Annotated in this window: 55 protein-coding genes, 1 tRNA gene, 2 pseudogenes and 1 riboswitch (1 of these 59 only partly in view); of the genes and pseudogenes, 25 read left to right on the forward strand and 33 right to left on the reverse strand. The window is 73.3% G+C overall.

What is annotated here, in order from left to right; all coding sequences use genetic code 11:
- Nucleotides 1–257, reverse strand: a 257-nt coding sequence (locus ABD52_RS05870) for an alcohol dehydrogenase catalytic domain-containing protein (protein WP_152748191.1), incomplete at its 3' end; no start/stop codon positions are given.
- A pseudogene (locus tag ABD52_RS38095) lies at nt 254–627 on the reverse strand (hypothetical protein). The pseudogene ABD52_RS38095 and the gene ABD52_RS05870, both read right to left, overlap by 4 nt.
- Before the next feature lie 155 nt (nt 628–782).
- On the opposite strand from ABD52_RS38095, the gene ABD52_RS05880 reads away from it, so the two are divergent.
- Nucleotides 783–3578, forward strand: a complete 2796-nt coding sequence (locus ABD52_RS05880) for a LuxR C-terminal-related transcriptional regulator (protein WP_047891084.1) — start codon at nt 783–785, stop codon at nt 3576–3578.
- A gap of 3 nt (nt 3579–3581) precedes the next feature.
- On the opposite strand, the gene ABD52_RS05885 is transcribed toward ABD52_RS05880, so the two are convergent.
- From ABD52_RS05885 to ABD52_RS05900, 4 genes are all read right to left on the reverse strand, one after another.
- Nucleotides 3582–4136, reverse strand: coding sequence for a thioredoxin domain-containing protein (locus ABD52_RS05885; RefSeq protein ID WP_013475608.1), 555 nt, complete (start codon nt 4134–4136; stop codon nt 3582–3584).
- Complete coding sequence (locus tag ABD52_RS05890) at nt 4133–4630, reverse strand: redoxin domain-containing protein (protein ID WP_047891085.1); 498 nt, start codon at nt 4628–4630, stop codon at nt 4133–4135. Before ABD52_RS05890 ends, ABD52_RS05885 begins: the two co-directional genes overlap by 4 nt.
- Before the next feature lie 58 nt (nt 4631–4688).
- The gene (locus tag ABD52_RS05895; RefSeq protein ID WP_030271660.1) at nt 4689–5363 is read right to left on the reverse strand and encodes a BON domain-containing protein; all 675 of its coding nucleotides are present in this window, start codon (nt 5361–5363) and stop codon (nt 4689–4691) included.
- Nucleotides 5364–5523: 160 nt separating this feature from the next.
- Complete coding sequence (locus ABD52_RS05900) at nt 5524–5928, reverse strand: hypothetical protein (RefSeq protein WP_013287850.1); 405 nt, start codon at nt 5926–5928, stop codon at nt 5524–5526.
- Nucleotides 5929–6346: 418 nt separating this feature from the next.
- Here ABD52_RS05900 and ABD52_RS05905 point away from each other — a divergent pair, with 418 nt between their 5' ends.
- Both ABD52_RS05905 and ABD52_RS05910 read left to right on the forward strand, forming a co-directional pair.
- Nucleotides 6347–6706, forward strand: coding sequence for an STAS domain-containing protein (locus tag ABD52_RS05905; RefSeq protein WP_013287849.1), 360 nt, complete (start codon nt 6347–6349; stop codon nt 6704–6706).
- A 43-nt stretch (nt 6707–6749) separates the two neighbouring features.
- On the forward strand, nt 6750–7262 hold the full coding sequence (locus ABD52_RS05910; RefSeq protein WP_235437368.1) for an SRPBCC family protein: 513 nt from the start codon (nt 6750–6752) through the stop codon (nt 7260–7262).
- Between the two features lie 25 nt (nt 7263–7287).
- On the opposite strand, the gene ABD52_RS05915 is transcribed toward ABD52_RS05910, so the two are convergent.
- From ABD52_RS05915 to ABD52_RS05930, 4 genes are all read right to left on the reverse strand, one after another.
- Nucleotides 7288–8361, reverse strand: coding sequence for a hypothetical protein (locus ABD52_RS05915; RefSeq protein WP_013475612.1), 1074 nt, complete (start codon nt 8359–8361; stop codon nt 7288–7290).
- Nucleotides 8362–8365: 4 nt separating this feature from the next.
- A riboswitch (cyclic di-AMP (ydaO/yuaA leader) is annotated at nt 8366–8496 on the reverse strand.
- A 144-nt stretch (nt 8497–8640) separates the two neighbouring features.
- Nucleotides 8641–9555: a cation diffusion facilitator family transporter gene (locus ABD52_RS05920; protein ID WP_047891086.1), complete on the reverse strand. Its 915-nt coding sequence runs from the start codon at nt 9553–9555 to the stop codon at nt 8641–8643.
- Nucleotides 9556–9659: 104 nt separating this feature from the next.
- Complete coding sequence (locus ABD52_RS05925) at nt 9660–11774, reverse strand: AAA family ATPase (RefSeq protein ID WP_047891087.1); 2115 nt, start codon at nt 11772–11774, stop codon at nt 9660–9662.
- A gap of 123 nt (nt 11775–11897) precedes the next feature.
- Nucleotides 11898–12812: an alpha/beta fold hydrolase gene (locus tag ABD52_RS05930; RefSeq protein WP_030271650.1), complete on the reverse strand. Its 915-nt coding sequence runs from the start codon at nt 12810–12812 to the stop codon at nt 11898–11900.
- A 148-nt stretch (nt 12813–12960) separates the two neighbouring features.
- Between ABD52_RS05930 and ABD52_RS05935 the strand changes: the two genes are divergently transcribed.
- The gene (locus tag ABD52_RS05935) at nt 12961–13584 is read left to right on the forward strand and encodes a carbonic anhydrase (protein WP_013475616.1); all 624 of its coding nucleotides are present in this window, start codon (nt 12961–12963) and stop codon (nt 13582–13584) included.
- A gap of 37 nt (nt 13585–13621) precedes the next feature.
- Here ABD52_RS05935 and ABD52_RS05940 read toward each other — a convergent pair whose 3' ends face one another.
- Nucleotides 13622–13951 (reverse strand): hypothetical protein, encoded by a 330-nt coding sequence (locus ABD52_RS05940; protein ID WP_013287842.1) that lies wholly within the window; start codon nt 13949–13951, stop codon nt 13622–13624.
- A gap of 327 nt (nt 13952–14278) precedes the next feature.
- Here ABD52_RS05940 and ABD52_RS05945 point away from each other — a divergent pair, with 327 nt between their 5' ends.
- The 3 genes from ABD52_RS05945 to ABD52_RS05955 all read left to right on the forward strand — a co-directional run bounded on the left by ABD52_RS05945 (nt 14279) and on the right by ABD52_RS05955 (nt 16821).
- Nucleotides 14279–14770 (forward strand): DUF3145 domain-containing protein, encoded by a 492-nt coding sequence (locus ABD52_RS05945; RefSeq protein WP_013287841.1) that lies wholly within the window; start codon nt 14279–14281, stop codon nt 14768–14770.
- A gap of 33 nt (nt 14771–14803) precedes the next feature.
- The gene (locus ABD52_RS05950; RefSeq protein WP_036310856.1) at nt 14804–16528 is read left to right on the forward strand and encodes a glycoside hydrolase family 3 protein; all 1725 of its coding nucleotides are present in this window, start codon (nt 14804–14806) and stop codon (nt 16526–16528) included.
- 71 nt (nt 16529–16599) lie between these two features.
- On the forward strand, nt 16600–16821 hold the full coding sequence (locus tag ABD52_RS05955; protein ID WP_013287840.1) for a hypothetical protein: 222 nt from the start codon (nt 16600–16602) through the stop codon (nt 16819–16821).
- Between the two features lie 101 nt (nt 16822–16922).
- Here ABD52_RS05955 and fabF read toward each other — a convergent pair whose 3' ends face one another.
- The 5 genes from fabF to ABD52_RS05980 form a co-directional block, all read right to left on the reverse strand.
- Nucleotides 16923–18149: a beta-ketoacyl-ACP synthase II gene (gene fabF, locus ABD52_RS05960; protein WP_013475619.1), complete on the reverse strand. Its 1227-nt coding sequence runs from the start codon at nt 18147–18149 to the stop codon at nt 16923–16925.
- A gap of 2 nt (nt 18150–18151) precedes the next feature.
- The gene (locus tag ABD52_RS05965; protein WP_007072348.1) at nt 18152–18391 is read right to left on the reverse strand and encodes an acyl carrier protein; all 240 of its coding nucleotides are present in this window, start codon (nt 18389–18391) and stop codon (nt 18152–18154) included.
- A gap of 83 nt (nt 18392–18474) precedes the next feature.
- Nucleotides 18475–19419, reverse strand: a complete 945-nt coding sequence (locus ABD52_RS05970; RefSeq protein WP_013287838.1) for a beta-ketoacyl-ACP synthase III — start codon at nt 19417–19419, stop codon at nt 18475–18477.
- Complete coding sequence (locus ABD52_RS05975) at nt 19420–20589, reverse strand: acyltransferase domain-containing protein (RefSeq protein WP_047891088.1); 1170 nt, start codon at nt 20587–20589, stop codon at nt 19420–19422.
- A 97-nt stretch (nt 20590–20686) separates the two neighbouring features.
- Nucleotides 20687–21961: a CdaR family transcriptional regulator gene (locus ABD52_RS05980; protein ID WP_269635915.1), complete on the reverse strand. Its 1275-nt coding sequence runs from the start codon at nt 21959–21961 to the stop codon at nt 20687–20689.
- Nucleotides 21962–22065: 104 nt separating this feature from the next.
- Between ABD52_RS05980 and ABD52_RS05985 the strand changes: the two genes are divergently transcribed.
- Nucleotides 22066–22395: a hypothetical protein gene (locus ABD52_RS05985; RefSeq protein ID WP_013475622.1), complete on the forward strand. Its 330-nt coding sequence runs from the start codon at nt 22066–22068 to the stop codon at nt 22393–22395.
- Between the two features lie 55 nt (nt 22396–22450).
- Here the strand turns inward: ABD52_RS05985 and ABD52_RS05990 are convergent, their stop codons facing one another.
- Entirely contained in the window at nt 22451–23113 is a 663-nt protein-coding gene (locus ABD52_RS05990) for a hypothetical protein (RefSeq protein ID WP_047891089.1), read from the reverse strand.
- A gap of 192 nt (nt 23114–23305) precedes the next feature.
- Between ABD52_RS05990 and ABD52_RS05995 the strand changes: the two genes are divergently transcribed.
- Nucleotides 23306–23908: a copper resistance CopC family protein gene (locus tag ABD52_RS05995; RefSeq protein WP_047891090.1), complete on the forward strand. Its 603-nt coding sequence runs from the start codon at nt 23306–23308 to the stop codon at nt 23906–23908.
- A 169-nt stretch (nt 23909–24077) separates the two neighbouring features.
- Here ABD52_RS05995 and gltX read toward each other — a convergent pair whose 3' ends face one another.
- The 3 genes from gltX to ABD52_RS06010 are packed head-to-tail and all read right to left on the reverse strand — an operon-like array spanning nt 24078 to nt 28124.
- The gene (gene gltX / locus ABD52_RS06000; RefSeq protein ID WP_082171223.1) at nt 24078–25487 is read right to left on the reverse strand and encodes a glutamate--tRNA ligase; all 1410 of its coding nucleotides are present in this window, start codon (nt 25485–25487) and stop codon (nt 24078–24080) included.
- A 49-nt stretch (nt 25488–25536) separates the two neighbouring features.
- A complete protein-coding gene (locus ABD52_RS06005; RefSeq protein WP_047891092.1) occupies nt 25537–26814 on the reverse strand; it encodes an MFS transporter in 1278 nt (425 codons plus the stop codon).
- Complete coding sequence (locus tag ABD52_RS06010) at nt 26811–28124, reverse strand: GH1 family beta-glucosidase (RefSeq protein WP_030271634.1); 1314 nt, start codon at nt 28122–28124, stop codon at nt 26811–26813. Before ABD52_RS06010 ends, ABD52_RS06005 begins: the two co-directional genes overlap by 4 nt.
- A gap of 202 nt (nt 28125–28326) precedes the next feature.
- Here ABD52_RS06010 and ABD52_RS06015 point away from each other — a divergent pair, with 202 nt between their 5' ends.
- Entirely contained in the window at nt 28327–28773 is a 447-nt protein-coding gene (locus ABD52_RS06015) for an SRPBCC domain-containing protein (RefSeq protein ID WP_013287829.1), read from the forward strand.
- A gap of 138 nt (nt 28774–28911) precedes the next feature.
- Here ABD52_RS06015 and aceE read toward each other — a convergent pair whose 3' ends face one another.
- Nucleotides 28912–31656: a pyruvate dehydrogenase (acetyl-transferring), homodimeric type gene (gene aceE / locus ABD52_RS06020; RefSeq protein WP_030271632.1), complete on the reverse strand. Its 2745-nt coding sequence runs from the start codon at nt 31654–31656 to the stop codon at nt 28912–28914.
- Nucleotides 31657–31845: 189 nt separating this feature from the next.
- On the opposite strand from aceE, the gene ABD52_RS06025 reads away from it, so the two are divergent.
- The gene (locus ABD52_RS06025) at nt 31846–32250 is read left to right on the forward strand and encodes a secondary thiamine-phosphate synthase enzyme YjbQ (RefSeq protein WP_030271630.1); all 405 of its coding nucleotides are present in this window, start codon (nt 31846–31848) and stop codon (nt 32248–32250) included.
- A 41-nt stretch (nt 32251–32291) separates the two neighbouring features.
- Here ABD52_RS06025 and ABD52_RS06030 read toward each other — a convergent pair whose 3' ends face one another.
- Nucleotides 32292–33935 (reverse strand): alkaline phosphatase, encoded by a 1644-nt coding sequence (locus ABD52_RS06030; protein WP_047891093.1) that lies wholly within the window; start codon nt 33933–33935, stop codon nt 32292–32294.
- 186 nt (nt 33936–34121) lie between these two features.
- Between ABD52_RS06030 and ABD52_RS06035 the strand changes: the two genes are divergently transcribed.
- The 5 genes from ABD52_RS06035 to ABD52_RS06055 all read left to right on the forward strand — a co-directional run bounded on the left by ABD52_RS06035 (nt 34122) and on the right by ABD52_RS06055 (nt 38375).
- Nucleotides 34122–34592: a MarR family winged helix-turn-helix transcriptional regulator gene (locus ABD52_RS06035; protein ID WP_047891094.1), complete on the forward strand. Its 471-nt coding sequence runs from the start codon at nt 34122–34124 to the stop codon at nt 34590–34592.
- A 62-nt stretch (nt 34593–34654) separates the two neighbouring features.
- Nucleotides 34655–37123 carry a transketolase C-terminal domain-containing protein gene (locus ABD52_RS06040; protein ID WP_047891095.1) on the forward strand — a complete coding sequence of 823 codons (2469 nt, stop codon included), beginning with the start codon at nt 34655–34657 and terminating at the stop codon, nt 37121–37123.
- A gap of 110 nt (nt 37124–37233) precedes the next feature.
- Complete coding sequence (locus ABD52_RS06045) at nt 37234–37668, forward strand: DUF3052 domain-containing protein (protein ID WP_013287823.1); 435 nt, start codon at nt 37234–37236, stop codon at nt 37666–37668.
- 81 nt (nt 37669–37749) lie between these two features.
- The gene (locus ABD52_RS06050) at nt 37750–38217 is read left to right on the forward strand and encodes a peroxiredoxin (RefSeq protein ID WP_013287822.1); all 468 of its coding nucleotides are present in this window, start codon (nt 37750–37752) and stop codon (nt 38215–38217) included.
- A gap of 83 nt (nt 38218–38300) precedes the next feature.
- A tRNA-Val gene (locus ABD52_RS06055) sits at nt 38301–38375 on the forward strand.
- Between the two features lie 216 nt (nt 38376–38591).
- On the opposite strand, the gene ABD52_RS06060 is transcribed toward ABD52_RS06055, so the two are convergent.
- Nucleotides 38592–39128: a hypothetical protein gene (locus tag ABD52_RS06060; protein ID WP_047891096.1), complete on the reverse strand. Its 537-nt coding sequence runs from the start codon at nt 39126–39128 to the stop codon at nt 38592–38594.
- 308 nt (nt 39129–39436) lie between these two features.
- On the opposite strand from ABD52_RS06060, the gene ABD52_RS06065 reads away from it, so the two are divergent.
- On the forward strand, nt 39437–40363 hold the full coding sequence (locus ABD52_RS06065) for a phosphotransferase enzyme family protein (RefSeq protein WP_053065300.1): 927 nt from the start codon (nt 39437–39439) through the stop codon (nt 40361–40363).
- A 93-nt stretch (nt 40364–40456) separates the two neighbouring features.
- On the opposite strand, the gene ABD52_RS06070 is transcribed toward ABD52_RS06065, so the two are convergent.
- The 3 genes from ABD52_RS06070 to ABD52_RS06080 form a co-directional block, all read right to left on the reverse strand.
- Nucleotides 40457–41269, reverse strand: coding sequence for a hypothetical protein (locus tag ABD52_RS06070; protein ID WP_235437369.1), 813 nt, complete (start codon nt 41267–41269; stop codon nt 40457–40459).
- A 98-nt stretch (nt 41270–41367) separates the two neighbouring features.
- Nucleotides 41368–41550, reverse strand: a complete 183-nt coding sequence (locus ABD52_RS06075; RefSeq protein WP_225319804.1) for a hypothetical protein — start codon at nt 41548–41550, stop codon at nt 41368–41370.
- 155 nt (nt 41551–41705) lie between these two features.
- Nucleotides 41706–42464: a DNA-binding transcriptional regulator gene (locus ABD52_RS06080; protein WP_152748192.1), complete on the reverse strand. Its 759-nt coding sequence runs from the start codon at nt 42462–42464 to the stop codon at nt 41706–41708.
- 282 nt (nt 42465–42746) lie between these two features.
- On the opposite strand from ABD52_RS06080, the gene ABD52_RS06085 reads away from it, so the two are divergent.
- The 4 genes and pseudogenes from ABD52_RS06085 to ABD52_RS06095 all read left to right on the forward strand — a co-directional run.
- Nucleotides 42747–43043: a hypothetical protein gene (locus tag ABD52_RS06085; protein ID WP_235437370.1), complete on the forward strand. Its 297-nt coding sequence runs from the start codon at nt 42747–42749 to the stop codon at nt 43041–43043.
- A complete protein-coding gene (locus ABD52_RS06090; RefSeq protein ID WP_030274856.1) occupies nt 43040–43219 on the forward strand; it encodes a hypothetical protein in 180 nt (59 codons plus the stop codon). Before ABD52_RS06085 ends, ABD52_RS06090 begins: the two co-directional genes overlap by 4 nt.
- 82 nt (nt 43220–43301) lie before the next feature.
- Nucleotides 43302–43424 carry a hypothetical protein gene (locus tag ABD52_RS41380; protein ID WP_255352836.1) on the forward strand — a complete coding sequence of 41 codons (123 nt, stop codon included), beginning with the start codon at nt 43302–43304 and terminating at the stop codon, nt 43422–43424.
- Nucleotides 43421–43639, forward strand: a pseudogene (locus ABD52_RS06095) (hypothetical protein); the annotation flags it as partial. The gene ABD52_RS41380 and the pseudogene ABD52_RS06095, both read left to right, overlap by 4 nt.
- Before the next feature lie 67 nt (nt 43640–43706).
- Here the strand turns inward: ABD52_RS06095 and ABD52_RS06100 are convergent.
- From ABD52_RS06100 to ABD52_RS06110, 3 genes are all read right to left on the reverse strand, one after another.
- Nucleotides 43707–45419 (reverse strand): ABC-F family ATP-binding cassette domain-containing protein, encoded by a 1713-nt coding sequence (locus tag ABD52_RS06100; RefSeq protein ID WP_235437371.1) that lies wholly within the window; start codon nt 45417–45419, stop codon nt 43707–43709.
- A gap of 200 nt (nt 45420–45619) precedes the next feature.
- The gene (locus ABD52_RS06105) at nt 45620–47467 is read right to left on the reverse strand and encodes a glycoside hydrolase family 15 protein (RefSeq protein WP_047891099.1); all 1848 of its coding nucleotides are present in this window, start codon (nt 47465–47467) and stop codon (nt 45620–45622) included.
- A gap of 75 nt (nt 47468–47542) precedes the next feature.
- Complete coding sequence (locus ABD52_RS06110) at nt 47543–48499, reverse strand: NAD(P)/FAD-dependent oxidoreductase (protein WP_013287813.1); 957 nt, start codon at nt 48497–48499, stop codon at nt 47543–47545.
- A gap of 80 nt (nt 48500–48579) precedes the next feature.
- Between ABD52_RS06110 and ABD52_RS06115 the strand changes: the two genes are divergently transcribed.
- Nucleotides 48580–49164, forward strand: coding sequence for a helix-turn-helix domain-containing protein (locus ABD52_RS06115; protein ID WP_047891100.1), 585 nt, complete (start codon nt 48580–48582; stop codon nt 49162–49164).
- A gap of 52 nt (nt 49165–49216) precedes the next feature.
- Nucleotides 49217–50011 carry an alpha/beta fold hydrolase gene (locus ABD52_RS06120; protein ID WP_047891101.1) on the forward strand — a complete coding sequence of 265 codons (795 nt, stop codon included), beginning with the start codon at nt 49217–49219 and terminating at the stop codon, nt 50009–50011.
- Between the two features lies 1 nt (nt 50012).
- Here the strand turns inward: ABD52_RS06120 and ABD52_RS06125 are convergent, their stop codons facing one another.
- The gene (locus tag ABD52_RS06125; RefSeq protein WP_047891102.1) at nt 50013–51440 is read right to left on the reverse strand and encodes an MFS transporter; all 1428 of its coding nucleotides are present in this window, start codon (nt 51438–51440) and stop codon (nt 50013–50015) included.
- 74 nt (nt 51441–51514) lie between these two features.
- Nucleotides 51515–51973: a MarR family winged helix-turn-helix transcriptional regulator gene (locus tag ABD52_RS06130; RefSeq protein WP_013287809.1), complete on the reverse strand. Its 459-nt coding sequence runs from the start codon at nt 51971–51973 to the stop codon at nt 51515–51517.
- A 104-nt stretch (nt 51974–52077) separates the two neighbouring features.
- On the opposite strand from ABD52_RS06130, the gene ABD52_RS06135 reads away from it, so the two are divergent.
- Entirely contained in the window at nt 52078–52953 is an 876-nt protein-coding gene (locus tag ABD52_RS06135) for a universal stress protein (RefSeq protein WP_047891103.1), read from the forward strand.
- Nucleotides 52954–53015: 62 nt separating this feature from the next.
- Here the strand turns inward: ABD52_RS06135 and ABD52_RS06140 are convergent, their stop codons facing one another.
- Together ABD52_RS06140 and ABD52_RS06145 are read right to left on the reverse strand one after the other, a co-directional pair.
- Nucleotides 53016–54359, reverse strand: coding sequence for a hypothetical protein (locus ABD52_RS06140; protein ID WP_030274870.1), 1344 nt, complete (start codon nt 54357–54359; stop codon nt 53016–53018).
- Nucleotides 54356–54859 carry a SigE family RNA polymerase sigma factor gene (locus tag ABD52_RS06145; protein WP_030274872.1) on the reverse strand — a complete coding sequence of 168 codons (504 nt, stop codon included), beginning with the start codon at nt 54857–54859 and terminating at the stop codon, nt 54356–54358. Before ABD52_RS06145 ends, ABD52_RS06140 begins: the two co-directional genes overlap by 4 nt.
- A 139-nt stretch (nt 54860–54998) precedes the next feature.
- On the opposite strand from ABD52_RS06145, the gene ABD52_RS06150 reads away from it, so the two are divergent.
- Nucleotides 54999–55143, forward strand: the beginning of a protein-coding gene (locus tag ABD52_RS06150; protein WP_030274873.1) for an ROK family transcriptional regulator. The gene runs 1070 nt beyond the window's last position; the window shows 145 of its 1215 coding nt (coding positions 1–145); its start codon is at nt 54999–55001; its stop codon lies off the right edge, out of view.

Here is a 55143-nt window from a genome sequence, read left to right on the forward strand (position 1 = left end):
GCCCCCACCACCACCCGGTCGGCGACCCGGTGCCGGCGTACCTCCGGACCGACCTCGACCACGTCGCCGAGGAACTCGCGTCCGAGCACCTCCCCGGCGGACGCCTCGGGCACCTGCCCGGCCAGAAGCGGCAGGTCCGCGCCGCAGGTCGTGCTCCGCCGGACCCGGACGATCATGTCCTGGGCGTTGCGCAGCTCCGGGTCCGGGACGCGGCGCACCTCCACGAGACCGGCTCCCGCCCAGCACAGCGCCCTCACGTCACGGTCCCCGGCCGGTCCAGCGGCGAACGGTCCGCCCGCAGCACCTCGCCGGTCTCCAGGAGCTGCTTGGTCTGCCGCAGCACGTGGCGCAGGAACCGGCCCGGGTCGTCGCCGACCAGGTGTGCGGCGAACCCCGGGAGCGTGCACTCCCCGCCCAGCGGGCGGACCGCCAGCTCGGTACCGCGACCGCCGGGGGCCGGACGGGCCCACAGCTCGACCGCGCCGTCGAGGTGGCGCAGCGGCTCGGGCCACCGCCCGGCCGGGAGCACCTGCTCGGGCGCCCCGGCGATCGTCACCACCTGCCACCGGCCACCCGTCCCCCCGCCAGCACCAGCACGCCCGCCGCCAGCCGCCCGCTCCGCGCCACCTGACCTCCCGCCGTCCCCGGGTGGCCGGCCAACCCGGCCGGCCACCCCGCGTGCCTACAGGGTGCGCGCCGCCCGGGTGAGCGGGGTTCGCCCCGAAGGGGTGAACCGGCGCGCTGCGGGTAACCGCTGCCCGCACCGACGGGGGGAGGGACGCATGCCGGAGGAGGCAGACCAGGTCGTCACCGCACCGAGCGGCACAAGCGACATCACCGGTACGCCCGATCTGCTCACCACCGGCCTCGATTCGCCCGATGTCGCCGGTGGTGCGCTGCCGGGTGGCCCGCCGCTGCTGGCGTCCCGGTTGACGCCGCCCGTGCCGCCCGAGCCGGTCCTGCTGCGTCCCCGGCTGCTCGACCGGCTGGAACAGGGCGCGTCCGGGCCGGTGACGCTCGTCTGCGCGCCGGCCGGCTGGGGCAAGACGACGCTGCTGTCGACCTGGGCGCAGGGGGAACGGGACGGGCCGGCGCCGGCCTGGGTCACGGTGGCCGAGGGGGAGACCACCCGGCGGCTCTGGGGCTACCTCGCGGCGGCCCTGCGTACCGCCGCCGCCGACGATCCGGACGACGGGCCGCCACCGGTGCCGGACGGGCCGCCCCGGCCCGAGCAGCTCGAAACGCTCGCCGCCGCGCTCGCCACCCGTGAACGACCCGTGTTGCTGGTCCTGGACGACCTGCACCGGGTCACCGACCCGGCCGCCCTGACCGGGCTGGAGTTCCTGCTCCGGCACTCCGACGGCCGCTTGCGGCTGGTGGCCGGCGCGCGCGGCGAACCACCGCTGGCGCTGCACCGCTGGCGGCTGGCCGGCGAGCTGACCGTGATCGGCGCCGACGACCTGGCGTTCACCGCCGACGAGGTGGCCGACCTGCTCGTCGCGCACGGCGTGGCCGTACCCGCCCCGGCCGTGACCCGGCTCGTCGAACGGACCACCGGCTGGCCGGCCGGGCTGCGCTTCGCCGCGCTCGCGCTCGGCGACGGCGCCGACCCGGCGCGCACCGTGGAACGGTTCGCCGGTGACCAGCCGGACGTCGCCGCGTACCTGCGGGACGAGGTGCTCGCCCCGCTGGAACCGGCGACCCGCGACGTCCTGCGCCGGGTGGCGGTGGCCGTCGCGGTCCACGCCGACCTGGCGGCCGCGCTGACCGGGCGGCCCGACGCCGGGCACCTGCTCGCCGAGGCGGCCCGGGAGGGCGGCTTCCTCCACCAGGACGGCGGCAGCCCACCCTGGTACCGGCCGCACCCTCTGCTGGCCGACGTGCTGCGCGACGAGCTGGACCGGCTGCCCGCCGACGAGGTGCGGGAACTGCACCGGCGGGCCGCCGGCTGGTACGGCACCCACGACCGTCCGGCCGAGGCGCTGCGGCACGCGCTTCTCGCCGGTGAGTGGGCCGACGCCACCGAACTGCTCGTCACCCGCTGGCCCGAGCTGGCGCCGGACGAACCGGCCGCCGTACCCGCTCCGCCCGAGCCGCCCGCCGAGGCGGTCCGCCGGGATCCGGAGCTGGCGCTGGCCGCCGCCGCCGAACGGGCGTACGCCGGGGATCGGGCCGCCGCCGACGCGCAGCTGCGGCGGGCGCTGGCCGAGGCCGCCGGCCTGCCCGCGCCCCGCCGTGACCGGTTCGGCCGGCTGGCCGCCGCCGTGGAGCTGAGCCTCACCCGGCTCGGCGGCGACCACGAGGAGGTACGCCGGGCCGCCGACCGCCTGCTGGCCACCATCGCCGCTGACGAGTCCCCGGGCGGCCCGGACGCCGACAGTGCCGTTGCCGGTGATCCCGGCGATCCGCGCGCCGGGACGGCCGAGCGGGACGACGTGCGCGCGGTGGCCGGTGCCGCGCACGGGCTGGCCGCGCTGGCCGAGGGGGAGCTGTCCACGGCCCGGGACCGGTTCGCCGCCGCGCGGGAGGCGGCGCGGCGGGCCGGGCGGCCGCGTACCGAACTGCTCTGCGTCAGCCGCTCGGCGTTGCTGGAGGCGGCCCGGGGCGCGCTGCGGGCCGCCGAGCAACTGGCCCGGGAGGCGCTGGCGATGCCGCCGTGTCAGGGCTGGTCGTCGCGGTCCGACTGCGGCTACGCGTACCTGGCGCTGGCGTTCGTGGACTGGCAGCGGGACCGGCCGGCGGAGGCCACGGCCCACCTGGTGCTCGCCGGGCCGGCCGGTGCGGAGCCGGGCGGCGCGGCGCTCACCGCGCTGTGCCGGGCCGGGCTGCTGGCCGACGGTGGCGACCCGGGCGGCGCGCTGCGCACGCTCGCCGGGGCGCGCGCGGTCGCGCCCGGCGCGGAGCTGGGCGAATGGTTCGCCGCCGACGAGGCCCAGGTACGCGCCGCCGTCGGCGACGTCGACGGTGCCCGGACGCTGCTCGACGCGGCGGGTGACGGGCCGGCGCCGGCGCTGGTGGCCGCGCGGCTGCGGCTGCGCGCCGGTGACGCCCGCGCGGCCGAGCGTGCGCAGCCCGACTGGACCGCGCCCGGCGCGGCGGACTGGCCGTTGCCGGTGCGGCTGGGCGCCGGGCTGCTCGACGCGGCGCTCGCCGACGCCTCCGGTGACGCTAGGCGCGCCGGGCGGCTGCTGGAGGAGGTGCTGGCGCTCGCCGAGCCGGACGGCTTCCGGCGCGTCTTCACCCGGGCCGACCCGGGGGTACGGGACCTGCTCGCCGCGCGCCTGGACTCGGGCACCGCGTACTGGGCCACGGTGAGCGAGCTGGTCCGGGGCGTGGACGCGCAACCGGCAGCGGCACCGGCCGACGGTCCGGCCCGGTCGCTCGACGAGCCGCTCACCGAGCGGGAACTGACCATCCTGCGCTATCTCCAGAGCATCCTGTCCAACGTGGAGATCGCCGCCGAGCTGTCACTGTCGGTCAACACGGTCAAGACGCACGTGCGCAACATCTACCGCAAGCTCGACGCGACCCGCCGGCGGGACGCCGTCCGGCGGGCGCGCGAGCTGCGGCTGATCTGACAGTCAGCCGTCGTCGGTGGCGGCGTCCACCACTGCCAGCAGCTCGGCCAGGTCGTAGCCGCCGTCGTGCCGGACGTCGTTGACGAACAACGTCGGGGTGCCGTTGACGCCGCTGCGGATGCCGCCGACGAAGTCCTGCCGGACCCGGTCGGCGTACTCCTGCCGGCCGACCTCCGCGGCGATCTCCTCCGGCGACAGGCCGATCTGCTCGACGCCGAGCGACAGGTGCACCTGGTCGAGCTGGTCCTGGTGCTGGTAGAGCCAGTCGTACATCTCCCAGAACCGGCCCCGGGCGGCGGCGGCCTCGGCGGTCTCCGCGGCGGTCTCCGCGTACGGGTGGACGTTGGTGATCGGGAAGTGCCGGTACACCAGACGCACCATGTCGGCCCGCTGGCGCAGCACCTCTGCCAGGTTCGGGTAGGCGGCGCCGCAGAACCGGCACTGGAAGTCGCCGTACTCGACGACGGTGACCGGCGCGTCCACCGGCCCGCGGACATGGTCGCGTTCGGTCACCGGGATCCGCAGCCGCGCGGTGGTGACCTGAAGGGGCGTGGTCATCCGGTACTCACCCGCCGATCCGCCTCCAGCCGTTCCAGCGCGTCGAGGATCCCGTCCACGCCCGGGTTCACCTCGGGCGGGGACAGATGGCTCCAGGCCACCCGGCCGTCCGGGTCGAGGACCACGAGTGCCCGGTCCGACTGCCCGTGCGGCGCGTACGCGCCGTACCGGCGCGACACCTCGCCCTTGGGCTCGAAGTCGGCGAGCAGCGGGAACCGGATGCCCCGGCTCTCGGCGAACGCCCGGTGCGAGTCGACGCTGTCCACCGAGATGCCCAGCAGCACCGCGTCGTACCGCTCCAGCTCGGGCAGGGCGGCCTGGTACAGGGTCATCTGCTCGCCGCACACAGGTGACCAGTCCGCCGGGTAGAAGGCCAGCACCACGGGACGGCCCCGGAACTGCCCGGGGCCCACCTCCCGTCCGTCCGGCGCCGCCGGGAGCGTGAACCCGGGCGCGGCCCGCCCGGGTGTGATCAGCCCGTTCGGATCACTCATGCCTCCCACCATGGCCGCGGCCCGGGTGAGGCGGGCTCACCCGGGCGGGGTGGTTCCGTCAGCGCACGGCGAGGTGGTTGCGCACCTCCCGGATGCCCGGGGCGTTCCACACCACCCGCTCGATCTCCTCGCGCTCGCCTGCGGAGTGGACCTGCCCGTCCAGCAGCACCGTGTCGCCGTGCACCCGCACGTCGACCTGCTCGGCCTCGGTGGCGGCGTTGCGGGCCAGCGCATCCACGATCCGCTCGGCCAGGTCACCGCCGTCGGCGCGCACGGCGGGGCGTACCGCGATGCCGTTGCTCACCCCGCACACGCCGGTGAGCCGGGCGACCGAGCGTTCGGCGGCCCGCCGTTGGTACTCCCACTCGACCTCGCCGTGCAGCGTGACCCAGCCGTCGGCCACCGTCACCTGCAACGCCTCGATCGGCACGAACGCGTCCCATTCCAGCGCCCGTACGGCCGCGACCGCGATCTCCGGGTCCTCCCGCCCGGCCGCGGTGTCGATCCGGACGGCGATGTCGTTGGCGACCGCGCGGACGCGGGCGACCCGGTGCGCGGCCCGCTCGGCGGCCCACTTCTTGGCGTAGCTGTCCACCCGTCCGGTGAGCGTCACCACGCCCTCGGTGACGGTCACCCCGATCTCGTCCGGGCCGACCCGCGGCTCCCAGGTCAGCTCGTCGAGCACGGCGGACTGGATGTCCCGGTCGGTACGCGTGATCGTGTCGGTGGCCATCCGGCTCCCCCTCCCGTCGATCGCGGCGCGGGCACGTGGTCCCGCACCCGCGATCCTGCGCGCGCCCCGGGTGAGCGGGCCTCACCCGGCCCGGGTGAGGCAGCACGACGGCCGCTCCCGGGAGTCCCGGGGGCGGCCGTTGTCGTGTCGTACGGGCGGGTCAGCCGTCCAGGCCGGCCGGCGAGTTCGGCCGGTCCACGTCCACGAACTCGATCTCGTCCGCGGCCCGGTCCCGGCTGCCGGCGGCGCGCGCCGCGGTGCCGGCGGCCCAGCCGATCGCCGCGCCCGCCAGCGCCGCCGCGATCAGCAGCGTCCAGGGCAGGGCGGGCCGGCGGCCGGCGAGCGCGTCGAAGGCGAGGGACGCCCGGCGGCGTGCCTCGTCGGCGGCGGAGCCGACCAGGTCGGTGGCGTCGTCGGCCAGGCCGGAGGAGCTGCGGCGGGCGGTCCGGGTGGCGTCGCGCACGCTGTCACCGGCGGAACCGGCGGCGGAGAGCAGGTTCTGCCACGCCTGGTCGGCGACCCGCTCGGCCTTGCCCCGGCGGTCCAGCAGGTTGGATCCGAACATCGTTCTACCTCCTCGGGTGCCGAAGGCCGGCGGCCACTTCGGACTCCGGTGTCCATCCGGCGGGTTCACTGTCTCGGGCAGTGCCCCACCGGCGCGCGCGGCAAACCACGCCGTGGTTCCCGGCCGTGAGCAGCGAACGGGACGAACCACCCGAACGCGCCGGGACCGGTGCCCACGGGACGTGCGTGCGCCCGCTACCCTGGTCGGCGGATCGGCGGGCCCGCCCGGTCGCATGGTTGGCCGCGACCCGCCATACAGGGGAAACTGGAACCCGGAGGTCCGGATTGGGTACGCCCAGGTGTGCCCAGTTCGCGAATTGCTCATCCCGGGGGGTGGCGACCGGGCCGTTGGAGGAATACTCTCGGTCGCGGCCCGCGTACTGATGAGGCGCCCGTCATGGGCGAGTGGAGGTGCTCGCGTGAGCCTGTCGATCGTGAAGTCGGTGCGGCCGGGTGGTGTCGTCCAGATCGCGCCCCGTGGGGAGATCGACGTCGACACCGCGTACGAGGTGCGGGAAGCGATCGCCGAAGTGCTCGCCAAGGGCCGTCCCTCGCGAATCGAGCTGAACATGCGGCTCGTCACGTTCATCGACTCGGTCGGCATCAGCGCCATGGTCGCCGGCTTCCAGACCTGCGAGGTCAGCGGCGTCAAGCTCGTGGTCACCGAGCCGAGCCGGTTCGTGCACCGGCAGCTCTGGGTGACCGGCCTGCTCGGCCTGTTCGGCGCGCCCGAGCCGTGGTTCGCCGACGACACCCCCGAGGTGCTGCCCGGCGCCTGAGCGCGCCGTCCACACCCCCTGCAGCCAGGGGACCTTCTACCCGTTGCCAGTCCGGCGTCGGTACGGGACGATCGTCGCGACGCACGACGGCGAGGGGGCCCGCTTGCAGAGCAGCGACAGCTTCAGCTACACCGTGCAGGCCCGGTGCACCCGGGCCGAAGCGGTGGCGCTACTGGGTGACCTGAGTCGCCAGGGCGAGCTGCATCCGCTGATCGTCCGGGTCCGGAAGCTGCCGGCCCGGCCGGGCGCGCTGGCCAGCTACGCGATCACCGACCGGCTGCAACTCGGCCCGCTGCACTTCCCGGTCACGTACCAGGCGGACGTGCTGATCGCCGGCGAGGACGAGGTGGTCACAGTGGCGCGTCAGCAGCCCGCGACGACGGTCCGCAACCACACCCGGCTGCGCGACGAGCCGGACGGCACGGTACGCATCGACGTGGAGATCACGCTCACCGCTCCGGCGCCACTGTTCGGGTACGCGTTCCGCCAGGCCCGGGCGGCTCACCTGGGCCTGGCGGCTCGTCTCGGAGCGACCCTGGAGGGCCGGCCGGCCTGATCCGGCCGGCCCTCTCGGGGCGCGCTCAGTACACCGACAGGTGCACGTGGTTGGTGTGGTCGCTGGACGGGTCGCCGTTGCCGCCGCTGTACGACTTCCACCCGCTGCTGGGCAGCCAGATCTGCTTGAACCAGATCACGTAGAGCACGGCGAGCGGGTCGGCGTTGCGCACGAAGTACGCGGCCAGGTTGTTGCCGTACGTCCGGTCACCGCCGGTGGCCACGCCGCCGAAGCCGTTCTTCTGCGCGGCGAAGTCACAGGCCCGCCCCTTCGGGTGCTCACCCGAGCCGCTGGGCCGGTGGCACGAGACGTACCGGGTGAAGCCCGCCGCCTTGGCCTGTTGCAGCGCGTGCAGCGTGCGCGGGGTGATGCAGCCGTTCGCCGGGGTCGGGTCGTTGACGCTGCACGACTCCGACGGCCAGGAGCCGTCCGAGTTGCGCGGTGCCGGCTTCGCGTTCTTGCTGGAGGTGCCCTGGACGCTGCCACCGCCGCTGCTGCTGCGCGAGGCCCGGTCGTTCGCCACCTCCAGGGCGCGCTCGGCCTGCTCCTTGCGCTTGGCCATCACCGTCACCTGCTTGCGCTGCTCGCGGATCTCTCCGTCGAGCTGGGCGCGGGTGCGGGTGGCCTCGTCCCGGGTGGTGATCAGGTCGCGCAGCGTACGGTCCTCGTGCGCGGCGACCTGCTCCAGCGCGGCGGCCCGGTCCATGAAGCCCTCCGGGCTGCTGCTGCCGAGCAGCGCCCCGGCGGTCCCCAGACGGCCGTTGCGGTACGCCACGGCGGCGATCTCGCCGACCTTGGCGTCGCGTACGGCCAGCTCGGCGCCGACCGTCTTGAGTTGTTCGTTCAGCTGCTTCTGGCGGCTCACCGACCGGTTCAGCGCGGCTTTCGCCTCCAGCCAGCCCTTGCTGGCCGCGTCGAGCTGGGCACGCAGTTCGGGCGTGCCACCCTCGTCGTCGCCGGGCGCTGCGGCGAGCAGGCCGGTCGCCGGCGCCGCCGAGGCGGGGGAGACCGGAACGGTCGCGACGCCGAGGGTCAGCGTCGCGACGAGCAGGGCCGCCAACCGGGCGGCCGTCCGTCGTACAGGTGCCACTGGGGGCATTCACACGTCCTTCCGTCAACGCCGACCGGGTTAGCTGACGGGTTCGGGACGGAAGATCCCTACCGCTGACGCGGATGCACCCCACGTACGTGGTTCCCCGGCTCGTCCCTGCGGACGATTAGGCGACGGCCGCCCCACCGGGGCCGGGTGGCGCCCGCGGGTGCGGCCGCGACCGAGACTACCGGCGCTGCCCGGGCACGGCTCCGTGGAGCAGTGCCACTAGGCGGGGCAAAACCGGCATAAGACTACATTAGCCACAGTGATTTAAGTGTGTCCTAATCACCACTCGGTCTGTCCGCACACTCCGGCCGACGCTCCGGGTTCGACCTGCAACGTGGCGTGATCGATGGAGAAGTCCTCGTGCAGGGCGGCCCGCGCGGCGGCCAGCACCACGCCCGGGTCCACGCCCGGATCGGTGGTCAGGTGCGCCGAGGCCACCTCCATGCCCGAGGTGAGCGTCCAGACGTGCAGGTCGTGCACCTCGGCCACGCCGGGTACGGCGGCCAGCCGGTCGTGCACGGCGGTGACCTGGAGGTGCTCCGGCGCGGCCTGCACCAGGATGCGCAGCGCGGCCCGGCCGAGCCGCCAGGTGCGCGGCAGGATGAACAGGCCGATGCCGACGGCGACCAGTGGGTCCGCCCACCACCAGTCGGTCACCGTGATGATCAACGCGGCGGCGATCACGCCGAGCGAGCCGAGCAGGTCGCCGAGCACCTCCAGGTACGCCCCGCGCAGGTTGATGCTCTCCTTCGACCCGGCGCGCAGCAGCGCGAACGCGACGATGTTGGCGAGCAGGCCGAGCACCGCCACCACGAGCATCGGGCCGGCCAGCACCTCCGGCGGCTCGCCGAACCGGCGTACCGCCTCGACCAGGACGTAGATGGCGACGGCGCCGAGCAGCACGGCGTTGGCGAGGGCGGCGAGCACCTCCAGCCGGTAGAGCCCGAACGTGCGCTGCGGGTCGGTGCCGGCGCGGCGGGTGGCGGTGATCGCGGCGAGGGCCATGCCGATGCCGAGGACGTCGGTGAACATGTGCCCGGCGTCGGAGAGCAGCGCCAGCGAGCCGGTCGTGAAGGCGGCCACCGCCTCGACCACCATCAGGGCGGCGAGCAGCGCGAAGGCGGCCCAGAGGCGGCCCCGGTGGCGGTGCGCCGCGTTGGTCACCGCGCCGCTGTGGTCATGACCTGCGCCCACGCCAACACCCTTCCTGCCCCGTACCGGCCAGGCCCAATGTATGTTCACATCGCTATGTATGCAACTGAACTATGGGTGACAGCCGGGTCACGGTCGGGTGTCCGTCAGGAGGGGTCGAGCGTGGTGAGACGCTGGGTGGCCCGGGACAGCGCCACGTAGAGCGTGCGGACACCCGAGCCGGGGTCGGCCCGGATCTCGCTCGGCGCCACCAGCACCACGCCGTCGTACTCCATGCCCTTGGCCTGGAGACTGGTCACCACCTGGAGGCGGCCCGCGCCGAGCCTGCCCAGCCAGCCGGCCACCTCGTCCCGGCGCGGCACCGGCGTGATCACGCCGACGGTGCCCTCCACCTGCGCGAGCAGCGCCTCGGCCGCCTCGACGGTGGCCGCCGGCAGGTCGGCGGCGGGCACCGTGCGCTCGACCGGCGGCACGCCCGTGGACCGCACCGCGTCGGGCAGCGGCAGGTCCGGGTAGAGACGGCGGATCTCCGCCGCCGCCACCGCGAAGATCTCCGCAGAGTTGCGGTAGTTGGTGGTCAGCTCGTAGCGGTGCCGCTTGCGCCGGCCCAGCGCCTGGTCCCGGGCCCGGTCCAGCTCCTGCGGGTCGCCGGTCCAGGCGGTCTGCGCCGGGTCGCCGACCACCGTCCAGGACGCCAGCCGCCCGCGCCGGCCGACCATCCGCCACTGCATCGGCGAGACGTCCTGCGACTCGTCCACCACCACGTGCGCGTAGTCGCGGTAGTCGTCCGGACGCTCCCGCGCCGCCGCGCGGGCGGCGCGCTGCCGATCGGCGTACGTGCTCAGCTCGCGCACGCCACCGGCGAGCTGGTACGGGTCGCGCTTGGGGCGGGCCCGCCGCACCGGCTTGCCGAGCAGCGCGTCCAGCTCGTCCAGCAGCGCGATGTCGGCCACCGTCAGCCCTTCGGTCGCGAGGCTCCGGTACGCGTCGCCGAGCAGCCGGATCTCCGCCGAGGAGAGGATCCCACCGGCGTAGCGGCGCAGCCGGTCCGGGCGGGCCAGCCAGTCCAGCACGTGCCTCGGGTGCAGCCGGGGCCACCAGGCCTTGAGGAACTCGCGGAACTCCGGCCGTTCGATGATCTCGTCCTCGAACGCGGGCTGCTCCGGCAGGCGTCCCACCCGCAGCGTGCGGGCCTGCGCGTAGAGCGCGGCGAGCACCGCGTCGAACGCCGCCCGGCGTACCTCGTTGCGGCGTGCCCCACGGGCCAGCGTCCGGTCCCGGATCGCGTCCAGCGCGGGACGTTCCAGGCGCAGCAGCTCGCCCCGGTAGAGCAGGCGCAGCTCGGCGGGGGAGTCCGGCACCGCGTCGCGTACCGCGCGTTCCAGCACCCGGCGCATCCGCAGCGAACCCTTCACCGCCGCCACGTCCGGCGGGTCCGTCCGGGACGCGGACAGGCCGGGGAACAGCGAGCCCAGCGAGTGCAGCGTGGCGGTCTCCTCGCCCAGCGACGGCAGCACCGAGGCGATGTACTCGACGAACACGCCGGACGGGCCGACCACCAGGATGCCGCCGCCGGCGTACCGGGCCCGGTCGGAGTAGAGCAGGTACGCGGCCCGGTGCAGCGCCACCGCCGTCTTCCCGGTGCCGGGGCCGCCGGAGACGATCGTGACGCCGTTGCCGGGGGAACGGATCGCCTCGTCCTGCTCGCGCTGGATGGTGGCGACGATGTCGCGCATGCCCCGGCCGGTGGCCCGGGACAGCGTGGCAAGCAGCGCCCCGTCACCGACCACCGCCATGTCCGGCGGCGCGGCCTCCGGGTCCAGCAGGTCGTCCTCGATCCGGGTGACCTTCTCGGACGCGGACTGGATCGTGCGCCGGCGCACCACACCGCGCGGCTCGGCGGGCGTGGCCTGGTAGAACGCGGCGGCGGCGGGTGCCCGCCAGTCCACCACCAGCGTCTCCGCGTCCACGCCCCGCACACCGAGACGGCCGACGTGCAGCACCTGCCCGGTACGCAGGTCCAGCCGGCCGAACACCAGCCCCTCGTGCTCGGCGTCCAGCACGTGCCGGCGCTGGGCGGCGTGGAAGACCATCGCGTCCCGCTCGACCAGCGCACCGAAGTTGCCGACCCGGGCCAGCCGGTAGCCCTCCCGCTCGGCGTCGGCCGCCGACCGGCGCAGTTCGGCCAGCCGGGCGTACACCCGGTCGAGGTGGCGCTGCTCGGCGGCGATCTCCCGGTCCAGCGTGGTCTGGTCGGTCAACGCGGATGCTCCTGTGTTCGGAGGGCACGACGGGCTGAATGAGGGTACGGGCCGCCGGCAACCGCCACGCCGGGGCATGCCGCGCACGTGGCGTACGTCAGTGCCGCTCGCGAGCGGAGACGCTCAGAGGCGGGTCGCCGGGCGGCCGGCCAGCACCCGGTCCAGCACGCCGGCGAGGGCGGCGTTCACCTCGTCGGGGCGCTCCATCATGAGCATGTGCCCGGCACCCGGGCAGACGGTCAGCTCCGTGGTGGGCAGCGCCGCCGCGATCGACTCGGCGCAGGGCGGCGGGGTGAGCCGGTCCCGGTCCCCGACCAGCGCGGCCGCCGGCAGCCCGCCGAGCGCGGCGAGCGTCTCCAGCCGGTGCTGGGCGCCGATCGAGGCGCGGAAACCGCCGATCGAGCGCAGCGTGGCCCGGGCCACCGCTGAGGTGACCAGCCGGATGTCGGCCGGGTCGCAGCGGTCGCCGAACAGCATCCAGCGGATGCTCGGGCGCAGCGCGCGCAGCAGCGCGTGCGGGGGCCGCCAGCCGCCGCAGCGGGCCAGCACCCCGGCGCCTGTCGTCTCGGCCAGGCGGATCAGCCGGGTGATCCGGGGGGAGAGGCCGTACGCGGTGTGCGTGTGCCCCTCGGCGGTGGTGGAGACGAAGACCAGCCCGGCGGTACGCGCGGCGAACCGGCCGGGGTGCCGGTGGGCGTACTCCATCACCGTCATCCCGCCCATCGAGTGCCCGACCAGGACGATCGGACCGGACGGGACGATCTCGTCGATCACCGCCGCCAGGTCGTCACCGAGCTGCGCGAGGGTGGCGTCGCGCAGCGCCAGGCAGCTCGACCGGCCGTGGCCGCGCGCGTCGTACGTGACCAGGCGGACCCGGCCGCCGAAGCGTTCCCGCAGCTCGGCGACCTGACGGTGCCAGCTGCGCCCGTCCAGCGTCCAGCCGTGCAGCAGGACGGCGGTCACCTCGGCGTCGACCGGCCCGGTGACGCTGACGTGCAGGCGTACGTCGTCGGGGAGCCGCAGTTCCAGGTCCGGCATCGTCCACCTCCCGGGCCCGCCGATGTGTGTCCACCGGATGACCCGGCGGTGACACCGGCGTTACCCGCCATGAGACCACGGCAACCGGCCCGGAGAGAAGATTCCCGTCCGGCCCCACGAGGTCGGATCGGTGACCAGGCTGGGAGGCATGCCGTCCACCAGCCCGCGCGCCGCGCTGGCCGAGCTGCTCTCCGGCAACCGCCGTTTCGTCAGCGGGCAGCCGGTGCACGGGCACGACGTCACCGCCGCCGCGGCGGTGGCCTCCGGCGACCAGCAGCCGTACGCGGTGGTGCTGGGCTGTATCGACTCCCGGGTGCCGTTGGAGGCGATCTTCGACCAGACATTCGGTTCGATCTGCGTGATCCGTACCGGCGGGCACGTGCTGGACCGGGCCGTCCGGGGCTCGATCGAGTACGTGGTGGAGCAACTGGGCGTACGCCTGGTGATGGTGCTGGGCCACGAGCGCTGCGGCGCGGTCGGCTCGACCGTCGAGGCGCTGCGCACCGGACGCCGGCCCGGCGGGGACCTGGCGTACGTGGTGGACCGGATCGCCCCGGCGGTCACCGACGTCGGGGTGGACGACCCGGACGCGCATCCGCTGGCGATCCGCCGCCACGTCCGGCGCACGGTGGCGGCGTTGCGCCGCGACGACCGGCTGGCCGGGCCGGTGGACGCAGGTGAGCTGGCAGTGGAGGGCGCGCTCTACGACCTGGCCACGGGCGAGGTGACGCTGTTGCCGCAGGAGCAGACGCGAAACCGCCCGCCGGGGTGATCCCGGCGGGCGGTCGCGGTGGTGCGGGTGAGGGCGCTCAGCCCTCGAAGACGCCGGCCTCGACGAGGCGCTTCTCGGTGGCGTCCCAGCCGTGGTCCGGGTAGGACGCGGCCAGGCCGTTGATCTCGGCGCGGATCTTGGCGGCGTGGCCGGCGGCGGCCAGCACGCGGATCTCCTCGACGAAGGCGTCGGAGTCGGTGCGCAGGTGCGCGGTCTTGCCGTTGGTCAGGTTGCGCACGTAGGCGTGCTTGCCGCCGTTGAGCGGGATCAGGTACTTGAACTCGCCCAGCACGCTGAGGGCGCCACCCTGGCCAGCCTGGCCGGCCCGGACGGACGCGCGCGCGGTCTTAGAGGTGTTGCTCGCCACGGAGGTACTCCTTGCAGACGTACGGTGGGGACGGAAGCCGTCCGGGGGCTGTATGCGGATGACGCCCGGGTGGGCGCCGGCCCGCGAAGATGTACGGCGGCACAGAACCGCCCAGAGAACTGTACACGACCACGACACCTGGCTGGTCGTCGCGGCGTCAGAGGGCACAACCAGGTCCACCGCCCGGGTATTTCCCGCTCCGGGGCCCGGCGAATTTTCCGATTCGCTGGCGCACCACCAGTCACACGGGTCATCATGTGTGCCAGGTACCACTCGGTAGGACGAGGTCGTAGGGGAAGACGCACCTCGGCTCATCGGGAGGTCACCGTGCCAACGCGTGGCGTCGTATACGTCCACTCGACCCCGCTCGCCGTGTGCTCGCACGTCGAGTGGGCGATCGCGCGCGTCCTCGCCGCGCCGGTCAACCTGCACTGGACGGCGCAGCCCGCCGACCCGGGCGCCCGTCGCGCCGAGTGCGGCTGGACCGGCAGCCCGGGGACCGGCGCGGAGCTGGCCGCTGCCCTCCGGCAGTGGCCCATGATCCGTTTCGAGGTCACCGAGGAACCCAGTCCCGGCGTCGACGGCGAGCGCTTCATGTACGTACCGGGCCGCGGCCTGTTCCGCGCCGCTGTCGGCGCGGCCGGCGACATCCAGCTCGGCGAGGACCGGCTCCGCAGCCTGATGGCCGCCGCACGCAGCCCGGAGGCGCTTGCCCACGCCCTGGACAAGGCGCTCGGCACCGCCTGGGACGCCGAACTGGAGCCCTACCGGTACGCCGGGGACGGTGCGCCGGTGACGCTGCTCACCCGGGTCGGGTGACGGCGGCCGAGTTGCCCCGATACGGTGGGCCGCGTGTCGATTTCCCCGCGGCGCTCCGCCGTCGCGCTCGCCGCACTGACCGCGCTGCTCGTCTCCGGGTGCTCGGACGGGCCGGACCGGCCCCGACCTGCCCCGACGAGCCCGGCGCCGTCGTCCGCAGCGCCCGCGCCGAGTGACCCGCCAGCCGCCGATCCAGCCGCCCGCGCGGCCGCGCTCGTCGGCACGCTGAGCGACGAGGACCTGGTCGGGCAGGTGCTGATGCCGTACGCGTACGGCAGCTCGGCCACCGACGTGTCGGCCGGGTCGGCGGCCGGGAACCGGGCGCTGGCAGGGGTCGACACCCCTGCCGAGATGGTGGCGAAGTACCGGCTCGGCGGGCTGATCCTGGTCGGCTTCAGCGCCGACGACCCGACCTCGGGCAACCAGGCCACCACGAACGTGGACAACCCCAAGCAGGTCCGTGCGCTCACCGACGGACTGCGCGCCGCCGCCGGCAAGCTGCCCGCGGGTGCCGCGCCCTTCCTGATCGGCACCGACCAGGAGTACGGCGTGGTCACCCGGATCACCGACGGGGTGACGCTGCTGCCCAGCCCGCTCGCCGCCGGCGCCGCCGGGAACCCGGCGCTGACCGAGGCCGCCTGGCGGGCCGCCGGGGCAGAGCTGGCCGCCATGGGCGTCAACCTCGACTTCGCGCCGGTCGCCGACGTGCTGGCGACCCGCAGCGCGGTGATCGGCTCCCGGTCCTTCGGCGCCGACCCGGCGACCGCGTCCCCCCAGGTGGCGGGCGCGGTACGCGGCCTGCAGGCCGAGGGCGTCGGTGCCGCGGTCAAGCACTTCCCCGGGCACGGCCTGAGCGCCGAGGACTCGCACACCGAACTGCCGGTGATCAAGCAGTCCCGCGCCGAGCTGGACCGCCTCGCGTTCCCGCCGTTCCGGGCCGGCATCGGCGCCGGGGCCATGGCGGTGATGTCGGCCCACCTGGACGTCAAGGCAGTCGACCCGGGCACCCCTGCCACGTTCTCCCGCAAGCTGCTCACCGACGTGCTGCGCGGCCAGCTCGGCTTCCAGGGCGTGGTGATCACCGACGGGATGAACATGGCCCCGGCGAAGAAGTGGTCGCCGGGCGAGGCCGCGGTGCGCGCGCTCAACGCCGGCAACGACCTCATCCTGATGACCCCGAACGTCACCCAGGCGTACGACGGGCTGCGCGCCGCGCTCAAGGACGGCTCGCTGCCCCGCGCCCGCCTGGTCGAGGCGGTCACCCGGGTGCTGACCATGAAGTTCCGGCTGGCCGGGCGGGACGCGCCCGCGCTGTCCACGCTCGACGGCGCAGCCCACCGCAAGGCCGCCGACGACCTGGCCACCGCCGCCGTGACTGTGCTGCGCGGCAAGTGCGGCGGGGCGGTGACCGGCCCGGTGAGCGTGACCTCCTCCGGCGGCCGGGAGCGCACCCGCAAGCTGCTGACCGAGGCGCTCACCGCGGCCGGGGTCAAGGTGGTGCCCTCCGGCGGCACGGTGGTGCACCTGGTCGGTTACGGCGACGGCGCGAAGGACCTGAGCGCCGGCGCCGCCGTGACGGTGGCGATGGACACGCCGTACGTGCTGTCCGGGGCGAAGTCCCCGACGCTGATGGCGACCTACTCCTCCACCCGGGCCTCGATGACCGGGCTCGCCGCGGTGCTCGCCGGCAAGGCCCGCCCGGCCGGCCGCTCCCCGGTGCCGGTCTCCGGCCTGCCGGCCACCACCTGCCGCACCTGACCCGGCCGCCCGCCCGGATCGCGCCGAAACCCGGATGCGTCAGGGCGGCCCCGGCTGGCAGGGTGGCGCCCATGGGAGAGGCAGCACAGGGTTTCCGCTACGTCGAGCGCGCCGACGGCACGGTGGTCATCACGCATCACGGCCGGGTCGCCGGCACGCTGCGCGGCGGCCGGGCCGCGCAGTTCCTGGCCGAGGTCGGCGACGACCCGCAGCTGGCCATGGCCCGGTGGACCGGCAACTACCGGCGCGGCAACGAGCGGACCGCCCGGCAGCACCCCCGCAACCGCGGCTGAGGTGTAAGGAAGGGCCCCCTCTTAACGCCTGCGGTAGAGGAAGGGCCCCTTCTTAACAGTCACTGTTAAGAAGGGGCCCTTCCTTACCTCAGGGCGGAACCTCAGGGGCGGGTGAAGACCAGCGCCACGTTGTGCCCGCCGAAGCCGAACGCGTTGTTCAGCGCCGCCGGGATCTCCATGTGACGTGCCTTGTGCGCCGCGACGTCCAGGGTCAGGCCCTCGTCCGGGTCGTCCAGGTTGATCGTCGGCGGGATCACGCCGTCCCGGATGGCCAGGATGGTGGCGATCGACTCCAGCGCGCCGGCCGCACCGAGCAGGTGCCCGGTCATCGACTTCGTGGCGGTGAGCACCGGGTGGTCGCCGACCGCCTGACGCAGCGCGCCGATCTCCAGCATGTCCCCGACCGGGGTGGAGGTGGCGTGCGCGTTGACGTGCACGATGTCGGTACGGGCCACGTCCGCGTCGGCGACCGCCCGGGCGATGGCCCGGATGGCGCCCTCACCCTCGGCGTGCGGCTGCACGATGTCGTACGCGTCCGAGGTGATCCCCGCGCCGGCCAGGCGCGCGTACACCCGAGCGCCCCGGGCGGCGGCGTGGTCGGCGCGCTCCAGGATCACCACGCCCGCGCCCTCACCGAGCACGAAGCCGTCGCGACCCGAGTCCCACGGCCGGGAGGCCCGCTCCGGCTCGTCGTTGCGGGTCGACATGGCCCGCATCGAGCTGAAGCCGGCGATCGGCAGCGGGTGGATGACCGCCTCGGTGCCGCCGGCCACCACCACGTCGGCCCGGCCGGCGCGGATGATGTCCAGCCCCAGCGCGATCGCCTCCGCGCCGGTCGCGCAGGCGCTGGCCACGGTGTGCACCCCGGCCTTGGCGCCCAGCTCCAGACCGACCCAGGCGGCCGGGCCGTTCGGCATCAGCATCGGGATGGTGTGCGGGGAGACCCGCCGCGGTCCGGACGCCTCCAGGATGTCGTCCTGGGCGAGCAGGGTGGTGGCGCCGCCGATGCCCGAGCCGACGCTCACCGCCAGGCGCTCCGGGTCCGGCCCGGCCTCGTCCAGACCGGCGTCTGCCCACGCCTGCTTGGCGGCGATGATGGCGATCGCCTCCGAGCGGTCCAGCCGGCGCAGCTTCACCCGGTCCAGCACCTCGGACGGGTCGACCGCCAGTTCGGCGGCGATCCGGACGGGCAGTTGCGCGGCCCACTCCTGGGTGAGCGCACCCACCCCGGAGCGGCCGGCGAGCATGGCGTCCCAGGTCGACGCGACGTCCCCGCCGAGCGGGGTCGTCGCGCCGAGCCCGGTGACGACGACGTCGGGGCGACTCATGATCAGGACTGCGCCTCGATGTAGCTGACCGCGTCCCCGACGGTCTTGAGGTTCTGCACCTCGTTGTCCGGGATCTTGACGCCGAACTTCTCCTCGGCCGCCACCACGACCTCGACCATGGAGAGCGAGTCGACGTCGAGGTCGTCGGTGAAGGACTTCCCCTCGGCCACGTCGTCCGGGTTCACCCCGGCAACCTCTTCGAGGATCTCGGCGAGGCCGGCGGTGATCTCGTCACGGGTCATTGCGGTTGGTTCCTCTCATCGGGGGTTACCGGTGACCGGCGTCGCCGGTCACACACCTCGGCGCGTTCGCGCCCGAGGGGGTCTCAGGGGCAGCGCACGACCTGACCGGCGTAGGTCAGGCCGCCGCCGAAACCGAACAGCAGCACCGGGGCGCCCGAGGGCACCTCCCGCCGCTCGACCAGCTTCGACAGGGCCAGCGGGATGCTCGCCGCCGACGTATTGCCGGACTCGACGATGTCCTTGGCGATGATCGCGTCCGGGATGTTCAGCCGCTTGGCGATGCCGTCGATGATCCGGGCGTTGGCCTGGTGCGGCACGAACGCGGCCAGCTCCGACGGGTCCACCCCGGCGCGCTCGCACGCCTGGAGCGCGAGCGGGGCCAGCGCGGTGGTGGCCCACCGGAACACCGACTGCCCCTCCTGGGTGATGTACGGCTGCCAGCCCTCGATCCGGACCGCATCGCTCTTCTCCGGCGCGGAGCCCCAGACCACCGGCCCGATTCCGGCCGGCTCGTCGTCGGCGGTCGCGCTGACCACCGCCGCCCCGGCGCCGTCGGCGAAGATGATGCAGGTCGAGCGGTCGGTCCAGTCGGTGAAGTCGGAGAGCTTCTCCGCGCCGATGACGATCGCGTTGCGCGCCGCGCCGGCCCGGATCGCGTGGTCCACGGTGCCCAGCGCGTACGCGAAACCGGAGCAGGCGGTGTTGAGGTCGTACGCCCCGGGCGCGTTGATGCCCAGCTTGGCCGCGACCCGGCAGGCCACGTTGGGGCTGCGGTCCACGGACGTGCAGGTCGCCACCACGACCAGGTCGATGTCGGCGGCGGTCAGCCCGGCGTTGGCGAGCGCCTTGCCGGCGGCGGCGGTGGCCATGTCGGCCACCGTCTCGTCGCCCGCGATCCGCCGGGTGACGATGCCGACCCGGTCCCGGATCCACTCGTCGTTGGTGTCGACCATCTGGGCGATCTCGTCGTTCGTGACGACGCGGGAGGGCTGGTAGTGCCCCATCGCGACGATCCGGCTGCCGGCCATTTAGTGCGTTCCTCCGATACGGACGAGGGGCTGGCCCGGTGCGACCGGGTCGTCGTGGTGTGCGAGCCACTCGACGAGCGGCCCGTTGTCGTGCGCGGTCACCTCGACCGGCCCCCGGCCCGTGGTGACGTGGCCGAGGACCTGTCCGGCGCGTACCCCGGCACCCTCGGCCGGTCCGGCCGACAGGTCGAGGCGGCCGGCGGCGGGGGAGACGACCACCCGGAACGACGGCGCGGTCGGCCGCGCGGCGGGACCGGCGTGCCGGGCGATCAGGCGGCGCGCGGCGGGCAGGTCGGCCGGCGTGTTCAGGGTGACGATCTCGGGCGCGCCCTCGCCCTTGAGCTCCCGCTTGACCAGCCCGGCCAGGGTGCCGGCCGGCGGCAGCTCGATCACGCCGGTGACGCCGAGGTCGGCCAGCGTACGCATGCACAGGTCCCAGCGGACCGGAGCGGTCACCTGCCGGACCAGCCGGCGTACCGTCTCGGGGCCGTGCCCGACCGGTGCGCCGTCGAGGTTGGACAGCAGGATCCGGGCCGGGGCGGAGGCCGGGACACCGGCGGCGACCGCGGCGAGCGCGGTCTCGGCCGGCGCCATGTACGGCGTGTGGAACGCGCCCGCCACCTGGAGCCGGATGACCCGGGTGCGGGTCGGCGGCTCGGCTGCGAGCCTGTCCAGCGCGTCGACAGCGCCGGCGGCCACGATCTGACCGGCGCCGTTGCGGTTGGCCGGGTGCAGCCCGTGCGCCGTCAGCGCGGCGAGCACCTCGTCCGGGTCGCCGCCGAGCACGGCGGCCATCCCGGTCGGCTCCAGCCCGCAGGCGGCGGCCATCTCCCGCCCGCGTACGCCGGCGAGCGTCACGGCGGCCTCGGCCGGCAGCACCCCGGCCAGCGCGGCGGCGCCCAGCTCGCCGACGCTGTGCCCGGCGACCAGCCCGACGTCGTGCATCGGCAGGTGCTCGGCGGCGAGCAGCGCGGCGGCGACCAGCAGCGGCTGGGTACGGGCGGTGTCCTTGATCTCGTCCGCGTCCGCCCGGGTGCCCAGGTGGATCAGGTCCACCCCGGCCAGCGCCGACCACCAGCGCAGACGCGCCTCGGCGCCGGGGAGGTCGAGCCACGGCGCGAGGAAGCCGGGCTTCTGCGAACCCTGTCCGGGAGAGAGTACGGCGAGCACGTGTACGACTCTGACGGATACCGGCGTGCCGCGCTGTAACGTACGGCACCAAACCGCACTAGAACCTTTAGAGGAATCCTACAAAGATTGTCGGCGATCATCGCCGGTCGGAGACCGTCGGCACCACCGGGTCGAGGCGTCCCACTGTCAGCGCGACCTGCAACGCGAACGCGTCGCGCGGGGCCAGCGGCGAGAATCCGGTCACCTCGGCGATCCGCTTCAGCCGGTAGCGCACGGTGTTCGGGTGCACGAACAGCGCCCGGGCCGCGCTCTCCAGCGTGCCGCCGGCGGCGAAGAACGCGTCGAGCGTCTCCAGCAGCTCGCCGCCGGAGCGGGCCAGTGCCGCGTACACGTCGTGGCGCAACCGGCGGCGGGCCTCGGTGTCACCGGCCAGCGCGCGTTCCGGAAGCAGCTCGTCGGCGGCGACCGGGCACGGCGCGGTCGGCCAGGCCGGCGCGGCCCGGAACCCGGCCAGCGCGGCCCGCGCCGACTCGGTGGCCTCGTCCAGGCTGGGCACCGCCGGCCCGACCACCACCGGCCCCTCACCGAAGGCGGTACGCAGCTTCTCCGTGGCCGCCACCGGATCGGCAGCCCCGCCCAGCACGATGACCAGGCGGTCGCCGTGCACGCCGCCGATCACCTCGACGCCGATCCGCCGGGCCTGCCGGTAGACGGTGTGCAGCACGGCTGCCACCTCGCCGCCGGGGGAGCGGCCCACCGCCACCGCCACCGGCGGCGCGTCCGTCCAGCCCAGCGCGGCGGCGCGGCTGGCCAGCACGTCCGGGGAGTCGCCCCGCAGCAGCGCGTCGACCAGCAGCGCCTGCAACCGGGCGTCCCAGGAGCCGCGGCTCTCGGCGGCCCGGGCGTAGACCCGTGCGGCGGCGAACGCGATCTCCCGGGAGAAGCGCAGCACCGCCTCCCGCAGCGACTGCTCCTCGCCCGGTACGGCCAGCTCCGACACCTGCTCCTCGACCACGTCGATGGTCACCTTGATCAGCGCCACGGTCTGCTGGAGGCTGATCGAGCGGGCCAGCGCCTGCGGTGCGGCGGCGAAGACCTCGTCCGACACCTCCTGGGTGCGGTCGGTCGCGCCGCCGCCCTGGCGCAGCCACAGCACCAGCGAGCGCACGCCGGCCTGGGCGACGAGCATGACCCAGGAGCGCTGGTCGGCGGGCAGCTCACGGAACCACGGCAGCGTCTCGTCCATCCGCGCCACGCTGGCGGTGGCCAGGCCGCCCGCCGCCCGCTCGATGCGACGCAGCGTCGCCGACGTCTCCGTTCCGCCCGGTTCGCTCACCGCACCAGCCTGACACGGCGTGACCAGCGGATCCACTTCGAGGTGACGCCCTCGCCGCGGCGTGACGATCTCCACCGGTACGCGCTGACGATCTCGTCCGGCCGGGCCAGTACGGTGTCAGGGCACGCCGGGCCAGACTCCGGCCGGGCGGGCGAGGGCGACGCGTGAGGGGGCCGGGGATGGCGCAGGGGGAGGCCGAGCACGGTTGCGCCCAGGGTGAGGCCTGCCGGCGGGGTCACGACCAGCCGGCGACTGCCACGCACCCGCGCCGGCCGTGCCTGAACCACCAGGGGGAGCAGCCGGCCGGCCGGGTGCCGGAGCGTGCCGAGGACGAGCCGGGCGTGCCCCGGCAGCGGGCGGCGGAGCCGGCGCACCTGGCCGACGACGAGCCGGCCGACCGGAGCTGCCGCAGCGACCTGTCGGGCTGGGCGGGAGCCCACCGTCACGGCGCGGTACGCCCGCGCAACCGCACCACACGCCGGGAGCGCCCGCCGCGCCGCTGGTGCTGACGCACCGCCTGCCGGGCTGACCGGGTGCGGCCGGGCTCAGCGGGTGCGGCCGGGCTCAGCGAGTGCGGCGGCGGACCAGCAGCGCGATGCCGGCCAGCCCGGCGGTGATGACGAGCACGATGCCCACGTTGAGCAGCAGCAGCCGCTGGAGCTCTCCGAGCGCGGTGTCGATGTTCTGCACCGGGTCGAGCGCCTCCTCCGGAAGCACCCGCTCGCCGCCGCCGACGCCTCCAGCGAGCGTGTCGAACTGCGCCGGCATCGGCACGCCGACCGAGCGCAGCGTCTCGGGCATGTTGAGCCGCCCGAAGAACCAGCCGGCCCGGGTGCTGCTCAGGTCCGGCTGCTTGCCCGGCCGGTAGATCCGGGGACCGCCCTTGGCCAGCGGGAACAGGTCGTAGGTGCGCTGCGGGCCGGCGGCGGCGAGCACCACCACCGTGTACTTCGGACCGAGATCCTTCGCGACCGGGCCGCGCAGCTGGCCGGTCGTGCCCAGCCACTTGACCTGGTCGATCACCAGGTTGACCTCGTTCGGGCTGGTGTCGGCGCGCAGTTTCAGCGGCGCGTCGAGCCGCTCGCCGCTGATGTCGACACCGGTGGGGGCCGGCTTCGGCTTGGGCGCCGCCTGGGCCGCCGCGGTGCCGGTCAGGGCCAGCGTGCACGCCAGGGCCGCCACGCTCCCGGTCACGGCGACCAGCAGCCGTTTCACCCTTCGGATCATCGCCGCCTCCTCGCCCCGTTCGATGGCTGGCTTCCGCTGCAGGTCACACTGGACCGGTGTCCACCACAAAGACTCCGCAGAACGGCACTCGGTTGCAGCTGGTGGAAGAGTATTTGGAACTATCTGCGAGCTGAGACCGACCAATGAGCGGTCGATGATCATCGGCCGGATCCTACCCGGACGGAGGGAACCATGGGGGGCAGGGTCGCCCGTGTGGCGCGTACCTGGGCGGTGGTGCTCGGGGTGGTCGCGGCGTTCGCGCTGCTGCCGGCCGCGCCCGCCGCCGCGCACAACTCGCTGACCGGCAGTGATCCGCGCGACGGGGCCCGGCTGGCCGCCGCGCCGGAGCGGATCGAGCTGCGGTTCCTCGCTACGCCGAAGGAGGCGACGACCGAGGTCACAGTCACCGGCCCGGACAACGTGGCCGCTACCGGCGGCGCGCCGACGTTCTCCGGCAAGCGCGTGATCGTGCCGTTCCGGCCGGGCGCGGCCGGCCTCTACATCGTGACCTACCGGCTGGCCTCCGACGACGGCCACCCGATCAAGGGGGAGGTCCGGTTCACCCTGACCACCGGCACCCCGGCCGAGTCGCCGTCGGCGACGGTGCCGCCCACCAGCGCCGCCCCCGCCACTTCCGCCGCTCTGCCCACCAGCGCGGTGCCGAGCCCCGCCCCGGCCGCCGCCGGGGCGGACGATGACGGGGGTACGGGCTGGCTGTGGGCGGCCGGCACGGTGGTGGTGCTCGCGGCGCTGGGCGGCGGGCTGCTGCTGCGCCGCCGGGCCACCCGCCGGTGATCGTGGCCAGTGCGCGGGACCACTCTGCGTGACACTGCCGGCGCAATGATCGCCGAAAACAGATATGCCTCTGAGTCATAATTATGACTCAGAGGCATATCGGCCAATAGAGGAACCGCTTTCTGGCCACGACACGCCCGAGCGTCGGGAACGGGCGCCGTGCCGCGGCTCAGACCAGGCGTACGCGTGCGGCGCGCAGCCGGGTCAGCGTACGGTCGCGGCCGAGCACCTCCAGCGACTCGAACAACGGCAGGCCGACGGTGCGCCCGGTGACCGCGACGCGTACCGGCGCCTGCGCCTTGCCGAGCTTCAGCCCGCGCTCCGCGCCGACCGCCTCCAGCGTGGCCTTCAGCGACTCGGCGTCCCAGGACTCCAGCGCCTCGAACGCCACGATCGCCGCGTCCAGCAGGTCGGCGGCGCCCTCCTTCATGGCCTTGGCCCATGCCGCCTCGTCGATCAGCGGGTCGGCCAGGAACAGGAAGTCGACGTTCGGCACGATCTCGCTGAGCACCGCGATCCGGGTCTGCGCCAGCGGGGCCACCGCCGCGAACGCGGCCGGGTCGAACTCGTCGGGCTGCCACGGCGGCGGGGCGATGGTCTCGGTGCCGGTGAGCCACGGCCGGCACGTCTCGACGAAGTCCTCCACCGGCAGCGCCCGGATGTAGTCGCCGTTGAACGCGCGCAGCTTCTTCTCGTCGAAGAACGCCGGGGACGGGTTCACCTCGTCCAGCCGGAACTCCTCCTCGATCACCGACCAGGGCACGATCTCCCGGTCGCCCGATGGCGCCCAGCCCAGCAGCATCAGGTAGTTGCGCATCGCGTCGGCGAGGTAGCCCTCGTCCCGGTACGCCTCCAGCGCGACCTTGTCCCGCCGCTTGGACAGCTTCTGCCGCTTCTCGTTCACCACCACCGGCACGTGCGCCCAGATCGGCGGCTTGACGCCGAGCGCGTCCCACAGCAGCTGCTGCTTCGGGGTGTTCGGCAGGTGCTCCTCGGCCCGGATCACGTGGGTGATGCCCATGCTCATGTCGTCGACCACGTTCGCCAGCAGGAACACCGGGGAGCCGTCGCCACGGGCGATGACGAAGTCCTCGATCAGCTTGTTCTCGAAGGTCGGCTCGCCGCGGACCAGGTCGACCACCACCGTCTCGCCCTCGTCGGGCGTCCGGAAACGCAGTGCACGTCCCTCGCCCGGCTCCAGGCCGCGGTCCCGGCAGAAGCCGTCGTAGCCGCGCTGCTGCGGGCCGGTACGCGCCTGCACGTCCTCGCGGGTGCAGTCGCAGTAGTAGGCCCGGCCGCCCTCGTACAGCCGCTGCGCGGCGGCCCGGTGCTCGCCCGCGTACGAGGACTGGAAGTACGGGCCCTCGTAGCTGCCCCGGGCGATGCCGATCCAGTCGAGCGCGGACAGGATGCCCTCGGTCCACTCGGGCCGGTTACGTGCCGCGTCGGTGTCCTCGATGCGCAGCACGAACACCCCGCCCTGCTGCTTGGCGAAGATCCAGTTCTGCAGCGCCGAACGGGCGCCGCCGACGTGGAACATACCGGTCGGGGAAGGGGCGAAGCGTACACGTACCGTCACGCCCCCCAGCCTACGGCGGACCGCGAGGGGTTTCCGGCAGGGGGCCGGGTCAGGGCACCGACTTGATCTTCACGACCAGGGCGCTGCCGAGCAGGGTGACCACCGCGGTGACCGCGTACAGCGTCGGGTAGCCGCCGAGGTGCACGACGATCGGCGCGGACAGCGCCGGACCGAGCACCTGCGGCGCCGAGTTGGCGATGTTGATCACGCCGAGGTCCTTGGCCCGGTCGGTCGCAGCGGGCAGCACCTGGGTGATCAGGGCCGCGTCCACCGACAGGTAGACGCCGTAGCCCGCGCCGAGCAGCAGCGCCGCGACGATCGCCATCGGCCAGGTGGGAGCCGCCGCCAGCAGCACCGCCGCCACCGCCATGATCAGCCCGGAGGTGATCACGAAGACCTTGCGCCGGCCGGAGCGGTCGGACATGCGCCCGGCGACCACCGCGGTGAGCATCATGCCCAGCGTGTAGAGCAGGATCAGCACCAGCAGGGAGCCCTCGGGGTCGGCCACCCGTACCCCGTCGGTGAGGAAGTAGAGCAGGTAGAGCGTGCCCAGCGCGTTTCCGGTCTGCACCAGGAACCGGGTGAACCAGGCCCAGGCGAAGTCGGGGTGGCGGCGCGGGCTGATCCACATCGAGGCGAACAGCGAGCGCAGCCGCAGCGGTGAGCGGTGCTCCCGGGGCAGGTGGTCGTCCTGGGTCAGCAGCGCGAACGGCAGCGACAGCAGCAGCACGGCGAGCGCGATCGCCGCGTACCCGGCCGCGTTTCCGGTGACCACGGCGGTGACCAGCACCGCGCCGAGCACCAGACCCAGCGCCTGCGGGATGCCCACCCAGCCGGACACGCCGCCGCGCTGCGCCACCGGCACGCGGTCCGGGATCGCGGCGGTGAGGCTGGCCAGCATCGCGTTGAAGCAGACCTGCGCTGCGACCCAGGCCACCGCCACCCCGGCGATGGTGTTCTGCCGGGCCAGCAGCACCAGGGCGAGCGCGCCGATGACCGCGCCGAGCGCGGTCCAGACGTGGCGGCGGCCGAAGTGCCGGTTGGCCAGCCGCAGCGAGGTGCGGTCGGACAGCGCCCCGGCGAGCGGGTTCGCCAGCACCGCGGCGAGCGCGCCGATGCCGGTGACCACCGCCAGCATGGCCTCCTTGTCGGCCGGGGCGATCCGTTCCACCTGCTGCGGCAGCAGCACCTGGATCGGGGTGAAGAACGCCATCCAGACGCCCAGGTTGGCCGCGAAGATCAGCGCGATCCAGCTCCGCCGTACCGGGACGGTCGGCTCGGCGAGCGCCGCCGGCAGCGAGGCCGGCGTCGGGTTCACAGTGGTCACCGCCGGACCAGATCCCGGAACCAGGTGTACGACGACTTCGGCGTCCGCCGCTGGGTGTCGAAGTCGACATGCACCAGGCCGAACCGCTTGGTGAAGCCCTCGGCCCACTCCCAGTTGTCCAGCAGCGACCAGACGAAGTACCCGGTCACCGGCACGCCCCCGGCCATCGCCTCGCGCACCGCGCGGATGTGCCCGTCCAGGTACGCGATCCGCTCCGGGTCGTGCACCCGGCCGTCGGCGTCCGGCGCGTCGTCGTACGCGCAGCCGCTCTCGGTGACCTGGATCGGCGGCAGCGCGTCGCCGTACCGCTCGTGCAGGAGGAGCAGCAGCTCGCGCAGCCCGTCCGGGGCCACCGGCCAGTCGAACGCGGTACGCGGGTAGCCGTCCAGCGGCACGATCTCGAACGGCAGCGGCGAGCCCGCCTCCGGTGCCCGGATGCCGGTCGGGTTGTAGTAGTTGACGCCGAGGACGTCGATCGGGGCGGCGATGACGTCCAGGTCGCCGTCGCGCACCACCGCGGGGTCGGGGCCGAGCGCGTCCGGGTAGCCGCGTCCGAGCAGCGGATCGGTGAACAGGCGGTTGTGCAGCGCGTCGTACGCCGCGGCGGCGGCCCGGTCCGCGTCGGTGTCGCCGGCCAGGCGCACCGGGGAGTAGTTGTTGGCGATCGCCACCGGGGACGTGCTGCGGGCGCGCAGCGCGGCGACCGCGAGGCCGTGCCCGAGGAGCTGGTGGTGGGCCACCGGGAACGCGTCGAACAGCAGCGTGCGGCCCGGCGCGTGCTCGCCCATGCCGTGGCCGAGGCTCATGTGGATGAACGGCTCGTTGAGCGTGATCCAGAGCTTCACCCGGTCGCCGAGGCGGGCCGCGGTCAGGTCGGCGTACTCGGCGAAGCGGGCGGCGGTGTCCCGGTTGAGCCAGCCGCCGGCGTCCTCCAGCGCCTGCGGCAGGTCCCAGTGGAACAGCGTGGCGACCGGGTCCACACCGGCGGCGAGCAGTCCGTCCACCAGCCGGTCGTAGAAGTCCAGCCCGGCGGCGTTGGCCGGGCCGGTGCCTGCCGGCTGGATCCGGGGCCAGGCGATCGAGAACCGGTACGCGGACACCCCCAGCCCGGCCAGCAGCGCGGTGTCCTCGGCGTACCTGTGGTAGTGGTCGCACGCCTGGTCGCCGGTGCTGCCGTCGGCGATCCGGCCCGGGTCGTGGGCGAACGTGTCCCAGATGGACGGACCACGCCCGTCGACTGTAGTCGCACCCTCGATCTGGTACGCGGAGGTGGAGACCCCCCAGCGGAAGCCGGCGGGGAACTCGGGCATCGGCGCGGTCGTCAAGTCACCCTCCAGGAACGTGAAGCGTGCTCGCGACTCTAGGGCTCTGCGGACCGACGCGCCATAGGCCGTCATGGGTGGATGACGCAAGGGAGTTCGGCGTGTCTTTTCCGAACCCGTCCGCTTAAGTCCGATTTACACATAGAGTGCCAAATATCGCGGATGTGATTTAAGTGGGGGAAAGATACTCATGATCCTCGTGGAACGAAGCGCGCACGTGGCGGCGCCGGTGGATGTGGTCTGGGACGTCGTGCAGCGCGCCGAGCAGCTGCCGGCCTGGCTGGCGGGAGTCCGCGCGGCCGAGGTCCTGTCCGGGGAGGGATTCGGGCGGCGGCAGCTGGTCCAGGCCGGACGCGGCGCCGCGCACGAGGCCGAGGTGATCGCCTTCCAGGAGCCGACCCTGATCGGCTGGCGCGAACGCGCGAAGGGCGCCGGCGCCCGGGCCGAGGCGCGCACCGAGATCTACGTCCAGCTGACCCCGGACGAGGAGGGTGGCGGCACCGTCGTACGCCTGATCGTCGTGCGGTGGCCCGCCGGACCCGTCAAGGCGGCCCTGCTCCGGCTCGGCCTGCGCCGGGTCGGCGCCGACCTGGAGGACTCGCTGGCCCGGCTGACCGACCTGGCCGCCGTCGGCTGACCGAGCCCGTCCCGGCGTCGCCCGCGATGGTGACGGCCCGGCGTTCCCGCCAGGGACGCCGGGCCGTCGTCGTCTGTGCCCGAGGTGTTAAGAAGGGGCCCCTCCTCTACCGGAGGCGTTAAGAAGGGGCCCTTCCTTTCAGCTGTCGCCGCCGGTCTCGCCGACCGGGGCGGCGTTGACGTCGTCCAGCGCGTACTTGCGGGCCGCGTCGGCCGGCACGTGCGCCGGCACCACGCCGCGCAGCGCGAGCTGGCGCAGCGTCGCGACCGCCACCGACTCGGCGTCCACGTGGAAGTGGCGGCGCAGCGCGTGCCGGGTGTCCGACATGCCGAAGCCGTCGGTGCCGAGCGAGGTGTAGTCCCCGGGCACCCAGCGGGCGATCAGGTCCGGCACCGCCCGCATCCAGTCGCTCACAGCGACCTTCGGCCCGTCGGCGTCGGCCAGCTTCCGCGCGATGTACGGCACGCGCGGCTCCTCGCCCGGGTTGAGCAGGTTGTGCTCCTCGCACTCCACCGCGTCGCGGCGCAGCTCGGTCCAGGACGTCACCGACCACACGTCGGCGGACACGCCCCAGTCCTCGGCGAGCAGCTGCTGGGCCTTGAGCGCCCACTGCATGCCGGTGCCGGACGCGAGGATGTTCGCCTTCGGCGCGTCGTCACCGACCTGCGGCGCGGGGGAGTAGCGGTGGATGCCCTTGAGGATGCCCTCGACGTCCACGCCCTCCGGCTCGGCCGGCTGGAAGATCGGCTCGTTGTAGATGGTGAGGTAGTAGAAGATGTTCTCCGGCGCCTCGCCGTACATCCGGTGCAGGCCGTTCTCCACGATGTGCGCCAGCTCGAAGGCGAACGCCGCGTCGTAGGAGACCACCGCCGGGTTGGTGGCGGCGAGCAGCAGCGAGTGGCCGTCCTCGTGCTGGAGGCCCTCACCGTTGAGCGTGGTCCGGCCGGCTGTCGCGCCGAGCACGAAGCCCCGCGCCATCTGGTCCGCCGCCGCCCAGAACCCGTCGCCCGTGCGCTGGAAGCCGAACATCGAGTAGAAGATGTACAGCGGGATCATCGGCTCGCCGTGGGTGGCGTACGCCGTGCCCGCGGCCGTGAACGAGGCCACCGAACCGGCCTCGTTGATCCCCTCGTGCAGGATCTGGCCGGTGGTCGACTCCTTGTAGGACAGGAACAGCTCCCGGTCCACCGAGGTGTAGCGCTGGCCGTGCGGCGAGTAGATCTTCTGGGTCGGGAACAGCGAGTCCATACCGAAGGTACGGGCCTCGTCCGGGATGATCGGCACCCAGCGCTTGCCGAACTCCTTGTCCTTCATGATGTCCTTGAGCAGGCGGACGAACGCCATCGTGGTGGCGACCTTCTGCTTGCCCGACCCGCGCTTGACGTCGGAGAACCGCTCGGTGCCCGGGATGGCCAGCGTCTTGCGCGCGGTGCTGCGCGTGGGCAGGTAGCCGCCGAGCTGCTGACGCCGGTCCTTCAGGTACGCGATCTCGTCGGACTTCTCGCCCGGGGTGTAGTACGGCGGGAGGTACGGGTTCTCCTCCAGCTGCTTGTCCGGGATGTCCAGGTAGAGGCGGTCGCGGAAGAGCTTCAGGTCCTCCAGCGTCAGCTTCTTCATCTGGTGGGTGGCGTTGCGGCCCTCGAAGTGCGAGCCGAGCGTCCAGCCCTTGATCGTCTTGGCGAGGATCACCGTCGGCTGGCCGGTGTGCTCCATCGCCGCCTTGTAGGCCGCGTAGAGCTTGCGGTAGTCGTGGCCACCCCGCTTGAGGTTCCAGATCTCGTCGTCGGACAGGTGCTCGACCATCTTGCGGGTCCGCGGGTCGCGGCCGAAGAAGTGCTCCCGCACGTACGAACCGGACTCCGCCTTGTAGGTCTGGTAGTCACCGTCGGGCGTGGTGTTCATCAGGTTGACCAGCGCGCCGTCGGTGTCCGCGGCGAGCAGCGGATCCCACTCGCGGCCCCAGACCACCTTGATGACGTTCCAGCCGGCGCCCCGGAAGAACGCCTCCAGCTCCTGCATGACCTTGCCGTTGCCGCGGACCGGTCCGTCCAGGCGCTGGAGGTTGCAGTTGATCACGAAGGTGAGGTTGTCCAGCTCCTCGCGGGCTGCCACGCCGATCGCGCCGAGCGACTCGACCTCGTCCATCTCGCCGTCGCCCAGGAACGCCCAGACGTGCTGCTGGGAGGTGTCCTTGATGCCGCGGTGGTGCAGGTAGCGGTTGAACCGCGCCTGGTAGATCGCGTTCAGCGGGCCGAGGCCCATCGAGACGGTCGGGAACTCCCAGAAGTCCGGCATCAGCCGCGGGTGCGGGTACGACGGCAGCCCGCCGCCGGGGTGCGACAGCTCCTGCCGGAAGCCGTCGAGCTGGCTCTCGCTGAGCCGGCCCTCCAGGAACGCCCGCGCGTACATGCCGGGGGAGGCGTGACCCTGGTAGAAGATCTGGTCACCGCCGCCCGGGTGGTTCTTGCCCCGGAAGAAGTGGTTGAAGCCCACCTCGTAGAGGGACGCCGAGCTGGCGAACGTGGAGATGTGCCCACCGACGCCGATCTCCGGGCGCTGCGCCCGGTGCACCAGCATCGCGGCGTTCCACCTGATGTACGCCCGCAGCCGCCGCTCGACGTGCTCGTCACCCGGGAACCACGGTTCGCGCTCCGGCGGGATCGTGTTGATGTAGTCGGTGGTGGTCAGTGACGGCACCCCGACCTGCCGCTCGCGGGCCCGCTCCAGCAGGCGCAGCATGACGTACCGGGCTCGCTTTGTCCCGCGCTCGTCGATGACACCGTCGAGTGACTCGACCCATTCGCTGGTTTCTTCAGGGTCGATGTCCGGAAGCTGGCTCGGCAGACCAGCGGTGATCACCGGGCGCTTGCGTTCCGTAGCCACAGGCGTTCCCTCGGTTTCGTGTGGGATAGGTCTCTAGCGCCATCCTGCCCCCTGGTGGCGTGTGCCGTCACCTCTCCCACCCCCAGACGCGACGCTGAACACAGGTACCCATCAGTAACTTTGCGCTATCACCGGATGCGCTATCGGCGGGCGGGGCGGTGAACCGGGCACTGCGGCAGAATGCGCCGTATGCGCAGTGAGGTGATCACCGTCCGGACCGGCTCCCGGCCGACCGTCCGGGACATCACGAGCGAGGCCGAACGGTTCGTGTCCGGGGCCGGCGACGGCCTGCTGCACGTCTTCGTCCCGCACGCCACCGCCGGGCTGGCGATCATCGAGACCGGTGCCGGCTCCGACGACGACCTGCTCCGGGCGCTCGACGACCTGCTCCCCACCGACGACAGGTGGCGGCACCGGCACGGCTCACCCGGGCACGGCCGCGACCACGTGCTGCCGGCGTTCGTGCCGCCGTACGCGACGCTGCCGGTGCTCGGCGGGCGGCTCCAGCTCGGCACCTGGCAGTCGATCTGCCTGGTCGACACCAACGGCGACAATCCCGACCGTCAGGTGCGCTTCTCGTTCCTGGCCGGCTGACCGGCCGGACCGGGCGTGCGACGCCCGGCCCGGCCGCGCCGTCACGGGCGGACCGTCTCCGCCTCCACCGTCTGCCGGCCCTGGTCGACGCCGGGCGCGGCGGTGCGCGCCGCGGCCGGCGGCCGGTCGTGGGTCAGGTTCAGCCCGGGTACGCGGTCCTCGATCACGAACGTGGCCCGGGTGTACGCGGGCGCGTCCGGCCGGCTCACGTACGGCAGCACGTCGAAGTCGGCGGTCAGCTCGGTCGGGGTGATAGTGGTGCGGACGTACCCCCGAAGGTTGTTCTGGAAGCGCAGGTGCGGGTTGAACGCCAGCCACGGGTGCGAGCCGGTCGGCGAGTCGGCGCCGTCCCCGGTCGAGGTGATCGACGAGCAGACCAGCTCGCTGCCGACGGTGCGCGAGGTCGGGTCGGCGTAGTCCAGCTTCAGGTCACTGGCCCAGTGCGCGTGCACGTCGCCGGTGAGCACCACCGGGTTGCGCACCCCGGCGGCCGTCCAGCCCCGGGTGATCCGGTCCCGGGATGCGACGTACCCGTCCCAGGCGTCCATGCTCGTCACCGTGAGCGGGCCGGAGTTGTTGTCCCGCTGGGCGAAGAACACCTGCTGGCCGAGCAGGTCCCAGCGGGCCTCGGAACGGCGGAAGCCGTCCAGCAGCCACGCCTCCTGCGCGGCGCCGGTGATCGAGCGGGCCGGGTCGGACGCCTCGGCGCAGCTCTTGTAGCCGTCGCCGCACGCCTGGTCGTCCCGGTACTGCCGGGTGTCGAGCATGTGGAAGGTGGCCAGCCGGCCCCAGCGCACCCGGCGGTAGAGCTGCATGTCGATGCCGCGCGGGATCGAGGTGCGGCGCAGCGGCATGTTCTCGTAGTACGCCTGGAACGCCGCCGCCCGCCGGGCGGGGGAGTCCGGATCGGGCGCCTCGGGCACCTCGTCGGCCCAGTTGTTCTCCACCTCGTGGTCGTCGAAGACCACCACCCAGGGCGCGACCGCGTGCCCCGCCTGGAGGTCGGTGTCGGTCTTGTACTGGGCGTGCCGCTGCCGGTAGTTCGCCAGCGTGCGGGTCTCCGGGCCCTCGTGGTCGCGCGGGTTGCCGCCGGGCACGGTGTAGGTGTCCTTGGCGTACTCGTACTGGTAGTCGCCGAGGTGCAGGATCAGCTCCGGCTCGGTCTCGGCCAGCCGCCGGTACGCGGTGAAGTAGCCGTGCTCGTACTGCGAGCAGGAGGCGAAGCCCATGGCGAGCGCGGAGGGCATCGACCACGGCGCCGGGGCGGTGCGGGTGCGCCCGGCCGGGGACGCCCAGCGTTCGGCCCGGAACCGGTAGAAGTACTCCCGTCCGGGCAGCAGGCCGTCCAGTTCGACGTGCACGCTGTGCGCGGACTCCGGGCGGGCCAGCCGTACGCCGCGGCGCACCACGTGCCGGAAGCGCTCGTCGGCGGCCACCTCCCAGTTCACCGGCACGACCCGCGACGGCATGCCGCCCAGGCCGTCCTCGGCCAGCGGCTCCGGCGCCAGCCGGGTCCAGAGCACGAAGCCCTCGTGGTCGGGGTCGCCGGAGGCCACGCCGAGCGTGAACGGGTCGCGGCGCAGCGGGCCGGGCGACGCGGCGGCCGCGACCGGCAGGCCGGCTGCCGCGCCGGCGGCGCCGAGCGCCGCGCCGCTGAGCAGGATGGTACGTCGGGACAGAGCCACGGTTTTCCTCCCCGGAGTCCGGTTCGTCGACTCCGGGAAGCCTCACGGACGTCGATGGCCGGAAGGTGACGCGCGGACGACCGGCCGGGAATTTTCGCCGAACAGCGCTTCATGATCGGCAATCGGTTGCGGGAGGTGCCTGACCGTTCGGCTGATCGAAGATCGACTCGCCCATACGATGATCGGATGGCGCAAACCACCGTTCCCACCGTCCCCAACCGGGCGGAGCTGGCCGGGGAGACCGTGCGCCGGATCCTGCACGTCGCCGCCGCGATGCGGCACCACCAGGACGAGGGGATCGCGGCGCTGGGCCTCACCCCCGCGGTCGCCAGGGCGCTGCACCAGCTCGACCCGGACCGCCCGCTCCCGGCCCGTGACCTCGCCGAACAGCTCGGCTGCGACAGGTCCAACGTCACCGGCCTGGCCGACAAGCTGGAGCAGGCCGGGCTGGTGGAACGGCGTACCGACCCGGCCGACCGGCGGCAGAAGGCGCTCGTGGTCACCGGGCGGGGGCGGCAGGTACGCGAACGGCTCCGCCAGGTGATGTCGGACTCCCGACTGCTCGACGGGCTGAGCACCGACGAACTGGCCACACTGCGGGACCTGGTGCTCAAGGTCTCCGACGGAGGCTGCCCGCAGGAGTGTGGCCAGGTCTGAGCCACGCCGGGCGGAACGTGTCCGACTGGGCGAGGCGGGCCCGAGTCGGTAATGCTGTCCGCGTGACCACCCCGCACGATCTCGACGACCGGCTCCGAGCCGAACTGGCCGCGCTCGGGGCGCCCGACCAGCGGCGCGACCTGGGCGAACCGCTGCCCGACGGCGGTGCGTTGACCGGGGCGCAGGCGCTGGCCCTGTTCGACGCGCAGCTGACCAGCCGGCTGCTCGACCTGGCCGGGCGGTGGCTGTCGGGCTTCGGTGAGGGGTACTTCACTGTCGAGTCGGCCGGTCACGAGAGCGACGCCGCGGTGGCAGCCGCGCTGCGGCCGACCGATCCCGCGCTGCTGCACGCCCGCTCCGGCGCGTTCTACTGCCTGCGCGCCGCCCAGGCCGCCGGCGCCTTCCCCGCAGCCCCGCCGGACCTGCCGCCCGCGACCGGCGCCGACGCCCCACCCACCACCCCGGAACCGGGAAGATCTTGGAGCGAAAGCGCCCCTCCGGGGGCCGTTTCCTACCAAGATCTCGAAGGGCCGGGCGCGGGGGAGACGGAGGCGGGGAGCCTTCCCGTGGGCGCCGGGATCGTCGTGGACGCGGACGGGGACGCGACTGTCGTCGTACCCGATCTGCCGCAGCCCGCGCCCGACGACGCGTTCGCGGCGGCGGCGCGCGACGTGCTGCGCGGCATCGTCGCCTCCGCCGAGGAGCCCGCGGCCGGCGGGCGGGCGAAGGTCTTCGGCCGCGCCGACCTGGCGGTCGTGCCGACCACCTCGGCCGCCGGTTCGCATCTGCCGCGCGCCGTCGGTCTGGGGCTGGCGCTGGAGCGGCTGCGCCGCGGCACGCGGCCCGCCGACGGCGAGGCCGAGGCGGCGCCCTGGCCCGCCGACGCCGTGGTGGTCTGCGCCTTCGACGACGGCGCGGCCGACCACGCCGCGGCCACCGCCGCGTTGAACACGACCGGCTGGTACGACCACACCGGCCTGCGCATCCCGGTGCTGTTCGTCTGCGCCGACGGCGGCACCTCCGCCGAGGGCTGGGTGGCCGCCACGCTGCGGGCCCGGCCTGGCATCAGGTACTTCGCCGCCGACGGCACGGACGTGGCCGCGACCTACCGGGTCGCGGCGGAGGCGGCGGAGTGGGTACGCCGGCAGCGCCGGCCCGCCGTGCTGCACCTGAGCGCGGTCCGCCTGATGGAGCAGGGTGACGGCGACGCGGCCCGCGACCCGCTGCTGGCCACCGCGCGGCTGCTGGTGACCTCCGGGTACGCCAGTGGCGAGGAACTGCTGGCCCGCTACGACGAGCGGGGCTGGCAACTGCGCCGCGTCGCCGAGGAGGTGCTGGACGAGCCGAAGCTCGCCTCCCCGGTCGAGATCGTGCGGGAGCTGGCGCCGCGCCGGCCGGTGCGGGTGTCCCGCGCGGTCGCCGAGGCGGCGGCGCACGCGGCCGGGCCGGGCGCGGGAGCGCGGGCGGAGGCGTTCGGCGGCAAGCCGCCGGAGCTGACCGGCCCGCTCACGCTGGCGCAGAGCATCAACGCCGCGCTCGCCGACGGCATGCTCGACTACCCCGGGACGGCGGTGTTCGGCCACGACGTGGCCGCACAGGGTGGGGTGTACGGCGTGACCGAGGGGCTGCGGGACCGGTTCGGGGCGGCGCGCGTGTTCGACACGCTGCCGGACGAGACCTCGATCCTCGGGCTCGGGCTCGGCGCCGGACTGGCCGGCCTGCTGCCGGTGCCCGAGATCCGCCACCTCACGTCGCTGCACGGCGCCGAGGACCAGCTCCGCGGCGAGGCGGCCACCATGCGGTTCCTGTCCCGGGGCGCGTTCCGCAACCCGATGGTGGTGCGGGTGCCCGGCCTGGCGAGCCCGGAAGGACTCGGCGGGCACGACCGCAACGACGACTCGCTGGGGGCGCTGCGGGACGTGCCGGGGCTGGTGGTGGCCGTGCCGGCCCGGCCGGACGACGCCGCGCCGATGCTGCGGACCTGCCTGGCGGCGGCCCGGGTGGACGGCAGCGTCTGCGTGTTCGTGGAGCCGATCGCGCTCTACCACGTGCGTGACCTGTACACGGACGGTGACGACGAGTGGACCGCCGAGTACGCCGAGCCGGGCACCTGGGCGGACCGGCACGTGCCGATCGGGCGGGCCCGCGTCTACGGGATCGGCTCCGCCGAGGACCTCACCATCATCACGTTCGGTAACGGGGTGCGGATGTCGCTGCGCGCCGCGGCCACGCTGGCCGAGGAGGGCGTGGGCAGCCGGGTGGTGGACCTGCGCTGGCTGGCCCCGCTGCCGGTGGCCGACATCATCAGGGAGTCCTCGGCGACCGGCCGGGTGCTGGTGGTGGACGAGACGCGGCGAACCGGCGGGGTGGGCGAGGGCGTCCTGTCCGCGCTCGTCGACACCGGGTACGTGGGCGCTGCACGCCGCGTAGCCGCACTTGACTCGTTTGTACCATTAGGTCCGGCTGCCCGTCAGGTTCTGGTCTCCGCGGAAGCCATCACCCAGGGTGCCCGTACGCTGCTGGCACGGTAAATTCCGTTCCACCCGGTGCGCCACTTGCGCGGCGAGCCGCAACTGTGTGGACTGAGCCCGACGGTGTCACCCGACGCCACGAGCAGGGATAGATGAGGAGGCACTCGACAGTGAGCGCGACCGCTGGCCAGGCCGACGGGGTACGCAGCCTGGCGGACCGGTTCGGTATCGAGCCGGGCATGGTCGTCATGGAGATGGGCTACGACGACGACGTCGACACCGATCTCCGGGACGCCCTGACCGACCGCTGTGGGGAACTCGTCGACGAGGACACCGACGAGGTGGTCGACGCGGTTCTGGTCTGGCACCGCGACGGCGACGGTGACCTGTTCGAGCTCCTCGTCGACGCCCTCGGGCCGCTCGCGGACAACGGCGTGGTCTGGCTCCTGACCCCGAAGGCCGGCCGCGACGGTCACGTCGAGCCGAGCGAGGTCGCGGAGAGCGCGCAGACCGCCGGGCTCCAGCAGACCTCCACCATCAACGCCGGCCGCGACTGGAGCGGGGCCCGCCTCGTCATGCGTCGCGGGTCCAAGAGCAAGAAGTAGGGCGGCGCCGCACACCCGGCGACCGCGGTCGCCGGGTGTGGCAGGCTGATCATCTCCAGACCCGATCCCGAGGGAGCACGCATGCCCATCGAGGTTGGCGCCGAGGCGCCCGACTTCCTGCTCAAGGACCAGAACAACCAGGAGGTCCGGCTCTCCGACCTCCGCGGTAGCAAGACCGTGCTGCTGGTCTTCTACCCGCTCGCCTTCACCGGCATCTGCCAGGGCGAGCTGTGCGAGGTGCGGGACAACCTCAACGAGTACGTCAACGACGACGTCCAGGTGCTGACCGTCAGCGTCGACTCCGTGTACGCCCACAAGATCTGGGCCGACCGGGAGGGCTACCAGTTCCCGCTGCTGTCCGACTTCTGGCCGCACGGCGCGGTGGCGCAGGCGTACGGCGTCTTCAACGACGTCGCGGGCATCGCCAACCGGGGCACCTTCGTCATCGACAAGGCCGGCGTGGTCCGGTTCGCCGAGATGAACATGCCCGGCGAGGCGCGCGACCAGCAGGGCTGGCGCAAGGCACTGGCCGAGGCCGTCGCCGCCTGAGTCCCACACCCCAGGCACGTCGTTGCGCGGGGCCGGAGGCGGGCAGGTAAGCTGGCCGCTCCGGCCCGCCGTACGGGCGTTCCGGGCGCGTAGCTCAGTGGGAGAGCACTCGCCTTACAAGCGAGGGGTCGCAGGTTCGAAACCTGCCGCGCCCACCATCCCGCCCCGAGAAGATCATTTCCCCGGGTGACAGCAGTAGTGCTCTTGAGAGCATGCGTCTGACCCTGGCCTGACGCCGGCGCAGGAAATCAGAATCACGAAGGCCTCGTTCTCGGCAAGGTCCGCGATGGTGGTGCGGAGCAGGCCCCAGAGTCTCGGTCACGGATACCTGAAGTTCGTCGTCGTCCTGCCACGTCCTTGACCTGGCCGATCGATTACAAGCTCGGCGGTGTGCCCGACGCGGCGAACGCCTTCACTGCCTGGAGCAGGCGGTCGAGGAAGATCGGCAGGTCCGGGGCGGCTACCTCGAAGCGCGGGTCCTCCGAGGTGTAGGTGCCGTCGAGGACAACGTCAGGTGGCAGGCGGTAGACGGGAGATCCTGCCGGCAGGGCCAGCCCGTACTGGGTGCCACCGCCATCGCTGGCGAATACGACGATGTCGGCGTCGTGGCGGCCACTGACGTGCCAGAGGTCTCGTGACTCGTGGGCGTGAGCCACGTCGGAGGCAGTGTGCAGGAAGAACCCGTAACCGACGTCCTCCAGGTCTACGGCACCGACTGCGGCGTACAGGTCCAGGACGTCGGCGGGAAGACCGGGGCGGACAGCAGCGAGCCGTGCGGCAGCGGCCGTGTCGGGCTCGCTGACGGAGTTCTCGCCGGGTGGGTATCCGTAGCGGCCCTCGAAGTCGAGCACCGCGGAGGCAACGGCCGTCCGCAGACTCTCGCGCCAGGTCTCCAGCCGGCGATAATCCACACATCACCTCCGAATCGCACCGACAAGCCGGGCCGACTCCACATGCTCTCAGCCGGCGGCGCCAAACATGTCTCCCAGAACGGGACGTCGGCTCCCGCCGGCGGTCCCAGGCTCCACTCGATGCGTGACGGATCGGTGTCAGGTCTTGGCTGGCACTTCCGCTAGACGATCATGGGGAAGGGTACTTCGGGCTCCGTCGAAGTAGCGGGCCCATCAGGTGGCGTCGCCGGAGCGAAGTAGCCGGATCCAGGCGCGGTGAGGTGAGAAGTTCGTAGCCGGTTCCGGTGGATGGTGTTTGACTCTTGCCGGTGATCAGTGACGGGAAGCTGCGTGCCTGCATCGAGGCTCACTGGGGATTGGCGGACGCGACGGTTCAGGTGCACAACGGCGGAATGAACTCGGCGACGTGGTTCGTCTCCAAGGGCGGCGAACGATGGGTGGCCAAGGCAGTCGCGCCGGGATCACGCCGTTCCTTCATCGGCGGGCTTCAGGTCGCGACTCACGTCGAGGCGGCAGGCGTTCCGGCGGGCACCCCGGTAGTGACGAGGCACGGAAGCCTCGTCGCCGATGTCGACGAAGTGCCGCTCGGATTGTTGAACTGGGTCGCGGGCACCGGGTTACGAGGCGAGAACCCGGACGAGAAACGACTGATCGGGACGACCCTGGCGCGAGTCCACGCAGCACTGAGCGGCGTGACGATCAAGGATGCTGACCGGTTTCACTGGGTTGAGACGCAGGCGCCTCATCTGGCGGTTCGTCCTTGGGTCCGAGCCTCAGTGGCGGCCGCCCTAGCGGAGTACGAGGCGCTTGATGCCGGATCCTTGTCGTGGGGTCTGCTACACACCGATCCGGCTCCAGAGGCATTCCGGCTCGACCGCATGACGGGAGAGTGCGGGCTGATCGACTGGAGTATCGCGATGAACGGTCCGCTGTTGTACGACCTCGCTTCGGCAGTGATGTATGTCGGGGGCATCGACCAGGCCGATCACCTGGTGGAGGCATACCTGGAGAGCAAGACCATGACGCGCGCCGAGGTGGAACACGGCTTGCCGGCCATGCTCCGGTTTCGCTGGGCGGTGCAGGCTGACTACTTCGCCCACCGCCTCGTCACCGACGATCTAACCGGAGTCTCGAGCGCGTCCGACAACGAGATGGGCCTGGAGAATGCGCGCCGATGGCTCGGTCGTCTGGGAGCCGAGAAGCCCTCCGGGATGCACACGGCTGACGGGATTTGACCTCGGGCGCGGCCGGGGTGAGCTAATGGCATTCTGCGCTAGGTGCCCAGAATCGAGAAGCGGGTGCCGATGTCTGCGAGGGCGGCCCCGGTCCTAACCGGGCGCGGGGACGGTCTTGACGATCGCCGTCGCCAGGGCCGTCGCCTTCTCCTGAGCGATTGCGGTCACGTCGGTGGCGGTGCTCCGTCTGGGCGGCCAGAACGTGAGCGCCTCGACACTGATGAGCAGCGAGCCGTGCGCGAAGATCAGCCGCGCATTGCCGGGCAGGAACGGCATTCCTTCCGCGCTCTCCGGGTTCACCCGGCTCACCGTCGCCGTGGTCAGCCGCGCGTTCGTCGATCCGATGGTCATGGTGCGTGCGCCCCACCGGGCGGTGGCCATCCCGATGTTGAGTCGGAAATCCTTCGTTGGGCAACGCGCGGTGCGCGCCGTACGTGCGGCTGTAGCGGCCGCCGGGGCATCGCGCAGACCGACCACTGTGACGTTCAGAAGGGTTGTCGGGGGCTGGACGTCGACGAAGGTCCCTACGGGGTTGACCTCCAGGCCCGCGCCCCACACCTGATCGAATTCCAACCCGCCCCCGTTCGAGCGGTCGGGGTCGGCAATGAGCAGGTCGCAGGGTTCATAGGGTTCGCCGACCTCGATCGTGCGCTCCCGGATGTCGTCGCCGACATCAGCCCGCTCGACCAGCTGTCGAATCGTCGCCATCAGTGCCTCTTGCTCGGTGGGCGATGCCGACGGCGCGGGATTCACGGAGGGCGCCGGAGGCGGTGGCGGATCGGCTCGTGTGACGCAGCCGGCAAGGCCCAGTACCACCAGTACACCGGCGACGAAGGATCCGCCGCGAACCCGATCAACGATCCTCACGAATCCCCGCTTCCACTCGGGGTGCAGCATATGGCTCATCACGTCTGGCGTTTGCCCGTGCGCGGTCGCTGCGGTAGACGAGACACGCGGGAGCCGCTCAGGCTGGATGGTCGCGCAGGAACGACTGGGCCGCCACCTTAGCGGCCGCAATCGCCTCCTCTGTCCTGGTCGAAGGCGGGGCCCCATCCGACGTACAGCTCCAGGAAGCGATCGGCCACGGGTCGCAGTTCCGGCAACTGGGAATAGGCCGCGTGCCAGTAGATCTCGTACGCCAGGTCCTCGGCGTCACCGTCTCCCGCAACGATGTCCGCCGCTGCCATGCAGCGTGCCGTTGCCGAACATCGCGATCCGCTTGGCCTTCCGGGCACCGAGCACGTGCTCGTCGCGAGCACGATGTGCGCCTCGCCTGGATGCGAACACCCTGCCGTGCCGCATTCCGTTCATGTCCGCCAGTCGAGGCGATGGCGCGGCATCTCTACGTCGCTGGCGTGTTGTACCGGTCCAGCGTCGCCTTGGAGGTCGACGCGTCGCGGAAGACGAGCTCCCACGGGCCGGTGTTCACGTCCATGTCCTTGCCGAATCCGACCCACTTCCCGGCCATCCGTCGGCCCGTCGGCTCGGCCAGGAGCTGAATCGCCCCGTGATAGCGGGCGCCCCGGTAGTAACCGGCCGGGTCGGTCTGTTCCACCCAGGTGCCGGTGATGACGGCGCCGTCCACGGTGAGGTCCAGCGACAGGGACGAGGACGCCGATCCGGGCAAGCTTCGCGCGGTCAACCTGTCGCCGTGCTGCAACACGACGACGAAGTGCTGTCCGGCGAAGGACTCCTCCCGGCCGCTGGAGTAGTACTGGTAGCGGCTGAGCCATACGCCCTCGTACGACCTGTGGGCCGTGGCCGGCTTGGCCGTCGGCGTCGGCGTGGCCAGGCTCGATACGGGTGATGTCAGGTCGTGGCCACCGTGCTGGTCGTCGGCGACGTGCCCGCCGGGCACTGCGGCGAAGCCGAGCAGTGAGATGGGCAGACCGGTCACGACCTCCAGGGCGCGGGCGTAGACGGGACGCGGTGCGGCGATCGCACCGGACTCCCATCGCTGGACGAGTCGCTTGTTGGCGTCGTTGGGCTCGCCGACGCGGTGGCCGGCGGCTTGGAGCGCACGGGCGAAGTCGTCCTGGCTCATGCGCATTCCGGTACGGACGCCGCGCAGAACCGTGTTGGGGGCGGTCATGCCCGCCACGATAATGCTATGTCGCCTAAATGTCGCCACCTGTGTGGTCGGATTGTCGGCTCTTGTGCCGTCGCGATCGGTGACACCTGCACGTCACTGTGGACAGGCGGCTGAGAGGGATGCCGCGTTTTCCCTGGCGGAGGTGGAGATGCCGAGCACGGACGACGAACCGTCGATGAGCCGGAGCGAACTGATCCACGCGGTGTACCGAGGGGCGACAGAGAGGCGACCTCTCGCTGCTGCTGAGCGGCTCGCGGCGAGGGAGTCGGTCGGTACCTTCCGTCGTCGGCGGTGTCCGGCTTCGGCGAGCGCCTCCAGGCCCGGGAGCAGGAGATCGCCCGGCGCCGTTTGCTGGACCAGGCGCGAGGCGGGCAACGGTCCCCGGACGGCGACGCCTCGCGGGAGCGCCGGGTCTCGTACGACGCGTACCTGTCCGCCGCCGCGCTGACGTTCGCCCGGCGGCATCGGCCGGTGTGGTGCTGGCGACGGTGGAGACGGGTCTGCCGGTGCGGCGCCGACCTGCCCTGTCATTCGCGGCACCGGATTCCGATCAACCGCGGTCACTGGCCGCAGGGGAGTGACGAGTGATCGGCGAGCCGGAGGAGACGATCCTCGCGGTACACGTACGGGGACTCGACGGCATGTGTGCCGGGTGCCGGGCGTGGTGGGCGCGGCTCACGCCGTACCCCTGCTGGCAGGTGGAGTGGGCGACCAGCCGGCAGGCGCGGGCGGTCACCGCGCGGTTCCTGGAGGACGCGCGGTGACCACCCACGGCCCGGTCATGCCGATCTGGAACTGCGGCGGGCTGCGACCTGCCCTGGCCGTGCCCCACGCGGAGGCGGGGGCATGTGTGCCGGGTGCCGGGCGTGGTGGGCGCGGCTCACGCCGTACCCCTGCTGGCAGGTGGAGTGGGCGACCAGCCGGCAGGCGCGGGCGGTCACCGCGCGGTTCCTGGAGGGCGCGCGGTGACCACCCACGGCCCGGTCATGCCGATCTGGAACTGCGGCGGCTGCGACCTGCCCTGGCCGTGCCCGACGCGGAAGCGGGAGCTGCGCGCGGAGTACTCCGGCGCGCCGGTGTCGCTGGCCCTCTACCTCGGCGCCTACCTCGTGCAGGCCTCGGAGGACATGCCGTGGGCGCCGGCCGGTGCACTGCACCGCCGCTTCGTCGGGTGGACCCGGGAGGCCCGTCCGCGCGAGCGATATGACTGAGAGGCATATTTATGCCTCTCAGTCATATCGCTCGAAGTCATCAACCTTCAGGCAGGCATGACCCTGTGTGACCGGACGGCCCGGCGTCGCCGGCGGTGAGGGGCAGCGTGGGCCAGGCCGCCAGGTCGTGGAGCATCTGCCGGTCGTGGGTGGCGACGACCACCGCCGCCGGTGTCGTCAGCAGGGCGGCGGTGAGGTCGTCGACCAGCGGCGCCGACAGGTGGTTCGTGGGTTCATCGAGGATCAGCAGGTCGGGACGTTCGGCCAGGCGCAGCGCCAGGTTCAGCCGCCGTTGCTGTCCGTGCGACATCCGGCCGACCGGGGTACGCCGGGCCTCGGCGTCGAGCAGGTTCGTCGCGCCCAGCGGCAGAGGCGTGCCGGAGCCGAGGCGCCCGGTGGAGCGCAGCCGGCCCACGTGCTGCTCGTACAGGTCGTGGGCGAGCATCAGGGGCGGCCAGTCGGGCACCTCCTGGCCGAGGTAGGCCACCCGCGCCCCGGACGGGTGACGGACCTCCCCGGTCGACGGCACGAGGTCGCCGGCCAGCACGGAGAGCAGCGTCGACTTGCCCGCACCGTTGGGTCCGGTCACCAGCAGGCGGTCCCCGCCGTCGAGCGTGAGCGTGACCCGGGTACGCAGACGCCCGGCCACCGTCACGTCGTGGCACCGCAGGATCGGCAGTCCGGGCCGGGTGTCCAGCGGCGGCCAGCGCAGCGGCTGCGGTGGCTCCGGGACGGTGATCCGGTGCTCGTCGAGCGCCTCCTGCCGGCGTCGCAGCGCCTGCACCAGGCCGGGGGCGCGGGACTGGCGCTGGTGCTTGCCGTGGCCCTTCTCCGGACGCCAGCCGGTGCTGAGCCGGCCCTGCGCCTCCCGTACCGCGTCGGCCAGCCGCTGGTGCTCGGCCTGCTGCGCCTCGTGGTCGCGTACCCAGTGCGCGAAGTCGCGTCGGCGCCCGTCCTGCCAGGCGGTGTAGTCCCCGGCGTAGCGGCGCGGGCGCCCGTCCGCGCTGGGGTCGAGGTCGAGGAACTCCGTGGCCACGTCCCGCAGCAGGGCGCGGTCGTGGGTCACCAGCACCACGCCGCCCGGGTGCTCGCGCAGCCGCGCGGTGAGGAAGGCCAGGCTGGCCGCGTCGAGGTGGTTGGTCGGCTCGTCCAGCATCAGCAGGTCGACCCGGGCCCCGAGCAGGCACGCCAGCCGGACCCGGTAGCGCTGGCCGACCGACAGCGTCGCCAGCGGGCGGTCCCGGTCCGGGCAGGCGTCGAGACCGGCCAGCGCCACGTCGACGCGACGCTGCGCGTTCCAGGCGTCCAGCCGGGTCGCCGCGTCGAGCGCTGTGGCGTACGCATCGTCCGCGCCCGTCCGGCCCTCGGCCAGCGCGTCGGCGGCGTCGTCCAGCGCCCGCAGTGCGCGTTCGGACTCCCGGATCGCCCCGTGGACGAGCGTGCCCACCGTCTCGCCGTTGCGCGCCTCCAGGTTCTGCCGGGCGACGCCGATCGTGCCCAGCCGTTCCACTGTGCCCTGGTCGGGCACGAGGATGCCGGCCAGCACGTGGAGCAGGGTGGTCTTGCCGCGGCCGTTCTCGCCGACGACCGCCAGGCGGGATCCGGCGGAGACGGTCACGCCGACGTCGGACAGCACGACCCGGCCGCCGCGTACGACGCGGACGCCGTCGGCCCGGACGTGCGCCCGGTGCCCGGCGGGCAGCGAACCGCCTGAGGTGGATGGGGATGAAGGTACGTGGTCGAGGTTGTTCACAGTCCGCTCTCGGCTCGTCGTGGAGCCGGGCAGCGCGAGGACACCGCCCGGCGGGAACGCCAGGACGGCGGAGCAGAGCTGGTACGTCAGAAGAAGCCGGTCACCCTGCCGCCGTCAGCGGAGGGACCAGGGCTTCATGACGGCGGCGTGGAACCTCATGCGGTGAAGGCTACCCGGTGCCGGGCCGGAGATCACCGGAGTTACCGGCGGAGGCGGGCGTCGGCCTCGGCGTCGAGCAGGTCGTTGACCGTCAGCGCCGAGTTGATCAGCGCGAGGTGGCTGAACGCCTGCGGATAGTTGCCGATCTGCTCACCGGTGGAGGCGATCTCCTCGGCGTACAGGCCGAGGTGGTTGCTGAAGGTGAACATCTTCTCCAGGGTGAGCCGGGCGTCGTCCAGCCGGCCGGAGCGGGCCAGCGCCTGGACGTACCAGAAGGTGCACATGTTGAACGTGCCCTCGTGGCCGGGCAGCCCGTCGGGGGAGTGCAGCGGGTCGTACCGGTGGACCAGGCTGTCCGAGACCAGATCCCGCTCGATCGACTCCAGGGTGGACAGCCACAGCGGGTCGCTGGGCGTGACGAAGCCGACCGCCGGCATGTAGAGCAGGGCGGCGTCGAGCACGTTCTCGTCGTACGCCTGCACGAAGCTGCCGCGTTCCCGGTGGAAACCGCGGGCCATGACCTGGTTGTAGATCCGGTTGCGTTGCTCGGTCCAGCAGCTCATGTCTCCGGGCCGGCCGGTCCGGGTGGCCAGCCGGATGGCCCGGTCCAGCGCCACCCAGGACATCACCCGGCCGAACGTGTAGTTGCGGGGGTGGTGCCGGCTCTCCCAGATGCCGGCGTCGCGCTTGTCCCAGTTGTGGCAGAGCCAGTCGACCAGGCGCACGGTGCTCTTCCACACCTGGTGCGACACCCGGATGCCCTGCTCGTCGGCGAGGTGCATGGCGTAGAGCGCCTCGCCGTGGATGTCGAGCTGGAGCTGGTCGGCCGCGCCGTTGCCGATGCGTACCGGGCGGGAGCCCCGGTATCCCTCCAGGTGGTCGAGCACCTCCTCGTGCAGGTCCGAGGACCCGTCCACCCGGTACATGATCTTCAGCGGGTCCTGGTGGTCGCCTGCTTCGCGGATGCGCTCGTCCAGCCAGTCCATGTACCGGCTGACCTCCTCGGTGAACCCGAGACCGAGCAGCGCGTGCACCGAGAACGAGGTGTCGCGTATCCAGGTGTAGCGGTAGTCCCAGTTGCGGGAGCCGCCGACCAGCTCGGGCAGCGCGGCGGTCGGTGCGGCGATCATCGCGCCGGTCGGCGCGTACGTCATGAGCTTGAGCGTGATGGCGGAGCGCTCGACCATCTCCCGCCAGCGCCCGGTGTAGCGGGAGCGTTCGACCCAGCGCCGCCAGTAGTCCCGGGTCCACTCGAACATGCCCTGGACCTCTTCCGGCGGGATGATCCGGGGTTCCTCACTGCCGGTCTCCAGGATCACCCCGCCGGTGTCGCCCTCCTTCAGCGTGCCGTAGGCGATCAGGTCGCCGCCCTCCATGCGGATCTCGCCGGTCTGGGCCCAGAGCTGCCGCACGGGGTCGATCGGGTTGAAGGTGAGCGTCGCCGACGGGCTGCGGAACAGGTAGCCGTTGCGGTGCCGCTCCAGGTCGTGGCGCTCGCGTGCGTAGTCGAACCGGGGCCGGCACTCCACCCGGAAGCGCATGCTGCCGCGCACCATGGTGACCATGCGCACGATGCGGTGCGAGTCGGTGACCCGTTCGCCGGTGACCGGCATGAAGTCCATCACCTCGGCGACGCCGTCCGCGCTGATGAACCGGGTGATCAGGATCGGTGTGCCGGGCAGGTAGAGCTGCTTGGTGACGTACCGGACCTCGTGCGGGGCGATCTGGAAGAAGCCGCCCTTGTCCTTGTCCAGCAGCGCGGCGAAGATGCTCGGCGAGTCGAAGCGCGGAGCGCAGAACCAGTCGATCGTGCCGTCACAGGTCACCAGCGCGGCGGTCTGGAGGTCGCCGATGAGTCCGTGATCCTCGATCGCCGGATAGCCCTTCACATCGCCCCCCAGGTTCCGACTGCCCTCTCCGACTCAACCTAGGGGAAGAATTGTCAGGTTAGGGGTGATTCGTAGTCACCCACCCGCCCGCGCGCCACGGTGCGCCTCGACCGCCCGCTGGGTCTCCGCCTGCACCAGGTCCGCGTTGATCATCGCCGCGGTCCAGGCGCCCGCCGCCGCGGCGGCGCCGACCTGCGCCGACAGGTTCGTCACGTTGCCCGCGACCCACACCCCAGGCACATCGGTACGCCCCGACTCGTCGGCCGGCAGGTACTCGCCCATCCCGCTGGGGTGCGGTTGCGGACGCAGGCCCAGCCCGGCCAGGAACCCGGCGCGCGCCACCATCCGGGGCGCGACTGTGAGCACCTCGCGGTCGACGGTGCGGCCGTCGCGCAGGCGTACCCCGGTCAGCCGGTCCCCGGCCGTCTCGACGGCCGCGATCTCGCCCTCGACCACGGGCACGCCGCGCGCGGCGAGCTGCTCGGCCTGCTCGTCGGTGAGCGGTGGCGCGGTGTGCCGCAGGTAGACCACATCGTCGCTCCACTGCCGGAACAGCAGCGTCTGGTGCACCGACATCGGGCCGCTGCCGATCACCCCGATCGGCCGCTCGCGCACCTCCCAGCCGTGGCAGTACGGGCAGTGCACCACGTCCCGCCCCCAGCGCTCGCGCAGGCCGGGCACATCCGGCAGCTCGTCGACCAGGCCGGTGGCGACCAGCACGTGCCCGGCGCGTACCCGGCGGCCGTCCGCGAGCGCCACCGCGAACCCGTCGCCGTCGCGGTCCACCGTCTCGACCCGGCCCTCGGTCAGGTGCCCGCCGTAGCGGCGCACCTCGTCCCGGCCGCGCGCCAGCAGCTCGGCCGGCGGCACGCCGTCGTGCCCCAGCAGCGCGTGCACGCCGTCGGCGGGCGCGTTGCGGGGCTCGCCCCCGTCCACCACCAGCACCGAGCGGCGTGCCCGGGCCAGCATCAGCCCGCCGTTGAGCCCGGCCGCGCCGCCGCCGATCACCAGTACCTCGTAGTTCTCGGTCATCGTGACCACCTCCGCGACCAGACTGCGACCGGACCCGGCAGAACTGCAAACTCCGTTGCTGATGTGGCAAACTGGCCGGCATGGACGACGACCTCGACCAGGCCCTCGACGCGGTCGGCCCCCGGCTGCGCGCGCTCCGCCGCGAGCGGGAGACCACCCTCACCGACCTCTCCGCCGCCACCGGCATCTCGGTGAGCACGCTGTCCCGGCTGGAGTCCGGCGGTCGCAAGCCCACGCTGGAACTGCTGCTCCCGCTGGCCCGCGCGCACGGCGTCACGCTCGACGAACTGGTCGGCGCCCCACCCACCGGCGACCCCCGCGTCCACCTGCGGCCGGTCGCCGCGTACGGGATGACCATGCTGCCGCTCACCCGCCGCGCGGGCGGCATCCAGGCGTACAAGCTGATCATTCCGGCCGACGGGCGGTCCGAGCCCGAGCCGAAGACGCACGAGGGGTACGAGTGGGTCTACGTGCTCAACGGGCGGCTGCGGCTCGTGCTCGGCGAACACGACCTGGTGCTCGAACCCGGTGAGGCGGCCGAGTTCGACACCCGCGTACCGCACTGGTTCGGCCGCGCCGACAGCGAGGGGGTGGAGTTCCTCAGCCTCTTCGGCAGCCAGGGCGAACGCGCCCACCTGCGCGCCCGCCCCCGCGCGTCCCGCTGAGCGGCGTCCGCGAACGCGCCCGCCGCGGCGCCGGGGGCGCGACGATCGGCGGGTGACCTATGCGGACGTCGGCGGGCTGCGGATCTGGTACGAGGAGCACGGCACCGGCAAGCCGCTGGTCCTGCTGCACGGCGGATACGGCTCGACGGAGACGTTCGCGCCGGTCCGGCAGGCGCTCGCCGCGCGCCGGCTGATCGCCGTCGACCTGCGGGGCCACGGCCGCACCGGCGGTCTGGACCGGCCGCTGCGGTACGAGTCGATGGCCGAAGACGTCGCCGGGCTGCTGCGTCACCTCGGCCTGCCGCGCGCCGACGTGCTCGGCTACTCGCTCGGCGGCGGGGTGGCCCTGCGTACCGCGATCCAGCACCCCGCCCTGATCCGCCGCCTGGTGCTCGTCTCCACGCCGTTCCGGCGGCACGGCTGGTACCCGGAGACGCTGGCCGCGATGTCCGCCCACGACGAGCGCGCCGCCGAACGCATGCGCGGCACCCCGCCGTACGAGCGGTACGCGCGGGTCGCGCCCCGCCCGCAGGACTGGCCCCTGCTCTGGGCCCGCAGCGGGGACCTGCTGCGGCGCGACTACGACTGGTCCGCCGAGGTGGCCGCGCTGCCGATGCCGGTGCTGCTGGTCTTCGCCGACGCGGACGAGATCCCGGTCGGTCACGCGGCGGAGTTCTTCGGCCTGCTCGGCGGCGGCCACCGGGACGCGGGCGGCGACGGTGTCGCCCGGCCCGCGTCCCGGCTCGCGGTGCTGCCCGGGCTCACCCACCACGACGTGGTGGCCTCGCCCGCGCTGCCGGCGGCGGTGCTGCCGTTCCTCACCCATCCGGCGCGCGCCCCCGGCTGACTCACCCCACGAGCGCCGGAGCCTCGGCCCGCTCGGCCGTGCGGGGGCGCAGCAGCGCGTACGCGAGCACGACGGCGACCACCACGAGCCCCGCGCCGACCGCGAACGCCGCGTGGAAGCCGCTGGTCAGGGCCGTTGCTCTGTCGTCGCCGAGCGCGACCCGGTCGGCGGTACGGGCGGCGGCCAGCGTGGACAGCACCGCGACGCCGAACGCCATGCCGAGCTGCTGGGTGGTGTTGAACAGCCCGGAGGCGAGACCGGCGTCCTCGGCGCGGGCGGCGGACATGCCGAGCGCGGTGAGCGCCGGCAGCACCAGCCCGAACCCGCCGGCGAGCAGCATCACCGGGAGCACGTCGGGCAGGTAGCGGCCGTCCACCGGCACCCGGGCCAGCAGCGCGAACATGGCGGCGAGCAGCACGAGCCCGGCGATCAGCACGGCCCGCTCGCCGAAGCGGGCGTTGAGCCGGGCCGAGACGCCGAGCGACACCGCGCCGATGACGACAGCCGCCGGGAGCAGCGCCAGCCCGGTGCGGGTGGCGTCGTAGCCGAGCACCTGCTGGAGGTAGAGCGTGACGAGGACCTGGAACGCGAACGTCGCGGCCACGGTGAGGATCTGCACCACGTTCGCCACGGCGACGCCGCGCGAGCGCAGCAGCCGCAGCGGCATGAGCGGGCGGCGCGCGGTGGCCTGCCGGAGCACGAACCCGGCGACCAGCGCGGCGGCGAGCGCGCCCAGGCCGAGCGTGTGCGCCGACGTCGCGCCGTACCGCTCGATCGTGACCACCGTGTAGATGCCCAGCACGAGCCCGGGGGTGACCAGCAGCGCGCCCGCCACGTCGGCGCCGGCGGCCAGGCCCAGGCCCCGGTCGGCGGGCAGCGTACGGACCGCGAGCGCGATCGTCGCCAGGCCGATCGGCAGGTTGATCAGGAAGATCCAGTGCCAGCCCAGCGCGTCGGTGAGCAGGCCGCCGGCGACCTGGCCGATCGCCGCGCCGGCGGCGCCGGTGAACGCGAACACGGCGAACGCCCGCGCCCGCCCGGCGGCGTCGGGGAAGAGCGTGACCAGGATGCCGAGGCTCACCGCCGTGGCCGCCGCGCTGCCGACGCCCTGGAGGAAGCGGGCCGCGACGAGCGTGGCGCTGTTCGCCGCCACCCCGGCCAGCACGGAGGCGGCGGTGAACAGCGCCGTGCCGCCGAGGAACATCGTCCGGCGCCCGATCAGGTCGCCGAGCCGGCCGGCGAGCAGGAGCAGGCTGCCGAACGCGATCAGGTACGCGTTCACCACCCAGCTCAGGCCGGCCGGGGAGAAGCGCAGGTCGCGCTGGATGGCCGGCATCGCCACGGTGACGATGCTGCCGTCGAGGATGGTCATCAGGGCGCCGGTGGCGAGCACGCCGAGGGCGAGCCGCCGGGAGCGGGGAGCGGACATGGAGTCCTCCTGTCGAGAGGTGCGACAGGAGAGACCGTAGCGGATGGTTCCGTTACAGACAATCTATTGAGGGACTATTGGCGGGCCCGTCGGGCCGGCTTCGGGCTCTGCACAGGCGTGGCCAGGTGGCCTGCGGTCAGGCGTTCCAGCGCGCGCAGGAAGACCTTCCGCTCGTCGTCCGGCAGGCTCGCCAGCGCCTCGGCGTGCACCCGGTCGACGATCTCCTGGCTGCGCGCGGCCACCCGGGCGCCCTCCTCGGTCACCGCGATGATCCGCGCCCGCCGGTCCGTACGCGACGGACGCCGCTCGGCCAGCCCGGCCTGCTCCAGCGCGTCCACCGTCACCACCATCGTCGTCTTGTCCATGTCGCCCATCTCGGCGAGCTGGATCTGCGTACGCTCCTCGGGCAGCGCGTGCGCGAGCACGCAGTGCATCCGTGCGGTCAGCCCGATCTCGGCGAGCGCCGCCGCCACCCGGGTACGCAACACGTGGCTGGTGTGGTCGAGGAGGTACGACAGGTCAGGGGTGCTCATCCGCCCAGCGTACCGATGATTCCGTGGCGGATGATCCGGCTCGGATCCGGTCCGAGCCCGGATACGATCTTGTGAGATGTCGTCGGTGAGAGAGGTTGGGTGCGGTGAGCGACGAGCACGGCAGGCAAGTGGTGGTGGGTTACGACGGGTCTCCGGCCGCTAGCGCCGCCATCGAGGTGGGCGCGCTGCTGTTCCCCGGCGCGCACGCGTGGATCGGGCATCTGTGGACGCCCCCGTTCGCCAGCGAGGAACTGCGCAAGCGGCTCTGGACCGGCACCCGCAACATCAACGTGTTCGTGGAGGCGATCGAGCGCGAGGGCGGCCGGGAGGCCGACCGGATGACGGCGGTCGGCGTGATGCTGGGCCGGGCCGCCGGCTGGGACGCCGAGCCGCTCGTGTGCCGCAGCTACGGCGGCGAAGGGCTCCGGCTCGCCGAGCTTGCCGACGAGAAGCAGGCCGACGTGCTGCTGCTCGGCTCGCGGGGCCTCGGCGGCGCCCGCGCGGTGCTCGGCAGCGTCTCCGACATGGCCGTGCACTACAGCCCGCGTCCCGTACTGGTCGTGCCGCACCCGCTGCTGACCGACGAGTACGACGCGCTCGCCGCCGGGCCGGTGGTGGTCGGCTGGGACGCCTCGGCCGGATCCGAGGCCGCGCTCGCCGCCGCCCGTCGCCTCTTCCCGGAGCGTGAGGTCGTCCTGGTCGCCGTCGACGGCGACGAGGGGGATGCGCCGGAGACTGTCGACGGGCAGCCGGTGACCACGGTGCGCGTCCGCGCCGGAGGCGGCGCCCCGGGCCGCGCGGTGGCCGACGCGCTCTCCGTCGTCGCCACCGAGCGCAAGGCGAGCGTGGTCGTGGTCGGCTCTCGTGGCCGCACGGCGGTCCGCAAGATCCTGCTCGGCAGCGTCGCCATGGCCACGCTGCACCGCGCCCACCGGCCGGTGATGGTGGTCCCGCAGAGCCCGGTCCGCGAAACCGAGTAGCGGTCGCTGGAACATCACGGGTGCCTCCCGGCCCGGGAGGCACCCGTGGCGTTCCACCCGCGTCACCGATACCCGCGGCGCAGCCGCCGGTACGCCGCCAGGCCGACGAGCGCCAGCGCCACCAGGCCCGCCCCCCACCACACCCGGCCGCCGGGGCCCGACGGCGGATCGGCCTCGCGGACCCGGCCGGCGTGCACCACCGAGTCCGCCACGTCGACGGCGAGCACCTGGTCCGGCGCGGTGAGCACCGTGACCGGAGCGGCGGCGCCAGGCGTCAGGCCCAGGACCCGGATCGACCGCACGTTGCCGTACGCGGTCCGCTGGTCCATTTCCAGCCCGTCGGCGTACCAGCTCGGCGCGCTCGGCTCCGGCCGGTACGCGACCACCCACGCGGTCCCGTCCGGCAGCCAGCCGAGCAGCCGGATCGCCGTCACGCCCGAGACGGCGGCCAGCGGGGGCGCGGGCAGCTCCCGGCCGTCGGTGTCGACCCGGCGCAGCCGCCACCGGTCGGCGGCCACCTCGTGCCCGACCAGCGCCAGCGAGCCGTCCGGCAGCCAGGCCCCCTTGCCGGCCAACGCGGTGTCGGGCGGCAGCGGGAACGAGGAGAGCTGCCGCCCGTCCGGGCTGCTCACGAGCACCTTCGTGCCGACCTGGAAGGCCAGCCGCGACCCGTCGGCGGCGAACGCCACCGGCGAGCCGAATCCCGGCACCTGCGTGGTCTCCAGCAGCCGGACCGCCCGGCCGGTGTCCAGCCGCACCAGGCTGAGCGTATTGACGTACGAGCTGCCCTCCGGATTCGCCTGCGTGGTGTCCACGACCACCAGCGCGGACCCGTCCGGCGCCCACCCGGCCGGTGCCGTCCCCGCACTGCCCGGCCGAGGGCTGGGCAGCCGCCGGACCGTGCCGCCCGCCAGGTCGATCACGTCCACGCCGGGGCTGGTGGGCGACCCGTTCGGCACCGCGAGGAACCGCCCGTCCGGGGAGAGCAGCACCCCCTCCCCGGCCGGCACCTCGAAGCCCACCGTCCACGTCCGGTACCGGTCCGCGTCCGCCCCGACGATGCCGACTGTGCCGTTCTCGTCGAACAGGCCGGTCAGCCCGCGCGCCTGCCCGCTGAACACCACCGACGCCGGGCCGAGCGCGGGCCGGTCGGTGGCCCGCAACGCGCCGAACGGCGGCAGCCCGAGCCGGTCCGGCAGCGCCGCCCCGTCCGAGCCCGCCGGCGCGGTCCGGCCGTCCCCGCGTACCGTCAGCGGCACGGCCGCCACCAGCGCCAGCACCGCAGTGACCGCCGCGGCGGCCCGCCACCGCGTGCGCCGCGCGGTCCGCACCGCCCGGTCGTGCACCGGGTACGCGGGCACCTCGGCCGCCGCCTCCCGCAACGCCTCCCGCAGCCGTACGCTCACCGCTCGCTCCTCTCCGGCGTCCGCTCCAGCAGGTCGGGGACCAGATCCCGGAGACGGCGTACGGCGTCGTGCCCGTGCCGCTTCACGGTGCCCACCGAGCAGCCGAGCACCTCGGCCACCTGCGCCTCGGTCAGGTCCTCGTAGTACCGCAGCACCACCACGGCCCGCTGCCGCGCGGTGAGCCGCCGCAGTGCCGCCACCACGCTCAGCCGCAGCGCCGTGTCGTCGGTGTGGTCGCCGCCGCCGCGCTCGGCCGGCGTCGCGTCCAGCCGTTCGGCCACCCGCCGACGGCGCCACCAGGAGACCTGCTGGTGGTACATGACCCGGCGCACGTACGCCTCCGGATCCCCCTCACGGATCCGCCGCCAATGGCGGTAGGTGCGCGCCAGCGCGCTCTGCAACAGATCCTCGGCGAGCTGGTGATCGCCGGTCAGCAGGTACGCGGTCCGCGACAACGCGGGTGACCGCTGCACCACGAACTCCCGGAACGACTCCGACATGCCCACCCCCTCACCGCAATGAACGCCGGTCGGGCCCCCGATGGTTGAGGCGGCCGTCCCCGCGGCGGGCGCTGGCACCCGTCGATGTGCGGGAACTATCCTCGGGCCACAAGCCAGTCGCCATCCGACGGAGTGGTCGATGCTGAAAGGTCTGGCAGCGGACCGGCACGCGCAGGGGGACAGCCGCCGGCTCAACCTCGGCGCGCTGCTGCGGCGCGTCCACCTGACCGGCCCGGTCACGCGCGTCGAGCTGGCCGAGTGGATGGGCGTCAACCGCAGCACGG

Source organism: Micromonospora sp. RV43 (assembly GCF_001029515.1).
GTDB lineage: Bacteria > Actinomycetota > Actinomycetes > Mycobacteriales > Micromonosporaceae > Micromonospora > Micromonospora aurantiaca.

What these genes read in the sequence shown, in the direction of transcription:
- ABD52_RS05880 (WP_047891084.1), top strand. Translation starts at nt 783, where the DNA reads ATGCCGGAGGAGGCAGACCAGGTCGTCACCGCACCGAGCGGCACAAGC.
- ABD52_RS05885 (WP_013475608.1), bottom strand. Translation starts at nt 4,136, where the DNA reads ATGACCACGCCCCTTCAGGTCACCACCGCGCGGCTGCGGATCCCGGTG.
- ABD52_RS05890 (WP_047891085.1), bottom strand. Translation starts at nt 4,630, where the DNA reads ATGAGTGATCCGAACGGGCTGATCACACCCGGGCGGGCCGCGCCCGGG.
- ABD52_RS05895 (WP_030271660.1), bottom strand. Translation starts at nt 5,363, where the DNA reads ATGGCCACCGACACGATCACGCGTACCGACCGGGACATCCAGTCCGCC.
- ABD52_RS05900 (WP_013287850.1), bottom strand. Translation starts at nt 5,928, where the DNA reads ATGTTCGGATCCAACCTGCTGGACCGCCGGGGCAAGGCCGAGCGGGTC.
- ABD52_RS05915 (WP_013475612.1), bottom strand. Translation starts at nt 8,361, where the DNA reads ATGCCCCCAGTGGCACCTGTACGACGGACGGCCGCCCGGTTGGCGGCC.
- ABD52_RS05930 (WP_030271650.1), bottom strand. Translation starts at nt 12,812, where the DNA reads ATGCCGGACCTGGAACTGCGGCTCCCCGACGACGTACGCCTGCACGTC.
- ABD52_RS05935 (WP_013475616.1), top strand. Translation starts at nt 12,961, where the DNA reads ATGCCGTCCACCAGCCCGCGCGCCGCGCTGGCCGAGCTGCTCTCCGGC.
- ABD52_RS05955 (WP_013287840.1), top strand. Translation starts at nt 16,600, where the DNA reads ATGGGAGAGGCAGCACAGGGTTTCCGCTACGTCGAGCGCGCCGACGGC.
- fabF (WP_013475619.1), bottom strand. Translation starts at nt 18,149, where the DNA reads ATGAGTCGCCCCGACGTCGTCGTCACCGGGCTCGGCGCGACGACCCCG.
- ABD52_RS05965 (WP_007072348.1), bottom strand. Translation starts at nt 18,391, where the DNA reads ATGACCCGTGACGAGATCACCGCCGGCCTCGCCGAGATCCTCGAAGAG.
- ABD52_RS05970 (WP_013287838.1), bottom strand. Translation starts at nt 19,419, where the DNA reads ATGGCCGGCAGCCGGATCGTCGCGATGGGGCACTACCAGCCCTCCCGC.
- ABD52_RS05985 (WP_013475622.1), top strand. Translation starts at nt 22,066, where the DNA reads ATGGCGCAGGGGGAGGCCGAGCACGGTTGCGCCCAGGGTGAGGCCTGC.
- ABD52_RS05990 (WP_047891089.1), bottom strand. Translation starts at nt 23,113, where the DNA reads ATGATCCGAAGGGTGAAACGGCTGCTGGTCGCCGTGACCGGGAGCGTG.
- ABD52_RS05995 (WP_047891090.1), top strand. Translation starts at nt 23,306, where the DNA reads ATGGGGGGCAGGGTCGCCCGTGTGGCGCGTACCTGGGCGGTGGTGCTC.
- ABD52_RS06010 (WP_030271634.1), bottom strand. Translation starts at nt 28,124, where the DNA reads ATGCCCGAGTTCCCCGCCGGCTTCCGCTGGGGGGTCTCCACCTCCGCG.
- ABD52_RS06015 (WP_013287829.1), top strand. Translation starts at nt 28,327, where the DNA reads ATGATCCTCGTGGAACGAAGCGCGCACGTGGCGGCGCCGGTGGATGTG.
- ABD52_RS06025 (WP_030271630.1), top strand. Translation starts at nt 31,846, where the DNA reads ATGCGCAGTGAGGTGATCACCGTCCGGACCGGCTCCCGGCCGACCGTC.
- ABD52_RS06035 (WP_047891094.1), top strand. Translation starts at nt 34,122, where the DNA reads ATGGCGCAAACCACCGTTCCCACCGTCCCCAACCGGGCGGAGCTGGCC.
- ABD52_RS06050 (WP_013287822.1), top strand. Translation starts at nt 37,750, where the DNA reads ATGCCCATCGAGGTTGGCGCCGAGGCGCCCGACTTCCTGCTCAAGGAC.
- ABD52_RS06070 (WP_235437369.1), bottom strand. Translation starts at nt 41,269, where the DNA reads ATGAGCCATATGCTGCACCCCGAGTGGAAGCGGGGATTCGTGAGGATC.
- ABD52_RS06075 (WP_225319804.1), bottom strand. Translation starts at nt 41,550, where the DNA reads ATGGCAGCGGCGGACATCGTTGCGGGAGACGGTGACGCCGAGGACCTG.
- ABD52_RS41380 (WP_255352836.1), top strand. Translation starts at nt 43,302, where the DNA reads ATGTGTGCCGGGTGCCGGGCGTGGTGGGCGCGGCTCACGCCGTACCCC.
- ABD52_RS06110 (WP_013287813.1), bottom strand. Translation starts at nt 48,499, where the DNA reads ATGACCGAGAACTACGAGGTACTGGTGATCGGCGGCGGCGCGGCCGGG.
- ABD52_RS06115 (WP_047891100.1), top strand. Translation starts at nt 48,580, where the DNA reads ATGGACGACGACCTCGACCAGGCCCTCGACGCGGTCGGCCCCCGGCTG.
- ABD52_RS06125 (WP_047891102.1), bottom strand. Translation starts at nt 51,440, where the DNA reads ATGTCCGCTCCCCGCTCCCGGCGGCTCGCCCTCGGCGTGCTCGCCACC.
- ABD52_RS06130 (WP_013287809.1), bottom strand. Translation starts at nt 51,973, where the DNA reads ATGAGCACCCCTGACCTGTCGTACCTCCTCGACCACACCAGCCACGTG.
- ABD52_RS06145 (WP_030274872.1), bottom strand. Translation starts at nt 54,859, where the DNA reads ATGTCGGAGTCGTTCCGGGAGTTCGTGGTGCAGCGGTCACCCGCGTTG.